The sequence below is a fragment of the Streptomyces tirandamycinicus genome, assembly GCF_003097515.1.
Lineage (GTDB): Bacteria > Actinomycetota > Actinomycetes > Streptomycetales > Streptomycetaceae > Streptomyces > Streptomyces tirandamycinicus.
Genome location: NZ_CP029188.1, coordinates 7240759 through 7289495, shown reverse-complemented (window position 1 = coordinate 7289495; position 48737 = coordinate 7240759). Strand labels below are relative to the sequence as shown.

Genomic DNA, 48737 nt, shown 5'->3' with positions numbered 1-48737 from the left:
GTGGCAGCCAGCCCCACGACGATGAGTTCGGCACTTCATGGACGAGTTGGAGGCCGATACTGTATCGCTGCGCGATACACAAGCGGGCGGCCCCGCTCCGCGGGGCCGCCCGCTTCCGCTCCGCGGAAGCGGACACGGCTCGCTCCGCTCCCCGAACCCGAGGATGGCTCGCTCCGCTCACCAACCACCCGCAGCACTCCACACCACGCAAGCGAAGCCCAGCACTCCACACCACCCAAACCACCACGCCCGCGCTCCGCGCGGGCGTACACAACGCTCCGCTGTGACAAACCGTCAAAGCCTTACTCCATACAGGCCATGACAGAACACCAGACCATCAGGCCGGCCACCCCCACTCCCATGCGCCGCTACCAGAACAGCAATGACAGGCCATCAAAAGCCTCATGTCGAAAGTCCGCACCCACACGCCGTAGAAGAAGGATGCATCAAAACAAAAAGCAGATAAGAACTGGACCACCACACACCATCATCTACCGCTCATCCAGGGTGCGGACGAGGCAGCCGCCCACCGGCGCACGGCTCCATCCATGCGAAGAAGGCACCCCTGGGATGATCTCCGCGTGGCCGACGTAATCACGGCAGCCAGCCGCAAGAGCACCCCCAAGAGGACCGGACCAAGGGCTCATGGCGCACTGGTCCACGAACCTCACAATGCACCAACCTCGCCCCACTACTCGGGGCGTCCAAGACCACAGCAAACTGCACCATCAACCATCTCCCCCTAAGCTCACCCTCCCTGACACCCCACCGACAACTTCACCGACAACCAAGAGTCACGCGGCATCCGACAGACCAAAGCGGTCAGCCGAAGCAGAGCCATCAGACCGTCAGCACGGGGGACCGCCGACACAAACTCGAACCTGCCCACAACCACCCAACGCCCATCTACCGTTCCGCTATCACCAGAGCGCTCAACGCGATACTCAGGATCTACCTCTCCCCCACCGCCCTCCGACACAGCCCACGTCACGCCCTGCCATCGGGCGACCAGCATCAGGCAGGCCAGCACACGCGGCACACGCACGGGTGCGTGTGCCGGAGAGTCCGCGCCGTCTATACCTCCCCGCCACCTCTTTCCTTGATCGAAGCAGCCGGAGCGGGCGACCCCGTCCCCGAGGACTACGGCGTGCCGGACGCGGCGGTCGCCCGCCACCAGGCCGAGTTGTTCGAGCACCCTGCCTACGGCGGTCCCTACGCCCGGGCGGCCGCGCTGGTGCACACCCTCAGCCGCTGCCGCTGGCTGGAGCGATCCAACCTCGCCGCGCAGCCGCCGCCGGCGGGATGTACCTGGAAGCCTCCGGCATCGCGGTCAAGCCCACCCGCCACGACGCCACCGCGCTCAAGGATCTGCTCCTGGATCCCACCTGCACGGCGAAGAAGATCGCCGCACTCCTGCAGGCCTGGCCCACCACCAGCTGACAGCGAGTGCACCAGTGGGGTGTCTGGTGGGACGAAACCCCTGGAGTGACTGTGAACTGCCGTGCCCGGCCCGTCAGGTCGGCCAGGTGACGTTCGCCAGCGGCTCGACCGGTTGAGGAGGTGTCCGGGGCGAGCGCCACAGGAGTCCGTATGCACTCCCTCTCCCCCGTCCATCGATCGCTTGCCCATCCGGGACCGGCTCACGACGACGTGCCAGACCGTTCTGCCTCTTGCCCGTGTCACCTCAGCCGTATGGCACCGACCGCTTGACGGGCCGTTCCATGGCCGAGCACCTGGTCTGCCCCAGGGTTCACAGCCTCAAGTTGGGGTCCGCTGCCTGGCGGCGGCAGGGGTGGGGAGCCGGCTGTCGTGCTCCGAGTGAGTGCTCATTACGTCGTAATACTCCGTTGCTCGAGGGTCGGCGATCCTGGGGGCGCTATTACGGCGTAATACGTGCCGGGTGCCCATTGTCGGCTCACCAGGCCCTGAAGTTGTGGCTTACTAACGTGTCGAAGCCGCAGAAGATCTTGAATGTTAGTAAGGTAGCGGCCATGACTTCGCCCTCATCCAGCGACCGGGAGAAGGTCGTCTCCAAGCTGCCCGCCGGGCTGCAGCAGGATCTGAAGATCCGCACAGCACAGCACGGCATCGACATCCAGCACGCGGTAGAGGCCGGCATCTCTGCCTGGCGCGGGCTGGGTGCGAATCGGTCCCCCATCGACACCGCCGGCGCCAAGTCGTTCTCCACCTGGCTTCCCCCGGGCCAGTGGGACGCGTTCAAGGGAGACTGCGAAGCCCGCGGTGTCTCCCTCGTCCAGGGCCTATCCCAGTCCGTGCAGGTCTGGCTGGACAAGAACCCGCCTCCGAACGTGCAGCGCCCCACGGTCGTCCGGCGCATCATCGTCTGCAACCAGAAGGGCGGAGTCGGCAAGACCGCCATCACTTCAGGGGCCGGCCAAGCCCTGGCCGAAGGGGCCGACCTGCTCCATCCGGTCCGTATCTCCAAGCACTTCGCCGCCCTCCTGAACGCGGATCAGCCCGGTTCGCCGCTCGACTACGAGGATCTGCCCGGGCCGGGGCTCCGGGTGCTGCTCGTCGACTTCGACCCCCAAGGCCATCTGACGAAGCAGACCGGACACGCGCCACTCCACCTCGACGGCGACAGTCTCACCAAGCACATGGCCGGCGAGCCCAAGGGAGATCTTCGCGACCTCATCGTCGAGGTCGAAGACCCCCGTTTCGGCGGCCGTCTCCATCTGCTGCCGGCCTGCACCGATGCGTTCCTGCTGGACGTGAAACTCTCCGGTGTCCGCGCCCGTGAGGCAGCCCTCGAGCGCGCCCTGTCCCCCATCGAGCACCATTACGACGTAATACTCGTCGACTGCCCACCCAGCCTAGGCCTCAGCATGGATGCCGCCGCCTTCTACGGCCGCCGCCGCCCCGGCGAGGAACCCGGCAACTCCGGCGTCCTCGTCGTGGTCCAGGCCGAGGACAGCAGCGCCGACGCCTACGCCCTGCTCACCTCCCAGATCGAGGACCTTCGCGGCGACATGGGCCTCGAACTCGAGTACCTCGGCATCGTCGTGAACCACTACGACGCCCGCCGCGGCTATATCGCCACCTCCTCCCTCGAGGCCTGGATGGCCATAAAGGACCCTCGAGTCGTCGGCGTCATCGGTGACCTGAAGGAGCAGAAGGAAGCCGTCCGGATGAAGCAGCCCCTGCTCGCCTACGCCCCTCGATGCGACCAGGCCGTGGCCCTCCGCGCGCTCGCACGGGAGATCTCATGACCAGCAAGGCCGCCAAGCTCGGAGCGGGCGCCTCCTTTCAGCAAGCACAACCCATCAGCTCCCGGCGCGCGGCCATCAACGCCGCTACGGCGGCCCCCACGGAAGGCGCGCCCCCACCGGTCACCCTTCCCGTCCGCGCCATCAGCCTCAACCCGGACAACCCGCGGACCGAGCTCGGCGATCTCACCGACCTTGCCGGCAGCCTCCGCGACCACGGGCAGAAGCAGGCCATCACCATCATGTCGCGCTTCACCTACCTCGAGGCCAACCCGACGCGTGAACGCGAACTGGAGCCAGGCACCAAGTACGTCGTGATCGACGGCAACTCCCGACTTGCCGCCGCACGAGAGGCTTCCTTGGACAGCATCAAGGTGATGCTCGACGACGACCTCGGCAAGAACCCCGACGAGCTCCTCGAGTCCGCCCTCGTCGCCAACATCCACCGACAGGACCTCAGCCCGCTCGACGAGGCCAAGGCCCTGCAACAGCTGCTCGGTGTCCACGGCACCCAGGAGGCCCTCGCCATCCGGCTCCATCGTTCCCAGGGCTGGATCTCACAGCGGCTCGCTCTGCTCACCCTCACTCCCGAGCTGAAGCACAAGCTCGAGGCGGGGGAGGAGCGCGCTGACCTTCTGCGCCTCGTCGGGCGGAAGAAGCCGGAGGAGCAGGCAGAGCACCTGCAGCGCCTCAAGGACAAGCGCTCACAGGAGAAGGCAGACAAGCAGGCCGGGGCGAGCGCCCGCCAGAGCACCGGAACGGGCGCATTGGCGGCGGAGCTCGGCTCTGCGGCGGTACCCGATGCGGCGCAGCGGACCGAAGAGCCGGCTCATTACGACGTAATAAGCTCCCCCGGCGAGGGCTCCGGCGCCCCGGAACACGCAGCGCCCGTGGTCACCGTGCCCGACCCACGTCCGGCACCGGCTCTCAGCCCACGGCAGGTCAAGATGCCGTGGGCTGACGGTGTCGCCAGTATGGACATCATCTTCGGCAAGGTCAGTGAACGAGAGCGTCACCGAATGATCGGGCGATACCTGGAGCTGCTCGGCAGCCCCGAAGCGTTCGTCGCCGACCTGACTGCCGCCGCCGGGCCGGAGTTTCGGCAGCAGGTGGTCGAACTTCTGCTGGAGAACCGGTAGGGCTCGGGGTGGCTCCGCGCTCACACCAGCGGTGGGGGAGTGGGGCGGACCTGTCCGAGACCGCTCGTCGGGGCCAGCCATTACGACGTAATAACCCTCCTGAAGGCCCGGTGCCTGGAGTCCCTGTGGTGCCTGCAGCGGTAGTGGCTGCAGGCGCCACAGGGACGGCGTCATACAGGGGCTGAGTCCGGCGCGCTCCGACTGCCGGAGGAGATGCGGGCGGCATCCCGCCGAAGTCCGCACGGCTGAAGTAGAGGACTCGGGACGCCCTTTCCTAGCGTCAGGGCTGGCACGGCGAAAGGCGTCGTCCGGTACGAACGTGGAGAAGGAGCGCACATGGAGCACCCGTCCGGTATGCACGGTATGGGAAGTGCTGTGTCGTTCGCGGACACCGCGGGCGCCGTCCTCTTCATCGCCTGGGCCGTGGCGATGTGGCTTGCCGTCGCCGTACTCGCGTATGCGAACCGGGGCCCGGTACGACCCTGGCTGTACAAGACGGCCGTGGGCCTGATCGGACTCGGAGTCGTCGGGCAGATCGGTCACTTCCAGGAGCATGTGGCCCAGGCCGCCTACTGGATCGCCAACCCCTACGCTCCGGCGTGGATGACCCCGTGGGCCCACAGTCTCGCCCGCGGCATGGGGCAGGTGGACATGACCAAGCCCTCGCTCGGCATGGAGATCCTGCACCTCACCGGAAACTTCATCTTCCTCGCCGGACTGGTCGGCATCGTGCAGATCACCCGGCGGGTCACCGGACACCTCAAGTCCCGCAAGTGGGCCAGGATGGGGGTCTGGATGCAGGGCATCCACGGTGTCGAGCACGTCGTGCTGACGCTTTCGGTCGCGCTGGGGGCCAGCCGCGCGATCGGCCTGTCCACCTGGTTCGGCCTGATCGAACCGGGACCGGCGCTGGTGACGTACCGGGTGTGGTGGCACTTCGTCGCCAACCTGATCGGTTCGGCCATCCTGGCCGTCTCCCTCTACCACCTGTGGAAGGAGAAGCGCATGGTCAAGGCCGGTTACGACGAGGCCGGGGCGGAGGAGCCGACGCCCGCCGGGCACGCACAAGCGGAGCGCGAGCCGGTGCTGGCAGGGCGCCCGTAGCGGCACAGGCCACGAGCGGCGGGGGGAAGCGCCGCTCGCGACGGCGATCGCGTCTGATCGTGGACGCGTCGCCGCCGGTTCGGCTGAGGTCGGCAAGGCCATGGCTTCTCCTGGTGACGGGGGACTCATGTGCCGGGCGGGTAGCGCTCCTCCCCGGGTGGCGAGGCCCCGGACTCCATACGGCATCGCCAGCACAGGCCGTGTGGGGCGGGGCGGCCGCAGGTGCCGTTCCGCCCCCGGCATCCGCTGCCGATCGAAGCGGTGGGTGCGGGTGGGGGTGCCGATGGCGTTGCCGAGCGGGTACGGCACTCCGCGCAGAGTCCGGCGCCGCCGGGCAGGTGGGGGCGCTCGCAGTCGGGGCAGTACTCCACGATCCGGGGGACGGCTGGGGGACGCCGCCCCGGGTCGTGGCCCAGGTCGTGGCCAGGTTCGTGGTGCGCGGCCGATCCGGCCCGGGTTCTGTGCCCGGCCTTCTCCCGGCGGGCCGAAGCCCGTTCGGCGACCGCTTCCCGGCAGGCGGAGCAGCGCGTACCGGTCGACCAGAGGACTCCCGATTCGCAGTCCGGGTCGGCGCAGCCCCAGCGGGGGAGTGCGACTCCCAGCAGCCAGCGTCCGGGGTCCCGGATGTCCGAGACGAGGGTCTGCGCGAGGCGCTGGGTGAGCCGTTCCCGAAGGCGGAGAACGCCGTAGCCGTCGTCGAGCTGCCTGGCGACCTCCCGTCCGATGCGGCGCTGCACGTAGGTGTTGACCTGGCAGAGCAGGGAGCGGACCGGCTCCAGCACGGAGTTGAGCCGGGGGCTGAAGGTCAGCTGCGGGCCCCTCCAGGAGGTCTGCCCGGTGTCCCGAGCGGTGGAAGTCGGCGGTGGGGCCGTGCCGTCCGCGCGCAGCGCGCGATCACCTGGGGCGTCCACCGGCGTCGCCTCGTGGGTGCGGTCGTTCGCGGCCTCTTCCACCGGTACCTCGCCTACGGCGGGTGAGACAGGCACGGCGTCGTTCTCGGGTCGGTCAGTCTTCAGGTCTTCCTTATACGCGAGCGATCGGTCACCAGCATCGGAACCCGATCGGTCATCAGGAGCGGGAGTTGGTACGGGGCGGCCATCGTGTACGAGGAAGAGATGACGCCCCTGGAAGCCTGCCCGGCGCCGTACGCTGATCCAGCCGGCTGCGACCAGTTCGTCGATGATGCGGCCCGCGGCCTCCGTGGTCAGCGCCGCTCCCGCGCGCCGGCCCGAGTGATGGCGCAGAAAGCCCGCGAGGGTGCGCTCGGTGAGGGGGATGTTCTGTGCGACGGCGTAGGAGATGACGACGTAGGCGCGCAGCAGGCGGGGCCGCAGCTGTTCGCTGGCGGCGACGGGCACCCAGATGAACCGCTCGGTCGGCCGCAGCGGGCGGACCATGCGGCGTGCCGTCGTTCCGCGGCCGCCGGGAAGGGAGCGGCGCCGGCTGTCGGGAAGTTCGACCACACCGTCGGGTGCTGTGGCGCGAAGCTGCGCAAGGCTGCGTTGCACGGTGGAGGCGGAGAAGCCGAGATACCCGGCGATGGTGGCGACGCCGGCCGTGCATCCTTCGGCGCGCAGTCCGAGGGCCTTGACCTTCATATAGACACTCAGCGCCGCGTCGGCGTAGTGAGAGCACTCCACGAGCCGCATCGGCACCTTCACCCGTCCGCGGGGGAGCGGAGCTGCAGTGGAAGGGCTCGTTCCGACCTGAGGATGGCGCGAATTGATCGGTAAGAAATCGGCACTATCCCGGCAATCCGCCCCATCGGCATGTCCGGAGGGCTGGAGAATCGCAGGGGATTGGTTCATCATGATGAGGTCTCCGTTTCGGATCTCGGGGCTGAGGTCTCCTCCTGATGCAAGAGCTGAGGAGTTGCTGAGGTCTCCATTTGGATCTCGAGGCTGAGGTGTCCTCCTGATGTAGGGGCTGAGTGCTCCTTCTGATGTAGGGGCTGCGGTCTCCTCTTGATCTAGAGGGTCCGTACGAGAATCACGTGAGCGTGAACTACGTGAGCGTGAAGCAGGAGATGAGGCCTCCGTGCGGGAGGCGTTGAAGAGGCCGCTTCTGCGGCTTCGTGGTTCTGGCAGAACCTGGTAGTACACGGTTCTGGGGTGGCACCCAGAACGGGCCTTCGCCCGTCGAGTTGGCAGCTCGGCGGGCGGTGTGACACTTGGCCTCGGTCCAGTGGTGGCTCACTGGTGGTCGGTCGGCGACGGTCCTCTCCGAGGGGATCAGTCGCCCAGGCCCTTTACATGACATCCTCCTTTTCCTCTCGATGATTCGGGCTGTGCCGGGATCGGGTTCGTTCCGCCCCGTCGTGAACGGGGGAGCGGCCGCTCAGAACGAGTCGATGTCCGCCAGCTCCGCAGTCGCGTTGAACGCGAAGGAATCCTTCTGAAGGGCGTTGACGCGGATCGTCCGGCGCGTGCCCGAGGACGAGGGGGCGTCCGTCGGCTCGGCCTCTATCCAGCACGGCTCGTCGAACTCGACGTAGTGGTTGAACGAGACGTCCATCGACACGGGCAGCACGGCGCCGGCCCGCGAAGGCCGGACGGCCTGCCCCGCCTGCCGCACCGATTCCAGGAGCAGCATGCCCGGAACGTGGTCGAGGGCGTGGTCGAAGAGGACCGGGTGGCTGGTGTCGACGCGGAGCTGCCAGCGCAGAGGCTCCGTGGCCGGCGAGAGCACGATGTCCTGCTTCCGCAGCCGGCCGACGGTGCTGCGCGATACGGGCTCCGGCGGCTTCGGGGCGCTGGCGAAGATCTCGTCGATGTCGCCTCGCCCGGGGCGCAGACGCTGGTACACGGCGGGTGAGTGGCTGCCGAAGCGAACGCTGGCCATAGCGAGCAGCGAGCCGTTGCGGACCGCCTCCAGGTGCATCGACATCGTGACCGGCAGCGAGCGGTGGTAGCGGATGTCCGAACAGGTCACGTGGAGTTCGACGTCCGCAGGGGTGTCCTCGATGCGCATGGCCTGGGGGTTGACGGCGAACTGCAGGCGCGACCAGGAGAGTTGGTGACCGAACGGAACCTGGTACGCGACGTGCGTCAGCAAAGTGCTGGACTGCCGGATCATCTCGCACAGCAGCAGAGGGTCGTACATCCCGTACTCGGGGACGTAGAAGGTGTGGCAGCGGGGCAGCTGCGCGGTGACGGTGAAGGCGTCGCGCCCGGCTTCGTTCCAGCCGGTCAGGAAGACCTCCGACAGAGCCGCCCGGTGCACGTACTCCCTGGCGACGGTGGTGGTGAGTGCAGGTCTTGCCGCGAGCTCTGTGATTGTCGGCATGCCTCTCCCCTGGGCGTGCGTATGTGTACCCCTATGTCCCCTACCGGGAACCGGGGTCGGGGGTTTAAAATATCGGTTGTTCGTTTTTTTTGTCGAGAGGGAGCACAACACCGATGGCCAAACCGCAGCAGGATCGAGCAGTGAAGACGCGGGAGGCCATCATCCTGGGGGCCGCCGAGGTCTTCGACGAATACGGGTTCAGAGGCGCCAGCATCAGCAAGATCATGAAGCGGGCCGGCGTCTCGCAGGGCGCGATGTACTTCCACTTCAAGTCGAAGGAGGACCTGGCGCGTGCCGTGATGACCGCGCAGCCCGACACCGTCGTCCCCCAGCTGGACGCGCAGGGACTGCAGCGCATCGTGGACATGACGTTCCTGTGGGCCTGGCAGATACAGCGTGACGTCCTGCTCCGCGCGGGGGTCCGGCTCACCAACGAGCAGGACGGCGTCACCGTGCGGGACGCGACGCCGTTCCTGGAATGGGCCCGGATCCTGGAGATCACCCTGAGGGGGTCTCAGCACGAGGGCGAGCTCAGGGAGTCGGTCGACGTCGGTCAGCTGGCCGAGTTCGTCGTCGGTGCGTGCACGGGGATGCAGATGTACGCGAACGCCGTGTCCGGGCGCCAGGACCTGCCCGACCGGACCGTGGCGATGTGGCGGATCCTCCTGCCGGGCATCGCCGACGAGCGGGTCGTGGAGTCCATCGACCTGAACGTGCACCGCTTCGCCTGATCGTGGCATCCTCGCCGGCGCCCCCTGAGCACACCTTCTCGTTCACTCCACCGTCCGTGACCGACTCAGGAGACCTGTTGCCTCTAGGACTTCGGCAGTTGCGGCTCGCCGCGCTCAACATCGACGGCGTGCTGCTGAACGACACCTTCAGTCCGGTCATCCATCGCTTCATCGTCAGCCGCGGTGGAGCCTACACCGCCGAGGTCGAGCGGCGGGTCTTCTCGCAGCCCCAGCACGTGGCGAGCGAGTACATGGCGCGCGTGGTAGGCGTGCCGATGACCGGGCCGGAAGCCCTCAAGGCGTACTTCGCCGAAAGGGACGCCCATGTGAGTGAACATCCGGTCCGGCTCCTTGACGGCGCGATCGAACTGGTGCAACGCCTGCGGAATCTGGGGCTGAGGACGATCTGCTACGGGGGTCTGGGCCGGGAGCACTTCGACCGCTTCCTCGGCGAGTGGGCCCACCTCTTCGACGGTCCGGCATACGTCTGCACCAACGACTTCCGTCCCGGCATCGAGGAGATCACGTCCGACGTGTTCGGTCTCGCCCGTACCCAGGCGGTGTTCATCGACGACGTGGCCCGGGTGGCGGAGAAGGCCAAGGAGCTCGGCGTGCCGTTCATCGGGCACCCGAGCGGCTTCGAGCACGGCTTCCAGCGCGAACTGATGCAGGAGGTGGGGGTGCGGCATCTCGTGGACTCGCTGCACCACATCGACGAGCCGATGCTGCGTGCCGTCGATGCCGAGGCCGCCGACGGCACGGTATGGGGCCCCTCGGCCGTCACGCCGGCGTGAACGGGCCGCACCGCACGCGCGGTTCCCGCTCGTCGTCCGTTTCTACTCATCAGGGGGCAAGACGTTGAACGAAGGTGCGGAAAGAGATGCCGGCGGTCTGCTGAGCGGCAAAGTCGCCATGATCACCGGGGCTTCCAGCGGGATCGGCGCGGCGGCGGCCCGGTTGTTCGCCGAGGAGGGGGCGGCGGTCGTCCTCATGGCGAGGCGTGAGGACCGCCTGAAGGAGATCGCCGACCAGATCGTCGCGAACGGGGGGCGAGCACTGGCGGCACCCGGCGACGTCGTGTTCGCCGAGGACGTGAGACGGGTGGTGGAAGCGGCTCTGGAGAGGTTCGGCCGGCTGGACGTGGCGTTCAACAACGCCGGGTGGGGCACGGTGGGCACCGATCTGCACGAAACCGACGACGCCGTGTTCGAGCAGGTGATGGACGTGAACGTGCGGGGGACGTGGAACTGCCTGCGCCATCAGCTCCCGGCGATGTTCCCCTCCGGGGAGGGCGCGGTCGTGAACACCGCCAGCACGGCGGGAGTGGTGGCGACCGTGGCGGGAGCGCCGTACGTCGCCGCCAAGCACGCGGTGATCGGGATGACGAAGGCCGCCGCGGCGCAGTACGGCGATCGCGGCATCCGGGTCAACTCCCTGGTCGTGGGCAGCACTCGGACCGAACTCCTCGACGGGGCGCTGGAGACCCACCCCCACCTGCAGGAGGTCTTCGTCTCGCGCCAGATACAGAAGCGGATGGCGGCCCCCGAGGAGGTTGCCCACGCCGCGCTCTGGCTCAGCAGCCCGCGCGCCTCCTTCGTCACGGGGGCCGCGATGGCCGTGGACGGCGGCCGGACCGCCGTGTAGCGAAGCGGCAGGCGGGCCGTCGGGCGGACGCGGTCGTCCGCCCGACGGCCCGTCAGCGCGCCCGTGTGCCCTCGGGCGGCGCACACGCCATGCGCGGCGCGTCCGGCCCCTCGGCGGACACGCCGACGAGCGCGAGGTGCCAGACCCGCTTGAGCTGGGCGACGGCGCTCTCGAAGGCGGGGTCCGAGCCCGTCCGGCTGCGCAGGTACGCCTCGGCCCCGTTCGTCAGATGCTCCACGAGCGTCGTGACGTCCGCGGGCAGGGCGTCCGTACGCAGCTGGCCGCATTCGTAGGCCCGGTCGAGCAGCCTCCGGACCGTCGGCAGCCACGCGGTCGACCAGGCGTCGGTGCCGGGACGCTCCCGGCTCAGGCGGATGGCGGAGCGCACCGAGGGCTCCTGCTCCATCAGCCTGGCCAGTTCGAGGGTCAGATCGACCACCATGCGCAGCGGCGGCGCCGGCTCGGCGGTCAGGAGGTCCAGCGCGCCGAGCGTCACCGAACGTCCCTCCTGCTGCACCGCGTCCGCGAGGTCCACCTTCGACGGAAAGTGGAACGTCACGGCGCCGATGGACATGCCGGCCACCGCGCTGATGCGCGACAGCGACGTCCCGTCGTACCCGTAGCGGTCGAACTCCTCCGCTGCCGCGTCGACCAGCGCCTGACGCGTGCGCACGGCCCTCTCCTGTCTCACCACACCGTCTCCCGAAGAGGGCTCTCGGCCACCGGACATGCGAGGACCTCGACTCCGGCCCGTCGGCGCACCGCCGGCGCGTCCCGAGGGGGACTGGCGTTCACTCTTCGCTCCAAGACTGTCGCTCCCTTTCTCCGGCGGCAAGGCGGAGTTGCCCAAGACGCTCCGGATAACGGCAGGTCACAGGGGTGGTGGGCGTGGCCGACGGGACGCCCCGGGGAGGTCTGCGGCGTACCGCCTGGGCGGGACGGCAGCGGGTGGCGGGAATGGACTTGGCGAAGTGCATCCGGCAACTCTCCTGAGTCGCAAAAAAAAGAGGTCGTTCGCTATTATTTTAGCCTGGTCGGCAGCCGCAGGCCGACAGCAGGGGAGGAAACTAGCCATGGGTGCGTACGCTCTGACGGCCACTCGCACATCGTTGCCGGTGTTCGCCGAGAGAATCTTCGAGTGCCTGCCACGGGTCGACCAGCGGCGCTGGGCTCAGGCCTACGTGCACAGCCTGCTGACCACCTCGGGCAAGAAGTCCGTGCGCCGCCTCGCGGCAGCGATCTCTTCTTCACCCGCCGCCTCGCAGTCGCTCCACCAGTTCGTCAACGCCAGCCCCTGGGACTGGATGCCTGTCCGGGCGGAGCTCACCAGATGGGCCGAGCAGCAGATGACCCCGCGCGCCTGGGTGCTCGGCCAGGCGGTCCTGCGCAAGCGCGGGGAGCACTCCTGCGGTGTGCACCGCCGGTTCCTGCCGTCCACGGGCCGCTCGGTCACGTGCCAGCTGGGCGTCGGGGTCTTCCTCTCCTCCTACGACCAGGCCGTGCCCGTCGACTGGCGCCTGCTGCTTCCCGGTTCGTGGACGAAGGACCCCGAGCGCCGTCTGCGAACCCGCATCCCCGACGAGATCGGCCCCCGCTCCGTCGAGCAGCACGCCCTCGACCTCGTCGACGCTCTCGGCGCCGCGAGCCGGACCGCGCCCCTGCCCGTCGTCGCCGACCTGGAGGCGGTCGGCGGAACCAGCGCGGAGGCCCTGGTGCGGGGACTCGCCCTGCGGGGACGCGACTTCGTGGTCGCCGTCCCGGACACCCTCCAGGTCACCGTCGGCCGCCATCTGCGGCTGCAGCGTCCCCACGGGGGCGACGGGCAGGGCCTGGTGCTCTCCGCCCGCAGCCTGTTCGAGTTCGACGCGGGCACCCTGACCCGGATGGAGAGCGTGGCCCCCTGGGACGGACGGGGCCGCCGCACCACCGTCATGTCGAGCTTCGTACGGCTGCCCCAGCGCGGCGCGAACGGCGACCGGATCCACCGCACCTACCGGCTGCTGGCCACCCGGTCCGACAGCGGCCGGCGCACCCTCCAGTTGTGGCTGACCAGCCTCACACACACCCGGACGGAGTCGCTGCTCGCGCTGACGCGGACACTCGGGCAGGCGGGGCGCTCGGTGCGGGAGATGTCCGACGAGTTCGGTCTGCTCGACTTCGAGGGCCGCTCGTACCCGGGCTGGCACCACCACATGTCACTGGTCTCCGCGGCGTACGCCTACAGCCGCATCGAGCGGCGTCCCACCGGGGGCGGGGAGAGGATGCTGGCCGCCGCCTGAGCGGCCGGGCGGGCGCCCCGACGACTTCGCCACTTCGAGTTCCTTCACGCAACTCGTCGAGCCCTAGAGTGAGCGCATGCTGAGACACACGTACGCGGGACAGGACTGCAGCCTCGCCCGGTCCCTGGAGGTCATCGGCGAGCGCTGGACCCTGCTGATCATCCGTTCGGCGCTGCTCGGCACCACCCGCTTCGACGGGTTCCTCTCCCACCTGGACATCGCCCGCAACGTGCTCGCCACCCGGCTGGCCCGGCTGGTCGAGCACGGCGTGATGGAGCGGGTGCCGTACCAGGACAAGCCCGTGCGGCACGAGTACCGGCTCACCCCCGCCGGCCGCGATCTGACCCGGGCCGTGATCGCCCTGATGCAGTGGGGGGACCGCAATCTGCCGCAGGAGCTCGGGCCGCCGCGCCGCGCCGACCACGTGGGCTGCGACGGCCCCGTCCACGTCGAGCTGCGCTGCGCCCAGTGCGGGCGCGCCGTGCACGACGAGGAAGTGGACGTGCGCCGCAACCGCTGAACACCTCACCGGAGCGCACACGCGAAGATGCCGCGCGCCGCCCGGTTCGCCCACGATGGCTCCTCCCGCCGCCGGCCGTAGCGGCGCACAAGAGGAGGCGCCCGTGCCCGCACTGGGAGCGCTGCGCAGGCTGATCATGGCCCCGTCCCTGGACGACGTGAGTTTCGCCGGGCGCGGCTTCCCCGTCGAGCCGGACGAGCGCACACGGCAACTGGAGGCCGTGCCGCAGGCGGTCGTCACCGGCTTCGAGTGGGGCATCGAGGACAAGGACCTGGCCACCACCGAGCGCCGGCTCGCACTCGTCGACCCGCTGAACAGAGGTTTCGCCTACGAGGGCGCCACCATGGCCTGCGCGGTCCGCGACGCCATGGGCCCGAACCGGCACCGCACCCGCGACCTGCTGCGGGGCGGCGGCAGACCGCACATCTTCCTCAACTACATCGGTATCGGCTTCGCCATGGCCAAGCTGCCCAGGCCGCTGTGGAAGAAGGTGGTGCCCGACCTGACCGAGCCCGGCCTCTACCCGGCGATGAGCTGGCTGTGCGTCGACGGCTACGGCTTCGACCGGGCCTACTTCGACACCGGCACCTGGGTCGGCGGGCAGCGCATGGACGCGCCGTACGACTGGGACCAGGACCCCTCGTACTGGCAGCGCGCCTTCGACCAGGGCGTCGGCCGCGCGCTGTGGTTCATCCACGGCGGACACGCCGGCAACGTGTCCGCTGCCGTGCGAGCGTTCGCCGGCGACCGGCAGGCGGACCTGTGGAGCGGTGTCGGGCTGGCCGCCACCTTCGCCGGCGGCAGCACGGCGGCGGACCTGGCCGGGCTGCGCGAGGAGGCGGGGGCGCTCGCCGGGCACCTCGCCCAGGGCGCGGTCTTCGCGGCCAAGGCACGCCACCACGCCGGGTTCGTCCCCGAGCACAGCGGCGCCGCCGTGCACGCGTTCACGGGGCTCTCGGTCGACGCCGTCGCACGACTCGCCGACGACTGCTCGGCCACCGCTCCCGAGAACGGTGTGGGACCCGCCTACGAGGTCTGGCGGCGGCGGGTGCGCACGCGCCTGAGCACCGCCGTTGTGTGAGCACCGCCGTTTGAGCACATCTGAAGTAGACGCCCCTCCCGGCCTCCTGGCTAGATTCGATTCGCCGGGGTATTTCAGGGATTCGAGAGGGGCGGTTTTCTGCCGTGTCCAGTGTTTTTGGCGCACTCCGCCGCCGATTGCTCACGCCTCCTATTTCCGAGACGACCATGGAAGTACGTGGATTCCATGTGAAGAACGCGGAAGCAAAGGCACGGCTCGAGTACATCGGTGAGGTGTTTCTCAGAGGATACGCGTACGCCGTGGAAGCGGCTTCCCCCGCGGAGGCGGAGGAACTGCTGGAGAACGTCCCGAGAGACATGCGCGGCTTCGCCTACGAGGGTGCCGGCATGGGCGCGGCGGTGTACGACTCGCTGCCCGGGCACGGCGGCCGCCTGGAGGGGCTGCTGGCCGGCGAGGGCCGCCACCACGACTACATGATCTACGTCGGCATCGGCTGGGCGATGGCCCGCCTGCCGAAGCCCCTGTGGCCCGACATCCGCACCACCGACCCGCTGCTGCGCTGGCTGGCACTGGACGGATACGGCTTCCACCAGGCGTACTTCAAGACCGGCGCCTATGTGCGCACCCCCGAGACCCAGCACCCGTTCCGCTGGAACGGCGGGCACAACCACTACACGCTCAACGCCATCGACCAGGGCATAGGCCGCGCTCTGTGGTTCGTCGGCGGCACCGATCCCGAGGTCGTCACCGACCTGATCCGCGCCTATCCCGAGCGGCGCCACGGCGACCTCTACGCGGGCGCCGGACTCGCCTGCGCCTACGCGGGCGGCGTGAGCGAGGACGAGCTCGCGCGCTTCGCCGAGAGCGCGGGCCGGCACCGCTGGGCGCTCGCCCAGGGGTCCGCGTTCGCCACCGAGGCGCGCGTCAAGGCGGGCACGGTCATCGACCACACGCATCTCGCGGCCCGTGTCGTGTGCGGCACGACGGCCGAGCGGGCGTCCCGGGTGTGCCGGGACACCCGGCCCCAGGCGCCCGGCGGGGGAGCGGCCCCGGCCTACGAGACCTGGCGGCGCGACATCGCCGCGGAACTCGCTTCAGACTCGCTCATCTCGAAAGGTGCCGACCAGTGACGGTCACAAAGAACTGGCTCCGCAGGAATTCACCGGGAATCGTCGCGCTCGCCCTGATGGTGGGCACGTTCTACGCCGTCCGGCTGCCCGAGTCCTCGGCCTCCGAGGTCAACAAGCTGGCGAAGAATTTCGCATTCGAGCCGATGTCCATAGCCATGCCCGCCGGATTCCCCAAGCAGGAGGTGCGGAAAGTCAACAAGGCGTACGAGCACATCGACGCGTGGATCTCCTCGGTCGGCGCGGGCATCGCGGTCAACGACCTCGACGGCGACGGGCTGGCCAACGACCTGTGCGTGAACGACGTGCGGATCGACCAGGCCGTGGTCACCCCGGCGCCGACCCGGAAGGACGCGTACGCGCCGTTCGCCCTGGACCCGGCGCCGCTGGGCACCAGCACGACCATGGCGCCGATGGGCTGCATGCCCGGCGACTACGACGAGGACGGCCGCATGGACCTCCTCGTCTACTACTGGGGCCGTACGCCGATCATCTTCGTGAACAAGGGAGAGAAGGGGAAGCCGCTGACCGCGGCCTCCTTCACGGCCACCGAGCTGCTGCCGGGCAAGTCCGGAAGGACGTACACCGGCCCGCTGTGGAACTCCAACACGGCCGCGGTCGCCGACTTCGACGGCGACGGCCACAACGACGTCTACATCGGCAACTACTTCCCCGACAGCCCCGTCCTCGACCCGTCCAAGGACGGCGACGTCACCATGAACGCGTCGCTGTCGCACGCCCAGAACGGCGGCGGCGGCCACTTCTTCCGGTGGACCGAGGACGGCTACGAGAAGACCGACGGCGCCCTCCCGCAGAACCTGAACAAGGGCTGGTCGCTCGGCGCCTCCGCCGCCGACCTCGACGGCGACCGGCTGCCGGAGATGTTCCTCGCCCACGACTTCGGCACCTCGGCGCTGCTGCACAACACCTCCACCCCGGGGAAGATCAGGTTCTCCGAGGTCAAGGCCGTGCACAGCGGCACCGTCCCGAAGTCCAAGGAACTGGGCCGCAGCTCCTTCAAGGGCATGGGCGTCGACTTCGGCGACCTCGACCACGACGGCATCTACGACATGTTCGTCAGCAACATCACCACGTCCTTCGGCATCCAGGAGTCGAACTTCGCCTTCCTGAGCGACGCCGGCTCCCGTCCCGAGCTGCAGGGCCGCTTCAAGAAGGGCGAGGCCCCGTACACGGACAAGTCCACCGACCTGAAGCTGGCCTGGTCCGGCTGGGGCTGGGACGTGAAGATGGGCGACTTCGACAACAACGGCGACCTGGAGATCACCCAGGCCCTCGGCTTCGTCAAGGGCAAGAACAACCGCTGGCCGCAGCTGCAGGAGCTCGCCACCGCCAACGACGCCCTCGTCCCCAACCCCGTGTGGTGGCCGAACGTCAGGCACGGTGACGACATCGCCGGCAGCCAGCGCATGCGGTTCTTCGCCAAGGACCCCGGCACCGGCGAATACCACAACCTCTCCGGCGCCCTCGGCATCGGCGAGCCCGTCCCGACCCGGGGCCTGGCCACCGGCGACGTCGACGGCGACGGACGCCTCGACCTGGCGGTCGCCCGCCAGTGGGGCGAGCCGGTCTTCCTGCACAACGTCGCCGAGGCCACCGGCTCCCACCTGGGCCTGAAGCTCACCCACCCGGACGGAGCGCCCGTGGTCGGCGCGGAGGTCCGCGTCCAACTGCCCGACGGCACCGAGCGCGTCACCCGTCTCGACGGCGGCGGCGGCCACTCCGGCAAGCGCAGCACCGACGTCCACATCGGCCTGGGCAAGGACGTCCGGGGCTCCGTCCCGGCCGTGATCACCTGGCGCGACCGAACCGGTGAGGTCCACGAGCAGAAGCTGAAGCTCACGCCGGGCTGGCACAGCCTCGAGCTGGGCACCGAGGTCAAGGAGAAGTGACGATGTCCGCAACGAAGACCGCCGCCGCCCCACGGCACAACCCGAAGGTCACGACCGCGCTGCGCCGGTTCGCGATCTCCATCTCCGTGCTCAACATCTTCGGCTACACCGTCCTCGGCTTCGAGCAGCCCTGGTCCTGGCCGTTCATCGCGCTGGCGACCGCCTACACCGTCGAGATCGTCCTGGAGCTCTTCGGGGCCCGCGCCGAGGGACGCGCGCCGCGCTTCGCCGGCGGCGGGTTCAAGGGCCTGGTCGAGTTCCTCTTCCCCGCCCACATCACCGCCCTCGCGGTGAACATGCTCACCTACGTCAACGACCTCGTATGGGTGATGGTGTTCGGCGTGATCGTCGCCGTCGGCACCAAGTGGGTGCTGCGCGCCCCGGTCAAGGGCCGCCTGCGGCACTTCATGAACCCGTCGAACTTCGGCATCGCCGTCATCCTGCTGCTCTTCCCGTGGGCCTCGATCGCCCCGCCGTACCACTTCACCGAGTACCTCGACGGCGGCTTCGACTGGCTGGTGCCGGCGATCATCATCGTCCTGGGCACGATGCTCAACGCCAAGCTCACCGAGCGCATGTGGCTCATCTTCGCCTGGGTCGGCGGCTTCGCCCTCCAGGCGATCGTCCGCGGCCTGCTGTTCGACACCTCCATACTCGCGGGCCTGGCGATGATGAGCGGCGTGGCGTTCGTGCTCTTCACCAACTACATGATCACGGACCCCGGTACGACCCCGTCCACGAAGTGGGGGCAGATCGCCTTCGGCGGAGGCGTCGCCGCGCTGTACGGCGTGCTGACCGCGATGAGCGTCGCCTACGGCCTGTTCTTCGCCACCGCACTCGTCTGCGCCGTCCGCGGGGCGTTCCTGTGGACCGCCGACATCGTCTCCAGGAAGCGGGCCGAGGAGGCCCTCGCCCTCGCCGCCGTCACCCGGTCCGTCACCGAGGCCGACGCCGCCGCCGAGACCGCCGGCACCGCCGGCACCGCCGCGTGCGCGTGCCCCCCGGGCGCCTGCGCCTGCCCCGCCCCGGCCGCATCCGGGTCCGGGTCCGCAACTCCGGCGTGCGCGTGCCCCGAGGGGGCCTGCGCCTGCCCCGCCCCGGCGTCCGCCGAGGCCGAGACCAAGAAGATCCCGGTGCCCGCATGACCAGAATCGCCATCGTCGGCATGGCCTGCCGCTACCCCGACGCCACGAACCCGAACGAGCTGTGGGACAACGCCGTCGCCGGACGGCGCGCGTTCCGCCGCCTGCCCGACGTCCGGATGAACCTGGACGACTACTGGGACGCCGACCCGGCCACCCCCGACACCTTCTACGCCCGCAACGCCGCGGTCATCGAGGGCTACGCGTTCGACCGCGTCGCCCACAAGATCGCGGGCAGCACCTTCCGGTCGACCGACCTCACCCACTGGCTCGCCCTCGACACCGCCGCGCGGGCACTCGCCGACGCCGGGTTCCCCGGCGGCGAGGGCCTGCCGCGCGAACGCACCGGCGTCGTCGTCGGCAACACCCTCACCGGCGAGTTCTCCCGCGCCAACGTGATGCGGCTGCGCTGGCCGTACGTCAGGCGGGTGATGGCAGCGGCCCTCAAGGGCCAGGACGACTGGGACGAGTCCCGGATCGCGGAGTTCCTCGACGACGTCGAGACCGCGTACAAGGAGCCGTTCCCGGCCATCGACGAGGACACCCTCGCCGGCGGGCTCGCCAACACCATCGCCGGCCGGATCTGCAACCACTTCGACCTGAACGGCGGCGGCTACACCGTCGACGGCGCCTGCTCCTCCTCGCTGCTGTCGGTGACCACCGCCGGAACCTCGCTGCTGAACGGCGACATCGACGTCGCCGTCGCGGGCGGCGTGGACCTGTCGATCGACCCGTTCGAGATCATCGGCTTCGCCAAGACCGGCGCGCTCGCCAAGGGCGAGATGAAGCTGTACGACCGCGGCTCCAACGGCTTCTGGCCGGGCGAGGGCTGCGGCATGATCGTGATGATGCGGGAGGAGGACGCACTCGCCGCCGGCCACCGCGTCTACGCGACCATCGCGGGCTGGGGCGTGTCCTCCGACGGCCAGGGCGGCATCACCCGCCCCGAGGTCAGCGGCTACCAGCTGGCGCTCAGCCGCGCCTACGAACGGGCCGGATTCGGCATCGAGACCGTCGGGCTGTTCGAGGGGCACGGCACCGGCACGGCCGTCGGCGACGCCACCGAGCTCACCGCCCTCATGGGCGCGCGCCGCGCCGCCGACCCCGACGCCGCTCCCGCCGCCATCACGTCCATCAAGGGGATGATCGGCCACACCAAGGCCGCCGCGGGCGTGGCCGGGCTGATCAAGGCGGCCATGGCCGTCAACCACCAGACCCTCCCGCCGGCCATCGGCACGGTGGACCCGCACGAACTGCTCACCGACGAGAAGGCCGGCCTCAAGGCCCTGCGCAAGGCGGAGACCTGGCCCGACGGCGCGCCCCGACGGGCCGGTGTCACCGCCATGGGCTTCGGCGGCATCAACACCCATGTCGTCCTCGACGAGCCCGCCGGCAGGCGGCGCACCGCGCCCAGCCGGCGCTCCGCCGGCCTGGCCCACGCACCGCAGGACGCCGAACTGCTCGTCGTCGACGGCGACTCGCCGAAGGCGCTGCGCGCCCGGCTCGCCGAGGTCGCCGCCTTCGCCGCCCGGGTCTCCTACGGCCAGGTCGCCGACCTCGCCGCCACCCTCCAGCGCGAACTGCGCGGTCTGCCGCACCGCGCGGCGGTCGTCGCCACCTCCCCGGAGGACGCTGAGCGCCGCCTGACGCACCTGGCCGACCTGCTGGACTCGGGCGAGACCGCGTACACCGCCGCGGACGGCCGCAGCCTGCTGGGCCGGGCCTCCGGCCGCGCCCGCGTCGGCTTCCTCTTCCCCGGCCAGGGCTCCGGCCACGGCACCGGGGGAGGCGCACTGCGCCGCCGCTTCCCCGAGGCCGCGGAGGTCTTCGACCGGGCCGGGCTGCCCACGAGCGGCGACATGGTCGCCACCGACGTGGCGCAGCCGCGCATCGCCACCGGCTCCGCGGCGGGCCTGCGCGTCCTGGACTCGCTCCGCCTGGAGGCGACCGTCGCCGTCGGGCACAGCCTCGGCGAGCTCTCCGCCCTGCACTGGGCCGGGGCCCTCGACGAGGAGACGCTGCTGGAGGCGGCGCGGGTGCGCGGGCGGGCCATGGCCGAGCACAGCGCCTCGGGCACCATGGCCTCGCTCGGCGCGGACCCCGAGCGGGCCGGTGAGCTCATCGCCGGCCTCGGTGCCGTCGTCGCCGGGTACAACGGCCCCGAGCAGACGGTGGTCGCCGGCCCCGTCGAGGACATCGAGGAGGTGCGGCGCCGCGCCGAGCGGGCGGAGGTCGCCTGCACGCGCCTGAACGTCTCGCACGCCTTCCACTCGCCGCTGGTCGCCGACTCCGCCTCGTCGTTCGGTGCCTGGCTCGCCACCGCGCGCCTCGGCCGGGTGCGCGGCCGGGTCCTGTCCACCGTCACCGGCGGGGAACTGGACGCCGGCACGGACCTGGCGGCGCTGCTCACACGGCAGATCACCGGGCCGGTCCGCTTCACCCAGGCGATGGGCGAGGCCGCCGGGCACGTCGACCTGTTCGTCGAGGTGGGCCCCGGCCGGGTGCTCAGCTCCCTCGCCCGGGCCACCACCGGCGTGCCCGTCGTCGCACTGAACACCGACGACGAGTCGCTGAGGAGCGTCCTGCAGGTCGCCGGCGCCGCGTACGTCGCCGGCGTGCCCGTCGCGCTGGAGCGGCTGTTCCAGGACCGGCTCATCCGGCCCCTGGAGGTCGGCCAGGAGTTCTCGTTCCTCGCCAGCCCCTGCGAGCAGGCACCGCGCGACGTGCCGCCGGCCGGGCGCCGGCCGCGTCCCGCCGGCGAGGCCCCGGCCGCGGCCGCGGAGTCCGCTCCGCGGGCGGAGCGGGCGGCGGAGCCGGAGCAGAACGCGGGCGCCGAGCGGGCGCCCGCCGCCGGGCCGGCCGCCGAGGACGGTCCCGACCCGCTCGACGTACTGCGCACTCTCGTCGCCGAGCGCGCCGAGCTGCCCGCCGAACTCGTCGACCCGGACAGCCGGCTCCTCGACGACCTGCACATGAGCTCCATCACCGTCGGCCAGATCGTCAACCAGGCGGCGTCCCGCCTCGGGATCGCCGCGGCCCGGGTGCCGACGAACTTCGCCACCGCCACCCTGGCCGAACTGGCCGAGGCGCTGCAGACCCTGGCCGGCACCGGCGGTACGGAGGAGGAGCCCGCCGCCCCGGTCGTCGCGGGCGCGGCACCCTGGGCCCGGCCGTTCGCCGTGGACCTCGACGAGGTCGCCCGGCCGCACGCCGCGGCCGACGGCGCCGACGGCCCCTGGGAGCTCTTCGGCTCCGCGGACCACCCGTACGCCGAGCGGCTGCGCGAGCGGCTCGCCGGCGCGGGCGTCGGCGCGGGCGTCCTGGCCGTGCTGGCCAAGGACTGCGCGCGGCAGGAGGTGGAGCGGGTGCTGGCCGCGGCCAGGAGCGCGCTCGCCGGGGACCGCGAGCGGCGCTTCGTACTGGTCCAGGACGGCCGCGGCGCGGCGGGCCTGGCCAAGACCCTCCACCTGGAGGCCCCGCACCTGCGCACCACCGTGGTGCACACGCCGGTGACCGGCGACGCGGTGGAGCGGATCGTCGCCGAGGTGGCGGCGACCGGACGGTTCTCGGAGGTCCACTACGACGAGGCCGGTACGCGCCGCGTACCGACGCTGCGGGCCCTGCCCGTCGCACCGCACCGCACCGACGAGCCGCTGGACGCCTCCGACGTCCTGCTGGTGACGGGCGGCGGCAAGGGCATCTCCGCGGAGTGCGCCCTGGCCGTGGCCCGCAGGACCGGCGCGAAGCTGGCCGTCCTCGGCCGCTCCGACCCGGCGCGGGACCGCGAACTCGCCGACAACCTCGACCGGATGCGCGACGGCGGCGTGCGGGTGCACTACGCGCGTGCCGACGTCACCGTCGCCCGGGAGGTCTCGGCGGCCGTCGCCGAGCTCCGGGCGGAACTCGGGCCGATCACCGGTCTGCTGCACGGCGCCGGACGCAACGAGCCGGGCCCGCTGACCGGTCTGACCGCCGAGGACTTCGAGCGGACCTTCGGCCCCAAGGTCGACGGCCTGCGTACGGTCCTCGACGCGGTCGGCGCGGGCGGGCTGAAGCTGCTGGTCACCTTCGGCAGCATCATCGGCCGGGCGGGCCTGCGCGGCGAGGCCCACTACGCCACCGCCAACGAATGGCTGGCGGACCTCACCGAGGACATCGCACGCGCCCACCCGGGCATCCGGGCCCGCTGCATGGAGTGGTCGGTCTGGTCCGGCGTCGGCATGGGCGAGAAGCTCTCCGTCGTCGAGTCGCTCTCCCGCGAGGGCATCGCCCCGGTCTCGCCCGACCAGGGCGTGGAGATCCTGCTGCGCCTGATCGAGGACCCGGACGCGCCCGTGGTCACCGTCATCAGCGGCCGGACCGAGGGAATCGACACGGTCCGCCGCGACCTGCCCGCGCTGCCGCTGCTGCGCTTCACGGGCAACCCGCTGGTGCGCTACCACGGCGTCGAACTGGTCACCGAGATCGAACTCAACGCCGGTACCGACCCGTACCTTGCCGACCACCTGCTCGACGGCAATCTGCTGCTGCCCGCGGTCATCGGCATGGAGGCGATGACCCAGGTCGCCGCCGCGGCCGCCGGACGCACCGGGACCGCCCCGGTCATCGAGGGCGCGAAGTTCCTGCGGCCCATCGTGGTGCCGCCGAACGGCAGCACCCGCATCCGGATCGCGGCGACCGTCACCGCCACCGACACCGTCGACGTCGCCATCCACGCCGAGGACACCGGGTTCGTCGCCGAGCACTTCCGGGCACGGCTGGTCTTCTCGGACGCCGAGGCGCCGGACGGCCCGCCGCTGCAGGCTCCGGACGACACCCCCGTCGTCCCGCTGGACCCGGCCACCGACCTGTACGGCAGCGTCCTGTTCCAGGGCGCACGCTTCCAGCGGCTGCGCCGCTTCCACCGGGCCGCCGCCCGGCACGTGGACGCCGAGGTCGCCGTCCAGCAGCGGCCCGAGGGCTGGTTCGCGGGCTTCCTGCCCGGCGAACTGCTGCTCGCCGACCCGGGCATGCGCGACGCCCTCATGCACGGCAACCAGGTGTGCGTCCCCAACGCCACACTGCTCCCCTCGGGCGTGGAGCGCATCCACACCCTCGGCGCCGGGGACCACGTCCCCGCCACGCTGCGGTACACCGCGGTCGAGCGCAGCCGCGACGGCGACACCTACGTGTACGACATCGCGGTGCGCGACGAGCACGGCACCGTCGTCGAACGCTGGGACGGCCTGACCCTGCACGCCGTGCGGAAGACCGACGGGTCCGGCCCGTGGGTCGCCCCGCTGCTCGGCCCGTACCTGGAGCGCTCGCTGGAGGACGTCGTCGGCAGCCGTGTGGCCGTCGCTGTCGAGCCGCACGGCGACGCCCCGGCCGGCTCGGTCTCCCAGCGCCGCGGCTTCACGGCGGACGCGGCGGCGCGGGCCCTGGGCGGCCCGGCCGCGGTCCGGCACCGCCCGGACGGGCGGCCGGAGCTGGACTCCGGCCGGCACCTGTCGATGTCGGCGGCACACGGTCTGGGGGTCACCCTCAGCGTGGTCTCCGACACCGAGGTGGCCTGCGACATCGAAGCCGTCAGCATGCGCCCGGCCGACGAGTGGCGCGGGCTGCTCGGGGACCACGCGCCCGTCGCCGAACTGGTCGCCGAGGAGACCGGGGAGGCGCCGGACACCGCCGCGACGCGCGTGTGGGGGGCCGTGGAGTGCCTGCGGAAGGCCGGCATCATGGCCGGCGCGCCGCTGACGGTGCTGCCGCGCCGGGAGGACGCCTGGGTGGTCTTCGCCGCCGGCGACCTCCGGATCGCGACGTTCGTCACCGCGCTGCGCGATGCCCTGGAGCCCGCCGTCTTCGCCTTCCTCACCCGTGAAACCCCTCTCGCCGAAGGGCGGTCCTGACCATGGCGGACGACTACTTCGAGTACCGGCACACGGTCGGCTTCGAGGAGACCAACCTCGTCGGCAACGTGTACTACGTGAACTACCTGCGCTGGCAGGGCCGGTGCCGGGAGCTGTTCCTGCACCAGAAGGCGCCGGACGTGCTGGCCGAGGTGCAGGACGACCTCAAGCTGTTCACGCTGAAGGTGGACTGCGAGTTCTTCGCCGAGATCACCGCGTTCGACGAGCTGTCCATCCGGATGAGGCTGTCCGAACTGGGGTCGACCCAGCTGGAGTTCACCTTCGACTACGTCAAGGTGACGGGCGGGGCCGAGGTGCTGATCGCGCGGGGACGGCAGCGGATCGCGTGCATGCGCGGCCCGAACACCAACACCGTGCCCTCACGCATCCCCGACGGGCTGGCCCGCGCCCTGGAGCCGTACGCCCAGCGGCATGCGCTGACGGGGCAGGCGGCATGAGCACCCTGGCCGCCGCGCCGCCCCGGGACGCCGTCGCCGGCGACCCGGGGCGGCTGCGGCGGGCCCTCGGGGCCTTCGCCACCGGTGTGACCGTGGTGACGGTGGGCGGGCCCGTTCCCCGGGGCATGACCGCCAACTCCTTCACCTCCGTGTCGCTGGACCCGGCCCTCGTGCTGCTGTGCGTCGGCAACGACGCCGTCATGAACCGGACCCTCGCCGAGGCCGACACCTTCGCGGTGTCGGTCCTCGGCGCCGGGCAGGAGGACGTGGCCCGGCACTTCGCCGACCGCTCCCGTCCGCTGGGAGCCGCCCAGTTCGAGGCCGTCGACTGGCTGCCGGGCGAGGCCACCGCCGCCCCCCTGATCGCGGGGGCGGCGGCCCACTTCGAGTGCGCCGGATGGCGGGCGTACGAGGGCGGCGACCACACCATCCACGTCGGCCGGGTCCTCGCCCTGGACGAGCTGCCGGGCCAGGAGCCGCTGGTGTTCCACGGCGGCCGCTTCCGGCGGGTCGCCCCGCAGCCGCGGGGAGGGCGCCCATGAGCGCCCATCCGCCCGGTCCGCCCGTGTGGGCGCTGCCCGGTCTGCTGCGCAAGCTGGCGGTCGACCGGCTCGGCATGATGCGGGACGCGGCCGGACTGTCCGATGCCGTACGGGTCTCCATGGGCCCGAAGAAGCTGTACATCCTCAACCGGCCCGACTACGCCAAGCACGTGCTGGCCGACCATGCCGCCAACTACCACAAGGGCATGGGCCTGGTGGAGTCGCGCAGGGTGCTCGGCGACGGCCTGCTCACCAGCGAGGGCGAGCTGTGGCGGGCCCAGCGCCGGAACGTGCAGCCCGCGTTCAGGCCGGGGCGGATCGCCGCCCAGGCCGGGGCGGTGGCGGAGGAGTCCGGCCGGCTGGTGGAGCTGCTGCGGGGCCGCGCCGGGGACACGCCCGTCGACGTCCTGCACGAGGTCACCGGGCTCACGCTCGGCGTGCTGGGCAGGACCCTCATGGACACCGGCCTCCAGGGGCACGGCGGTATCGCGCACGCCTTCGAGGCCGTCCAGGACCAGGCCATGTTCGACATGGTCACGCAGGGCCTGGTGCCGACCTGGGTGCCGTTCGCGACCCAGCGGCGGTTCCGCAGGGCGCGCAGGGATCTGACCCGGATCGTGGACGCACTGGTCGCCGACCGCGGCGCCCGCATGAGCGAGGGCGACGGCGCCGACGACGCGTTCGCCCGGATGATCCTCGCCGCCCGTGAGCGCGAGGATCCGGCCCTCGGCCGCAGACTCCTCCAGGAGGAGCTGGTGACTCTGCTGCTGGCGGGTCACGAGACGACGGCGAGCACGCTCGGCTGGACGCTGCTGCTGCTCGCCCGCCATCCCCATGTCCGCGACCTGCTGCGGGAGGAGGCCCGCGGCGTGCTGGCGGGCGGCCGTCTGCCGGAGGCCGAGGACCTGCACAAGCTGACGTACACCACCCAGGTCGTGCAGGAGGCCATGCGGCTGTACCCGCCGGTGTGGATCCTGCCGAGGATCGCCCAGGGGCCCGACGAGGTGGGCGGGTTCACCGTGCCGGCCGGGGCCGACGTGCTCGTGTGCCCGTACACCCTGCACCGCCACCCGGAGTTCTGGGACGACCCGGAGCGGTTCGACCCGGGCCGCTTCGACCCGTCCCGGGTGGCGAACCGGCCCCGGTACGCGTACATCCCGTTCGGCGCGGGACCTCGGTTCTGCGTCGGCAGCAACCTCGGGATGATGGAGGCGGTCTTCGTCACCGCGCTCGTCACCCGGGACCTCGATCTGACGGTGGTGCCCGGGCACCGGGGGATCGCCGAACCGATGATGTCCCTGCGGATGCGCGGGGGGCTGCCGATGACGATCCGCCCGGCGGGCTGAGCGTCACACCGGATCGCGATGGGGGCCGGCCACGGCGGACACCGTGGCCGGCCCCCATCGCGATCCCGCGGTCAGCCGGCGATGAGGTCCAGGACGTCGGTCCGCAGATCGAGCAGGGCCAGCAGGATCGGGGGATCCAGGTCGTCCAGCGGGCGCAGCGGTATCTCGGCCGGCATCAGGAGCGTGTCCTCGTGCGCGGTCACCGGTCCGTACGACCCGACGGAGACGACGTCGTCCGTGCCGGTGCCGGACGGCAGGTGCTCGTACCCGTACGGGACGGAGTGCACGAGCACGTACCAGGTGCCGGGCGGGACGTCGGCCAGCTCGAACGGGCCGGGTCCGTCCAGGACGGCGCAGCGTGCCGGCTGCCCCTGCGGGACGGGAGTGGGGAAGAGGCCGACGAAGCAGTGGCCGGGCTCGCGGTCCTCGGGCAGGTGCACCCGGCCGCGCAGCACCCCGTGGGAGCCTTCGGCGGGAGCGTCCCCAAGGGCACCCGGACCGATTTCCGGGGTGAATCCGTCCAGTTCCCGGAACATGCTCGGTGACACGCCGACGCAGGCCTTGAAACGCGAACTGAAGGTGCCCACGCTGCTGTATCCGACCTGGCTGCTGATATCGGCGACGCTGAAATCCGTTTCGAGCAGGAGACGCTTGGCCTCCTGCAGGCGCAGGGCCGAGAGGAAACGTCCGGGGGACGTGCCCGTCACGTCCCGGAACACCCGGGTGAAGTGGAACTTGCTGAACATGGCGGTGCGGGCCATGTCGTCGATGGTCAGTTCCTGGCCGAGATTCGCATGCATTTCGTCGATCACTCGGAGGACAGCGGTTTCGATGGCGGTGGTGGGCACCGTTTCTCCCTGTCGTTGAGTCATGCTCCCTGCCGGGATCCGGAGGCCGCGGGCCGCGACTGGGCGGTGGTCGTGTCGGCCAGCCGGCGCCGGCCGAGGTCCTCGGCGAACCGCTTCCAGGCGTTGGAGCAGTGGAGGGCCAGTTCCGCGACGGTGTCCGTGCAGTGCGGCGGCACCGCGTCGGCCTGCTGCCGCCAGGCCTCGTCGACCATGAAGTGGGTGTGGAGCCAGCGCAGGAAGTGGCGCCCTGACTCGGAGTGCCGCAGCGACGGGTCGCCTGCGAGCCGTCGCAGGGTCTCCAGAGAACCGCGCGTGCGGCTGGACCCGGTGGGGGCGGCGGAGGGCGCGGTGGCGCGCGGGGACGGCGGCGCGGGGCGGTCCGCCCCGGCCGGGGCGGGCGGTGGGCGCCGGCCGACGGCGGACCGGCGGCCCTGGGGCACCGGCGCCTCTCCGCGCAGCAGCCGCTGGCGCACGTCGTGAGCCGTGCCCAGGGACAGGCCCGTCTCCTTGACGATGGCCCGCAGTGGCAGGTCGGGCCGGCTGGTCATCAGTTCCGCGGCCCGGAGCCGCTCGGCGGTGCGGTCGAGGGGATGGGCGCGGCCGTCGGCTCCCGTTCTGATGTTCGCCTGCGGAGAATCCGCGGTCGAACGCGGACGGATCGCGGCGACCGTCTTCGCGTCGAGGCCGGCGTAGCCGGCGACGGCGCGGTCCGAGAGCTCCGGGCGGGAGCGCAGAATCCGCTCGGCGGCGGCCTTGCGGTCGGCGACGGACAGCGGAAGGCCATGGGTGATGTTGGCCGCGACCGCCCGAAGAAACGCTTCTTCATCGGGGCCGTCGAAGTACCGCACGTCCACGGAGGTGAGCCCGTTCGAGGCGGCCGCGGCGAGGCGGTGCATCCCGTCGATCACCCGCATGGTCGCCCGGTGGACGAGGACCGGGGGCAGCGAGGGGTAGACCTCTGCGAGGCGTCGCACATGGTCCGCGTCGACGCCGTTCAGGCGCGGAGAGTCGGCCGGCAGCAGCGCATCGATCCCCACCCGGTGGGTGAAGTGGGCCGGCAATGCGAGAGATCTGTCGTCGCTGTCCACCTCTCCCCTTCCGCCCGGCGAGATCGAGGCGTGCCCGGCTGCCCCCAGAGACTCCGCGGAAGGACCGGCCGCCACGGAGAACAATGCGTCCGGATAGACCATAGTGAACGACCTCTTTTTTTCGAGGGCATTCGGGGGGAGACGGGCCGACTTCGGCTAGTCGCATCACGGAACGGGCGTTCGGCCGAACGCCTCCCGGGTCGGTTGTTTGAAAAGACTCAACAGATCTAGCTTTCTTGCACGCCACCAGGCACCACCAACCGACCCGAGTGGAGGGCGAGTTGCAGACTGCGCGGAGAATTCCCGAACGAAGGGTCGACATCGGCGACGAGGCGACCATCACCCTCGAGGCCTACGCGGACACGATCGTCCCGGGCGCGAAGCGCTGGCCCGGGGACCGGGCGATCGCCGGAGTCAGCTCCGACGGCGGCGCGGTCGCCGCGGGTGCCCTCGACCTGCTGCGCTGGGACGCCACCGGCATCCACGACGGCCTGGAGGACCTGGCCGGCCGCGCCAACGGACACGCCCTCGCATACGCCGAGCGGGCCGGCCTCGAGCTCGACGCGGCCGTGCCGCCCTTCGTCGCCCTCGACTACGACGACCGCGTCCGGCTCATCCAGGAGCTGACCACTCCGGGCCACCCGGAGAAGGACTTCTGGGTCCTGCTCTCGCTGTTCTGCAACATGGCCTTCGACTCCGCCGCACACCTGCACACCGCGCAGGCCCTCGAGGACGGCCACCCGGGCCTGACGGCCATGGGCATCACCCAGCCGGACACCGACGGCCTCTGGCGATTCCAGGACTTCGGTTACGGCCGGCAACTCGCCGCCCCTCACCCCCACACGACCCACTCCGGGAGCCCAGCATGAGCGCCACGATCGAGAAGACCGACGTCCTGGTCATCGGAAGCGGCTTCGGCGGGGCGATCGCCGCCTATCACCTGGCGGCCGGCGGTGCGAAGGTCACCGTCCTGGAGCGCGGGCCCTGGCTGAAGAACGACGAGTTCGAGCACGACTACAAGCTCGGCTCCTCCTACACCCGGATCTTCGACTTCGTCGTCGGCGACGGCATGAGCGTGCTGGGGGGCAACTGCGTCGGCGGCGGCAGCGTCGTCTACTTCGCGGCCATGCCGAGAGCCCCCGAGTTCGTCTTCGACCGGCACGGCAGCATCGGCCGCCGGATGTGGCCGACGTCCGTCAGCCGCGAGACCCTCGATCCCTGGTACGACCGGATCGAGGAGTCCCTCTCGGTCAGCAGGCAGGAATGGAGCGACGCCTCCTACGCGGGCGGGCTGTGGGCGGCCGCCTGCGACCACGCCGGGCGCACCGCCAATCCGCTCGCCGCCGCGATCGACAACTCACGGTGCGTCAACTGCAACTTCATGATGGCCGGATGCCGCTTCGAGGCGAAGCAGTCGCTCACCGTCAACTACCTGCCCGCCGCGATCGCCCACGGCGCGGAGATCCGCCCGCTGCACGAGGTGCAGCATCTGACCCGAACCCCGGACGGCGACTACCGGGTCCACTACAACATCGTCCACGACGAGGACTACCGCCTCCAGAACGGCTCGGGCGTCATCGAGGCCAAGATCGTCGTGATGGCGGCCGGCGCCGGAGCCACCCCGGTGATCCTGCAGCGCAGCGAGGCCCACCTCGGCACGATGCCGCGGGCCGTCGGCCGCTACTTCTCCGGCAACGGCGAGCGGCTCAACACGGCCGTCCTCAACGAGGACAAGGTCGCCGAGATCCTCGGCCTGACCCGCGGGGGCGGGGACCTTCCCTACGGCGCCAACGCGATCGGCAAGGGCCCGACCGTGGCCAGCTGGGACAAGCTCGACGGCTCGCTGCCGGAGTACTCCCGCTACTCCCTGGAGCAGCTCTACTTCCCGCCGGGCCTCGGCACCATCCTCGCCCAGGTGCCCGACGCCACCGGACCGACCTGGTTCGGCAAGGAGAAGAAGGAGATCCTGAGGAACTGGAAGTCCTGGCTGACCATCTTCTGCATGACCGAGGACGACAACGAGGGCGTCTTCGGCCCGCCGCCGGCCACCGGCAACTCCCACCGCATCTCCCAGCAGATGCTCGGCCGCGGAAACCTCTCGTACCGGCCGACGGAGAACACCTGGCACGGCTGGAACCAGGCCGACGCCGACGTGAAGGAGATCCTGGAGAAGGACGGCCTCGCCAAGGTGATGCCCTGGACCAACGACCTGGTCGGCGCCTACACCGTCCACCCGCTGGCCTCCTGCCGCATGGGCGACGACCCGGACACCTCGGCGCTCGACGACACCAACGAACTGCGCGGCCACTCCGGCATCTTCGTCACGGACGGATCCGCCGTCCCCGGCGCCCTCACCGTCAACCCGGCCATGACCATCGCCGCGCTCGCCGAACGGGCCGTGCCGCACATCGTGGCCGCCGCCCAGGACAAGGGCATCGCGGTCGCCTACGGCGCCCCGGCCCCCGCCGGCTACAAGAGCGGACGCAAGGGCGTGCTGCCCCTGCTGAAGCGGAAGCAGCTCGCCGGAGTGTGACGCCTCGCAACGGTTCGTCGGCATCAGTGAGTTGCTTCATCGAACCTTCCATATGACCAGTGGGTTGCTTCACGCAACCAGGAGGAGAACCAGGAGGCCGCGGTGCGACCGCTCGTAAGAATCCTGCTGAGGGGATCCCTCCGGCAGATCCGGCACATCGCGGCCGTCCCGCACGCCGAGGCCCGGGGCCTGGTCGCCGAGGTCTACGCCATGGCACGACGGGAGTTCGGCGTCGTCGCCCCGCCCCTGGCACTGCACTCCCCGGCGCCCGAGGCGCTCGCAGCCTCCTGGCTCCTGCTGCGTGAGACCCTCCTCGCCGAAGGGTGCGTGAGCCGGGCCGCCAAGGAGGCGGTCGCCACCGCGGTGTCCCGGGCCAACGACTGCCCGTACTGCGTCGAGGTGCACGAGGCCAAGCTCGCGACCCTCCCGGGCGCCGACGGCCACGAACCGCTCGCCGACTGGGCGCGCCGCAGCGGCGACGGCCCGGCGGCGGGCGCGCAGCCGCTGCCCTTCGACGCGGCGCAGGCCCCCGAGATCCTCGGCACCGCCGTCGTCTTCCACTACCTCAACCGGATGGTGCGGCTCTTCCTGCCCGACTCGCCCGTCCCCGACGCGGCCCCGGCCGCCGGGCGCGGACCGGTCATGCGGACGGTCGCCCGCGCCATGCGCCCCGACCCGGGCACGGCCGTGCCGCCCGGCGCCTCGCTCGGCCTGCTCCCCGCCGCGCCGCTGCCGGCCGGGCTGGACTGGGCGAAGGCCACCCCGTCCGTCGCGGACGCCCTCGCCCGTGCCGTCGCCTCCGTCGACGCCGCCGCCGAGCGCTGGATCCCCGAGCCCGTACGCGAACTGCTGCACGCCCGGCTCGCCGGGTACGACGGCACCGCGCCCGGCCCCGGCCGCGGCTGGCTGGGGGAGTCGACCGCCGGCCTCACCGACCGGCAGACGCCCGCCGCCCGGCTGGCGCTCCTCGTCGCCCTCAACCCCCACCAGATCACCGCCGCGGACGTCGAGCGGTTCCGCGCGCTCCACCCGGGCGACCGGGAGCTGGTGGAGCTCGCCTCCTGGGCGGCGCTCACCGCCGCGGTCCGGATCGGCACCCGCTTCACCGAGCCGGTACATCTCGACGAGCCGGTACGCCCCAGCGAGCCGGTACGCCTCAGCGGGCCCGTACGCCCCAGCGAGCCCGGACGCCTTGGCGGGCCCACGGGCCGCACCGAGCCCGTACACATCACCGAGCCCACCCACGACACCGAACCCACAGGCTTCACCGAGCCCGTACGCCCCACGGCAACCGCCGGCCCCTGACCGGCGGCACCCCGCATCCGATCCCCGTCGAAGGAGACCACGATCATGAGCACGCTGAACGACGTCGTGAAGGACCTCGCCACCGACATCGAGGAGACCGCCCGCCTCGTCGAGGGCCTGGACGAGCAGGCCTGGCACACCGCGACGCCCGCCCCGGGCTGGACCATCGCCGACCAGATCGCCCATCTGACCTTCATCTTCCACCTGGCCGGCACGGCCGCCTCCGACCCGGAGGGCTTCGCCAAGCTCGCCGCCGGCGCCGCGGGCGACTTCGACGGGGCCGTCAACGCGGCACTGCAGCAGTTCAACGCGTTCCCGCCCGCCCAACTCCTGGCCCGCTTCCGCGCCCTGGGCCGGCAGTCCGTCGACGCGCTCGCCGCCGTCCCCGAGGGCCAGGTCGTGCCGTGGCTGGTCAACCCGCTGCCGCCGGCCGTCCTCGCCTCGGCCGGGATCATGGAGGTCTTCGGCCACGGCCAGGACATCGCCGACGCCCTCGGTGTGCGCCGCGAGCCCACCGAGCGCCTGCGCCACCTGGTGTTCTTCGCCTTCCTCACGCGGGACTTCGGCTATCTGTCCCGCGGACTGACCCCGCCGGCCGACCCCTTCCGCATCGAGGTGACCGCCCCCAGCGGCGAGGTCTGGGCCTTCGGCCCCGAGGAGGCCGCGAACAAGGTCACCGGACCTGCCGAGGACTTCTGCCTGCTGGTCACCCGCCGCCGCCACCGCGACGACCTCTCCCTCGTCGCCACGGGCGAGGAGGCCGACCGCTGGCTGGACATCGCCCAGGCCTACCGGGGCCCCGCCGGCGAAGGCCGCGCGCCCGGCCAGTTCGCCCACCGCCGCTGCGACCACTGAGCGGGCATGGCCACCGCGCCGGCGGTCCCGTGCCGCGCCCGGACCGCCCCACCCGGACCGCGCCGGCGGTCCCGAAGCCCACCAGCCCCGACAGCCGCCCGCCGCCAGGAGGTTCCATGACCGCGACCACGCTGCGCACCGCCCTCGTCATCGGCTGCGGCACCGCCGGCACCTCCGTGGCCCTCGCCCTCACCGGCGCGGGCGTCGACGTGGCCCTGCTCGACGAGGACCCGCAGGCACTGGCCGAAGCCGTGGCCCTCGGCGCCGGGACCGGCTGGACCCCGCGACGCCCGCCCGCCGGCATCGTCGTGATCGCCACACCGCCGTCCGCCGTGGTCGACGTCCTGCACCAGGCGCAGAGCAGGGGACTGGGACACGTCTACACCGACACGGCCGGCACGAAGGAGATCATCTGCGCCGAGGCGGAGCTGCGCGGCTGCGACCTCAAGGGCTATGTGCCCGGGCACCCGCTGGCCGGACCCGACGCACCCGGCCGGGCCGCCGCCGACGCGGGCCGGTTCACCGGCCGGCCGTGGGTCCTCTGCCCGTACGAGACGACGCCCGGCTGGGCGCTGGAGACGGCCGCGGCCCTGATCGGGCTGTGCGGGGCGCGACGCCTGGACCTCGAGCCACATGTGCACGACCGGGTCGCCGCCGAGTTGTCCCACGGGCCGCATCTCGTCGCGGCCGCGCTCGCCACCCGGTTCGCCCGCAGTTCCACCGCGCTCCTGGGGCTGGCCGACGACGCGCTGCGTGACGCCGTCCGCCCCGCGGGCGGCGACCCGTGGCCGTGGGGCGACGTCCTGGCCCACAACGCGGGCCCCGTCGCCGACGTCCTCGACCGCCTCGCCGGCCAGCTCACCCGGGCCGCCGCCGTCCTGCGCGAGGGCGCCGGGTCCGCACCGCTGGAGCTGGCCGTGCTCCTGGAGCAGGGACGGCAGGGGCAGGCGGCGCTGGAGGAGGCCCGCGAGCTCCGCACTCCACGAGATGCCCGCACCGGCGACCGGGTGTGACGGTCGCGTCGTGACAAACGACTCCACCGCACCGCGCCGTGCTCCGGGGCGGTGGCCCGCCTCCGTGCTGCTGCCGGCCAAGCGCCTGATCGGCTCGGCCTACCGGGCCCTCGCCGGCTTCGGCTGGATCTGGATCGGCCGGATGCCGCCGGCCGAGGAGGCCGGCGAGCTCCAGGGCCCGCCTCCCGGGCACCCGGAGCGTCTGCGGAGCACACCCCTGACCTCGGTCGAGCGTGCTCTGGAACGGCGGCTGACGACCTGACCGGCCGGGGGGCCGCGGCATCCCGGCGCGGCCCCCGACGGGCAGAGCAACATCGGAGATGCCCTGGCCACCGAGGGCTTGAAGCATGAAGAACCCAGGGTGACCGACCCCGTGAACCGTCCCGAGGACGAGGTGCTGACCAGTGACTGCTGACATCGCACAGGGCAACGCGCGCGGCATTGCCTCCATCTACAACTCCGCCGTGGCGGCCTGGGCGATCGCCGCCGCGTGGGAGATCGGCGCGCTCGACGAGCTGTACCAGGCGAGGACGCTGGACACCGCGGACTTCGCCGCCCGGGCCGGCCTCGACCCGCAGTCGACCACCGGCCTGTTCCGCGCCCTCGCGGCGGTCGGACTGGTCCGGCGCGCGGGCGCCGTGGTCCACACCCTGGACGGCTTCGACGACATGTACCGCAACAAGTCGTTCTTCCACTGGCTCAGCCGCGGCAGCGCCGAGCTCTTCCGCGAGATTCCGTCCGTCCTGCGCACCGAGAACCGCACGGGCGACTACTACCGCCGGGACGCGGCCGCCATCGCCTACGCCTGCCGCGAGATCGACCAGATCACCTACGCGCCCACCTTCTGGGCCGCCATGGACCGGGTGGACTTCCCCTTCACCCGCGTCGCCGACCTCGGCTGCGGCAGCGGCGCCCGGCTGATGCAGGTCCTCGACCGCTACCCGGGCACCACCGGGGTCGGCATCGACATCGCCGAACCCTCCGTCGACGTGGCGCGGAAGGAGGCGGCCGAGGCGGGGTTCGCGGACCGAGCGGCATTCGTCCAGGGCGACGTGCTGCGGCTGGAGCCCCGGCCCGAGTACGCCGAGGTCGAACTCCTCACCTGCTTCATGATGGGGCACGACTTCTGGCCCCGGGAGAACTGCGTGGCCACGCTGCGCCGACTGCGCGAGGTCTTCCCCGAGGCCCGGCGCCTGCTGATCGGCGACGCCACGCGCACCTCGCTGCCCGACACCGAACTGCCGGTCTTCACCCTCGGGTTCGAACTCGGCCACGACCTGATGGGCACCTTCCTGCCCACCGTGGAGGACTGGGAGTCCGTCTTCGAGGCGGGCGGATGGGAGCTGGTGCGCACCAACCGCATCGAGATGACCGTCGGCGAGGTCATCTTCGAACTCGCCTGATCCGTACGGCACAGGGCCCGGGTGGACGGATGTCCGCCCGGGGACGCGCCGCGTCGCGCGGCGCACGTCCACGACCAGTAGGTTGTTTCATGCTACGCAGGGAGCCTCGATGACCACACTCGCGGAAGCCGTCGGGCAGACCCTCGCCGGCAGCGGCGTCCGGCACGCGTTCGGGGTCGTGGGCGGAGGCAACATCCTGGCCACGGCCGCACTGACCGCGTCGGGTGTGCACTACACGGCGGCCCGCCACGAGGGCGGGGCCATGGCGATGGCCGACGCCTACTTCCGGTCGACCGGCGACGTCGCCGTCTGCACCACCACCCACGGCCCCGGCATCACCAACGCGGTCACGGCCCTCGCGGACGCGGCCAAGAACCGCAGCGGGGTGGTACTGCTCTGCGGCGACGCGCCGACGAGCGGCCCCCGGCCGCACGACATCGACCAGAGCGCGCTCCTGGCCGCGGTCGGGGTGCGCGTCGTCCGGCTCACCGACACGGCGACGGCACGCGAGGAGACCGCCGAGGCGGTACGGACCGCCCGTGGCGGCCGCTGCCCCGTCGCCCTGCTGCTGCCGGGCGATCTGACCGGCCGTCCGGTACCCGGCCCGGTGCGGGCGGCGGCGCCCCCGGCGAACGAGCCGCCCGCCGTCGACGACCGGGACCTGGAGGCGGCGCTCGCCGCTCTGGCCGGTGCCCGCCGGCCCCTGATCCTCGCCGGGCTCGGAGCCTGGCACGCCGGAGCCGGGAAGATCCTGCGGCAGCTCGGCGACCGGCTCGGCGCGCTGTTCGCGACCACCGTCATGGCGGGCGGGATCTTCCGGGAGAGCCCCTGGTCGCTGGGCATCTGCGGGGGATTCGCGACACCGTCCGCGGCGGCCCTGATGGGGGAGGCCGACGTGGTCGTCGCCTTCGGTGCGAGCCTGGACGCCTTCACCCTGCACGGCGGGCGGATCGTCGACCCCGGGGCCACCGTCGTCCAGGTCGACCTCGTCGAGGGCAAACGGGCGCCCCGCGCCGACCTCCTGGTGCACGGCGACGCGCACGCCGTGGCGGTCCGGCTGCTCGACGCGATCGAGGTGCGCGGCCTACCGGTGTCCGGCTGGCGGAGTACGGGTGCGGCGGCCGTCGCCGAGGCGCGGGCCGGCTGGGGGAGCATCGCCCACGACGACGCGTCGACCGCCGACCGGATCGACCCGCGCACCCTGACGAAGGCCCTGGCCGCGCTGCTGCCCGAGGAACGCACGGTCGTGCTGGACGGCGGCCACTTCATCGCCTGGCCCGCGATGTACTGGTGGGTGCCCGACCCGGCGGGGTTCGTGTTCACGGGCGCCGCCTTCCAGAGCATCGGCCTGGGACTTGCGGGAGCGGTCGGCGCCGCCGTGGGGCGCCCCGACCGGCTGACCGTCGCGGCCGCCGGCGACGGAGGTGCGCTGATGGGCCTGCCAGAGCTGGACACGCTGGCGCGGTCGGGGAAGCCGGCGCTCGTGGTCGTCTACGACGACGCGGCGTACGGCTTCGAGGAGCACATGTACCTGCCCCAGGGCGCCGACCCGGCGACGACCACCTTCGCGGACACCGACTTCGCCACGGTGGCCCGGGGGCTCGGCGCCCGGGCTCTCACCGTGCGCCGGCTCGACGACCTCGGCGCCGTACGGGAGTGGCGGGAGGCGGGCTGCCCCGGAACCCTGGTCCTGGACTGCAAGGTGGTGTCCGGGGTCGTCGCCCCGTTCCTGGCCGATCTGCTGCGCGCCTGACGGCCGTAGGAGCATCCAGGTGAGACGCCGGGTTCCCGGCCGTTCCGCCGACCACCGCACCGGGCGAGACGACTCCCGGCCGTTCCGCCGCGCGCTCGCGGCCGGGCCCGGCCGCGGGCGGTTCAGCCGCCGAGCAGATCGGTCCTCGCGTCGCGCAGCCCCTTGAAGGAGTCGAGGTCGGGGACGGTCCAGCCGTCCAGGTCGTACTCGGACAGGCACTGGTCGACGAACGCCTTGTAGTCGTCGATCTGGCCCGTCGCCGTCTGCGCGAACAGCAGCTCGGTGCGGACGTTCTCGTGGTTGCCCGAGTAGTTGCGCTCGTACAGCTCGTGGCGTCCGCCGAACTCCGTGCCCACCGCGTCCCACAGCAGTTTGAGGACCTTGACCCGCTCCACGGCGTCGATGCCGTCGGAACCGCGCACGTACTTGTCCAGGTACGGGCGGATCTCCGGGTTCTTGAAGTCCTCGGCGCTGGAGTTCAGGTAGATGAGGCCGCTGGCGACGTCCTGCTGGATGATCTCCTTGACCCGCGGGTAGCCGATCTGCATGAACCAGCGGTAGGCCATGCCGTACTGCGGGTTGGGCAGCACCGCCCCGTTGCGCCACTGCACCGGGTTGCGCGCGGCCGCGTCCGACAGCCCCCAGAAGAGGTTGCGCCAGGCGAGGACCTCGCCCAGACGGGTCTGCACCCCCCGGAAGTCCTGCGTTCCGGTGATCTCCAGCGCCTTCGCCAGCGCGCCGGCGATGAACTCCAGCTTCACGGCGAGGCGCACGCACCCGTGGAAGGTGAAGCGCTCCAGGAAGCCGGACTGCCCGGAGAACATCTGGATCTTGGCCATGTCCCCGTAGACGAACACGTCCTCCCACGGGATCAGCACCTTGTCCATGACGAGGATGGTGTCGTTCTCGTCCAGCCGGGACGACAGCGGGTAGTCGAAGGGGCTGCCCATGACGGCGGAGGTCGCCGTGTAGGACGGGCGGCAGATCAGCTTCACCCCGGGCGCTCCGGTCGGCACCGTGGCGACCAGGGCGAACTCCTTCTTCCTGACCGGAAGACCGTAGTGCGCGATGAAGTTGTGGTGGGTGAGCGCCGAACCGGTGGCGACGACCTTGGCGCCGCTGACGACCAGGCCCGCGTCGGTCTCCTTCTCCACGTGCACGAAGACGTCCGAGACCTCGTCCGGCGGAAGGCTCCGGTCGACCGGCGGGTGCACGATCGCGTGGTTCCAGTAGAGGACCTTCTCCTGCGACTCGCGGTACCAGCGGCGGGCGTTGTCCGCGAACGGGGCGTAGAAGTCGGCGTTGGCGCCGAGGGTGCCGAGGAAGGCGGCCTTGTAGTCGGGGCTGCGCCCCATCCAGCCGTAGCTCATCCGGGACCAGGCGGCGATCGCCCGCTGGTCGGCCACCAGGTCCTCGGCGCTGTGGGGCGTGGTGAAGAAGCGGTGGGTGTAGCCGCCGCTGCCGGTGTCCGTCGCGGTGGTGAGGACGTCGCGGTGCGCCGGGTCGTGCAGCGCGTCGTACAGGCGTGCCGTCATCCGTACGGGGTTGCGGAACGCGGGATGCGTCGTGACGTCCTTGACGCGGTCCCCGTAGAGGTAGACCTCGCGGTCGTCCCTGAGGCTCTCCACGTACTCGTCGCCCGTCAGAGGACGCGTACGCGACGCCTCCCGGTGGCCTGCCCCGGCGCGCTGCTGATCGGTCATGCGCCTCATCGTGGCAGCCGGCGGCCCGGGAGGCTTCTTGCTGCGTGCGGCAGCGGGCCGGGCCCCGCGGGGACCTGCCGAAGTAGCGGCGACAGGGCAACTGCGCAATACGGGAGGTGTCCCGGAGGCGGTCGCGATGTGAGCGTCGGAGCGGAAACGGTCCCGCTTCGACGACCGGCACGACGACCCGACACCGCTGTCACCTCCCGGGAGGACCCCACGATGCTCACCGCCGACATCCCCACGCGCGCGGACCTGGTGCGACGCGCCGGCGAGCTCGCGCCGCTGCTGAAGAGGAACGCCGCGCAGGCGGAGGAGGACCGGCGACTGCAGGACGAGACGATCGAGGCGCTGGCCGGAGCCGGTCTGTTCAGGCTGCGTGTGCCCAAGCGCTACGGCGGCCACGAGACCGACACCCGCACTTTGGTCGAGGTCGCCGCCGAACTCGGCCGCGCCGACGGCGCGGCCGCCTGGACGACGTCGGTGTACTGGATCCCCACCTTCATGGCGTGCCTGTTCCCCGACAGCGTCCAGGACGAGGTGTTCTCCACCCCCGACGTGCGCATCTGCGGCACGCTCAGCCCGTCGGCGCTCGCCGCCCCGGCCGAGGGCGGCATCGTCGTCAACGGCAAGTGGGGCTTCGTCAGCGGCGCCCGGCACGCCCACTGGCAGGAGATCATCGCCGTCCAGCCGACGCCCGACGGCCGGCACCTGCCGGTCATGGCACTCGTCCCCATGTCGGACCTGCAGATCGTCGACGACTGGGACACCTCGGGGCTGTGCGGCACCGGCAGCGTCAGCACCGTCGCCCAGGACGTCTTCGTCCCGCAGGAGCGGGTCATCCCGCTCCCGGCGATCCTCCAGGGCCAGTACGCCTCCGAGCTGAACGCCGCGTCCCCGGTCTACCGCGTCCCGCTGCTGCCCGTCGCCGCCGCGTCCTCGGTCGGCACCGCCCTCGGCCTCGCCCGTGCCGCCCGCGACGCGTTCTTCGAGCGCCTGCCCGGGCGCACCCTCACCTACACCGCGTACGAGACCCAGGCGGAGGCGCCGCTGACCCACCACCAGGTCGCCGAGGCCAGCCTCAAGATCGACCAGGCCGAGTTCCACGCCTTCCGCCTCGCCGACCTCGTCGACGCCAAGGGCGTCGCCGGCGAGGAGTTCACCCTGGAGGAGCGCGCCCGTGCCCGCGCCGACATGGGCGCCGTGGTCCGGCTCGCCAAGGAGGCCGTCGACATCCTCGCCTCCGCCTCCGGCGGCTCCTCGATCTACCGGGACGTCCCGATGCAGCGGATCAGCCGGGACATCCAGGCCGTCAGCCTGCACGCGCTGATGAACCCGAACACCAACAACGAGCTGTACGGCCGGGTCCTGTGCGGCCTCGAGCCCAACACCCTCTACATCTGACCCCGCCCGAACTCCCAGGAGCAGCACTCATGACCACGCAGACCACCGAGACCACCGTCACCGTGACCGACGAGGACAAGGCCGCCATCGCCGCCCTGCCCCAGCGCATCGTCCAGGCCTGGGCCGCGCACGACGCCGACGCCTTCGCCGAGGTCTTCACCCCGGACGGCTCGATGATCATTCCTGGCGTCCTCCAGAAGGGCCGCGAGTCCATCCGCGCCTTCATGGCGCAGGCGTTCCAGGGCCCCTTCAAGGGCACCCGGGTCACCGGCACCCCCGTGGACCTGCGCTTCGCCAACAGCGAGTCCGGCATCCTCATCACCCAGGGCGGCATCCTCGCCCCGGGCGAGAGCGAGCCGAGCGCCGACCGCGCCGTCAACGCCTCCTGGGTCGTCGTCAAGCGCGACGGGCAGTGGTTCCTCGCCGCGTACCAGAACAGCCCGCGCAACGCCGCCTGACGGCCCCGAATCCGCGAGAGAGGTGCATTCATGACCGACAGGCTGGGCGAGCGCGCGGTGGTGCTCGGCGGCAGCATGGCGGGGCTTCTGGCCGCGCGCGTGCTCGCCGACTCCTACGACGAGGTCCTCGTCGTGGAGCGCGACACGGTCACCGGAACGACCACGGCCCGCAAGGGCGTGGGGCAGGGGCGCCATGTCCACGGGCTGCTCGCCCGCGGGCAGCAGATCCTCGACGAGCTGTTCCCCGGCTTCACCCGGGACGCCGTCGCCGCCGGCATACCCACCGGCGACCTGGGGGAACTGCGCTGGTTCTTCAACGGCCGCCGCCTGGAGCCGGGCACGACCGGCCTGATCTGCGTCTCCGCCACCCGCCCGGTACTCGAGAGCCGGGTGCGCGAGCGGGTCGCGGCCCTGCCGGGGGTGACCCTGCTGGAGCGCCACGACATCGTGGGCCTCGTCGCCGACGGCGACCGGACGGCGGTCACCGGGGTCCGCGTCCAGCCGCAGGAGACGGGCGCCCGGGAGCGGACGATCGAGGCCGACCTCGTCGTCGACGCGACCGGCCGCGGGTCGCGCACCCCCGTGTGGCTGGAGGAGTTCGGCTACGAGCGCCCCGACGAGGAGCGCATCCGCATCGATCTGAGCTACACCACGCGCAGGTTCCGGCTGCGCGACGAGGCGGTGCTGAACGGCGACCTCTCGATCAACCCGGTGTCCTCGCCGAGCCACCGCCGCGGCGCGTTCCTCTCCCGGATCGAGGACGGCCTCGTGGTCGTCTCCCTCACCGGCGTGCTGGGCGACAGCGCCCCCGCCGACCTGGAGGGCTTCCTGGAGTGGGCGCGCACGCTCCCGGTCTCCGACATCCACGACGTCATCCACGACGCCGAGCCCGTCGACGACGGCGCGGTGTTCCGCTACCCCGCCAGCCGGCGCCGCCGCTACGAGCGGCTGTCCCGCTTCCCCGGCGGCTTCATCGTCCTCGGCGACGCCGCGTGCAGCTTCAACCCGGTGTACGGGCAGGGCATGACCGTCGCCGCGCTGGAGGCGCTGGTGCTGCGCGACCACCTGAGCCGGGGCGGGGTGGACCCGAAGGCGTTCCTGGCGGACATCGCCGGCGTCATCGAGGTGCCCTGGCAGTTCTCCGCCGGTGCCGACCTCGGCTACCCCGAGGTCGAGGGCGATCGCACGCCCGAGTGGGCGGCGGCCGGCGCCTACATGTCCGCGCTGCACGCCGCGGCCGCCGTCGACGGGGAGGTCACCGCGACGTTCATGCGCGTCGCGGGCCTGGTCGCCACACCGGACGCGCTGATGAGCCCGGACATGATGCGCCGCGTCGACGAGGGGTCGAGGAGGGCCGGGGCGGCAGTCGCCGCGTAACGGGTGCCTCGCGAACCGTCGCAGCCCGCCCCGCCACGGGGCGGGCTGCGACGGTTCGCGCCGGGGACTGGCCGCACGGCTCCGCCGGACGCACCGACCCGCTGGACGCTCCGTCACGAAGGCGGCGCCGGGCCGGTGGAGGCCGGTGGAGGCCGGTCGAGGCAGCGCGCCAGGGCGGCACGCAGGCACGCAGGCACGCAGGCACGCAGGCACGCAGGCACGCAGGCACGCAGGCACACAGGCATGTGAGGGGGTCCCACCGCGGCCGCGGTGGGACCCCCTCACATGCGCCGACGGGTCAGTGCGCGCCGGCGCCCGCCGGGACCCGCGCGTTCAGCCGGACCGGCAGGCTGCGGTGGCCGTTCATGATGAAGGTCGGCAGCGGCTGCAGTTCCTCCTTTCCGACGGTCAGCTCCAGGTCCGGGAAGCGCTCGAACAGGCGGGACAGGCCGGTGGTCGCCACCAGGCGGGCGATACCGGCGCCCAGGCAGTAGTGCGGGCCGTACCCGAACGACAGGTGCGACTTGTCCGCCCGCGCGAGGTCGAACGTGTCGGGGGCTTCGGCGTGGAGCTCGGGGTCGCGGCCCACACCGGCGTAGTTCACCAGGATCGGATCGCCCTTGGGTATGGTCACCCCGTCCAGCTCGATGTCCTCCGCCGCGTACCGCAGCGGCAGGTGGGCCAGCGGCGACTCCACGCGCAGCGTCTCGTCGATCACGTCGTCCCAGGTGGCTCGCCCGGAGCGGACGAGCTCCAGCTGCGAACGGTCGCTCAGCAGCGCGGTGATGGCGTTGTCGAAGAAGTTGATGGTGGTCTCCGAGCCGGCTCCGAGGATCGCGAAGATCGTGTCGGTGAGCTCCTCCTCGGACAGCTTCGAGCCGTCCTCGTCGCGGGCGGCGACCAGGTCGCTGGTGATGTCCTCGCCCGGCTCCCGGCGCTTCTCGGCGATCAGGCCGGCCATCGCACCGCGCCAGCCCGCCAGTACGGCCTGCGCCTGCTGCGGGGTGATGGTGGTGTCCACCATCGCGTCGATGACCTTCGCCGTCTTGGCGCGCGCCTCCTCCTCCATGCCGATCAGGTCGGCGACCAGGCGGGCCGGCAGCGGGTAGGCGAACCGCTCGCGCAGATCGACCGTCTCGCCCGGCCCCACCTGCTCCAGCGCGTCCAGGAGCTGGTCGGTGAGTTCCTCCACCCGCGGACGGAACGCCTCCGCCCGGCGCGGGGTGAACGCCTTGCCCACGAGCTTGCGCAGCCGCACGTGGTTCTTGCCGTACGCCGTCACCATGTTGTCCATCGCGACCCAGCTGATCAGCTCCCAGTCCGGCGGCACCTCGCCGTTGACGAAGGCCGGCCAGTGGTTGCGGGCGCTCTTGGTGACCCGCGGGTCGGCGAGTACCCGCTTGATCACGTCGTGGCCGTTCAGCGACCAGGCGAGCACCCCGCCCGGCAGCTGCACCTGGGTCGCCGGGCCCCTGGCCCGCAGGGCCGAGGCCTCGCCGTGGAGGTCCCGGCCGGTGGTGTCGAGGGCGAAGGGGCAGCCTTGTTCCATGGGTACGTCCCGATCTGTCGGAGAGGAGGTCTGGTGGGTGTCCGGCGTCCAGGGCCTCAGGGCGGCGGCGCTCATGGGCAGGCGGTGCCGAAGTGGGCCTGGGCGAGTTCGCGGTTGGCGAGCGAGGAGAGGAAGACGCCGTTGCCGGCATGGCTGTGCAGGGTGGACAGGTCGCGCCAGACCCGCTCCACGCGCTCGCCCGCGCGCACCGAGCTGGATCCGGCGGTGGGGAACAGCTGGCCCTCGACCGCCCGCCAGGCGAGGCGCACGGCCTCACGGCTGATGGTGGCCAACCGCAGTTCCTCCTCGCGGGTGAAGGCCGCGGCCTCCTTCAGGCACAGCGCCTGCCACTGCTGGGTGGCGTGGAGCACCGCGGCCTCGGCGGCGGCGATCATGCCGGTGGCCTCGCCGTAGCGGAACTGGTAGTCGGGGTCCTCGGTGCGCGGGACGATCGGGAAGAACGCCGTCGTCCGGGCCCGCATCAGCTCCTCGTACGCGTCCAGCGCGCCCTTGGCCATGCCGACGGCGAGGACGCCGAGCTCCAGCAGCATGAAGCTGAGCGGGCCGCCGCCGTACTCGGGACCGTGCAGGGTCCGGCCCGGCGTCCGCTCGGTGATCGCCATCTGGCTGAGGTGCCCGCCGAGGGTGAAGCGGCCCGGGATACGGCCGTCCCGGATGCGGATGCTGTGCGATCCGCTGCCCTTGAGGCCGAGCTGGGCGCCCCAGTCGTCGAGGCGCTCGAACTCCGCGCGCGGGGCGATGAACAGCATCGGCGCGGGCGGTTCGCCCTCGCCCGGGGAGACCAGGGTGTGGCCGATGAAGTGGGTCGCGTACGGCGCGCCCGAGCAGTAGCCCCAGGTGCCGTCGACGATCCAGCCGTCCTCGCCGTCGGGCCGGGCGGAACCGGACGGTGCGACCGTGGCGGGGCAGACGAAGTCGCCGTTCGCGAACAGCTCGGCCTGCGTGGCCTCGTCGAAGAGGGTGCCCACCACCAGCGCGTGCGCGGCGCCGAAGAGGTACATCCAGCCGGTCGACGGGCAGCCGCGGGCCAGCGCCATGGAGACCTTCATGAAGGTCTCGGGGCCGAACTCGTACCCGCCGTACCGGCGCGGCACGAGGATGCGGTAGAAGCCGGCGCGGGCGAACGCCTCGTGGGTGTCCTCGGCGTAGAAGCCGCGCCGCTCGGTCTCGGCCTGCCGCTCGACCAGGGTCGCGGCCAGGGCCTCGGCCCGGGCGACGATCTCGTCGGGGGTCAGGTCGGGCTCCGGGGGAGCCACGGGGGCGAAGGGGGCCAGGGTGGTCATCGTCGATGGGTCCTCTGGGGTAGGGAGCTCTCGGCCCGCGGTCAGGACAGCGGCGTGTGGGGCGCGTCGGCCAGCGTGCGCAGCAGTTCGCGGAACCGGGCCACCAGTTCGACGGCGGTGGACTCGTCGAAGCGGTTGTGGTCGAACTTCAGGCTGCCCGCGAGCTCCCCGCTCGGCAGCACGTCCATCGCCCACAGGCCGCCGTCCGGGATGGCCGAGCTGACCTGCTGCGACAGGTGGCGGGCGCGGATCTCGGTGAACTCAAGGCCGCCGGAGCGGCTCCCCTCCATGGGGAAGGCGGTCTGCAGCACCTCGAAGGCGACGACGGCGAGGAAGCCGTCGGCGAACGGGGCGAGCAGCGCGGGGCTGTCCTCCGCGATCCGGGCGAACGGGATCTCGTGCTGGTAGGCGCCGACGCAGGCGGTGCGTGCGCGCTCCAGCACCTCGCCCAGGGAGGCGCAGCCGGTGGTGTCGATCCGGATGGGCACGAAGTTGAAGAACGGGCCGACCGACTCGGTGAAGCGCTCGTCGTAGCGGCCGGAGGAGAAGGTCGGGAAGACGACGTCGGCGGTGCCGGTGCGCTCGCGCAGCAGCGCGCTGTAGGCGGCGGCCATCACCATGAACGGCGTGGAGCGCGTGGTCTTGGCGAACTCGAGCACGGCCGAGGACAGCTCGGCGTCGAAGACGAAGCGGTGCACGCCGTAGGCGCTCGCCAGGTTCTCGTCGCGCGGCCGGTCGGAGGTGATGCCGGTGATCTCGGCGCCCGCGAGCCGCTCGCGCCAGTAGGCGCGGGCGGACTCCACGCGTCCGCTCCCGGCGGTGTCCTGCTGCCAGCGGGCGAACTCCCGGTACTGCGCGGCCTCGGCGGCCCCGGCCGGCCGGTCCTCGACACGGGCGGCGTAGGCGGCGGCGAGATCGCGCATGACGACCTGGAGGGACCACGCGTCGGTGGAGGTGTGGTGGGTGGCCAGCACCAGGACCGCGTCGGCCTGGTCGAAGCGGCCCACGGCGGCGCGCAGGTGCGGCAGTTCACGTACGTCGAAGGGGCGGGCGTCGAGCTCGTTCAGGAACTCCTCGGCACGCACCTCGCGCGGCGCCTCGCCCTCGGCACCCAGGTCGCGCACCTCCAGGGCGACCGGGGACGGCGGACGGACGGCCTGGTGGCCGCCCTCGTCGTCGCTCAGTACCGCGGTGCGCAGCACCTCGTGGCGGGCCACGACGTCGTCCAGGGCCCCCTGGAGGGCGTCGAGGTCGATCTCGCCGGTGACCCGCCAGCCGCACACCAGGGTGTGGCGGTGCCCGAACGCGCCGTCGGTCTCGCCCTTGTCGAAGGCGAGCAGGAACTCCTGGTTGTACGAGAGCGGAATCCGCTGGGCGTCCTGCGCCTCCGGCGGCGCGGCGGTGATGCTCACGGTGACGGGTCCTTTCAGGGTCGTGGGCGAAGCGCCCGCGGGGGCAGCGGTGAGGTCCGGGCGGCGGTCGCCCGGCGCACGGTGTGGCCGGGGCTCGCGGTACGGCTGATGAAGTCGAGGCACTCCGCGCGCACGGCCGGGCCGTGGGCGACGGGCCAGCCGACGGGGGCGTCCAGGGCCGCGGGCCACAGGGAGTGCCCGCCGAGGGTGTTGGTGAGCACGAGGAACCGGTGCGCCGCGGCGCCGCGGCCGGCTGGCCGGCGCGTCATCGTCCGGCCTCCGCCGGCTCGGCCGCCGCCGCGAGCTCCTGCAGGCGGCGGTCGAGTTCGGCGACCGTCGGGTGGTTGAGCACGTCGCCGACCGACACGTCGAGGCCCAGCTCCGACTCGATGCGGGAGGCGAGGCGCATGGCCTGCAGCGACTGCCCGCCGAGGGCGAAGAAGCTGTCGTCGACTCCCACACCGGGTATGCCGAGGACCCGGGCGAACAGTGCGCACAGCGCGTCCTGCCGCTCGTTGCGGGCCGCCGGGCCGGCGGCCGGGTGCGGGGTGGCGGGCGCGGGCAGCGCCGCGCGGTCCAGCTTCCCGTTGGCCGTCAGGGGCAGTGCGGCGAGCTCGACGAACGCGGAGGGCACCATGTAGTCGGGGAGCGCACCGGCCGCGACCGCCCGCAGTCCCGCCGTGTCCAGCCCGGCGGTCCTGGGCACGACGTAGGCCACGAGGTGCCGCTCGCCGTCCCCCTGCTCGCGTGCGACGACGGCGGCGTGCGCCACGCCCGGCTGGCGCGCCAGTAGGTGCTCCACCTCGGCGGGCTCCACGCGGAAGCCGCGGATCTTGACCTGGTCGCCGACCCGCCCGGTGAACTCCAGCATGCCCCGGGGGCCTCGGCGCATGAGGTCGCCGGTGCGGTACATCAGCGCGCCGGCCGGGTCCCGGACGAAGCGTTCGGCGGTGAGGTCCGGTCGCCGGTGGTAGCCGCGGGCCAGCCGCTCACCCGCGATGTACAGCTCACCGACCTCGCCGTCCGGGACCGGCCGCAGGTCCTCGTCGAGCAGCCGTGCGTCGACGGTGTCCATCGGGCGGCCGACGGGGATCGCCGCCGTCGGCTCGTAGGGCGCGGTGAGGGTGGCGTACGCGGCGAACGAGGACACCTCGGTGGCACCGTACATGGCGCGTACGACGAGGTCGGGGCAGGCGTCGAGGACGCGCTGCACGGCCGTCGGGGAGATCACGTCACCGCCGGTGAGCACCTCGCGCACGGTGGCGAAGCTGTCGGGCGCCTCGTCCGCGAAGAGGCGGAACAGGCCCGCGGTCACGTGCAGCGCGGTGATGTCCTCGGCCGCGATGAG

38 protein-coding genes and 1 pseudogene (1 of these 39 running past the window's edge) are annotated in these 48737 nt (G+C 71.8%); 28 read left to right on the top strand and 11 right to left on the bottom strand.

Going from position 1 to position 48737, the window contains the following annotated elements; translation table 11 throughout:
- Positions 1-1051: 1051 nt before the first annotated feature.
- From DDW44_RS31550 to DDW44_RS31535, 4 genes and pseudogenes are all read left to right on the top strand, one after another.
- Positions 1052-1440: pseudogene (locus DDW44_RS31550) on the top strand (fic family toxin-antitoxin system, toxin component).
- Between the two features lie 551 nt (positions 1441-1991).
- Positions 1992-3230, top strand: a complete 1239-nt coding sequence (locus tag DDW44_RS31545) for a ParA family protein (protein ID WP_108908684.1) — start codon at positions 1992-1994, stop codon at positions 3228-3230.
- Complete coding sequence (locus DDW44_RS31540; protein WP_108908683.1) at positions 3227-4366, top strand: ParB/RepB/Spo0J family partition protein; 1140 nt, start codon at positions 3227-3229, stop codon at positions 4364-4366. The genes DDW44_RS31545 and DDW44_RS31540 overlap by 4 nt, the downstream gene beginning before the upstream one ends.
- Before the next feature lie 336 nt (positions 4367-4702).
- Positions 4703-5470, top strand: coding sequence for a DUF6008 family protein (locus DDW44_RS31535; RefSeq protein ID WP_108908682.1), 768 nt, complete (start codon positions 4703-4705; stop codon positions 5468-5470).
- A 125-nt stretch (positions 5471-5595) separates the two neighbouring features.
- Here DDW44_RS31535 and DDW44_RS31530 read toward each other — a convergent pair whose 3' ends face one another.
- Positions 5596-7119: a hypothetical protein gene (locus DDW44_RS31530; RefSeq protein ID WP_240800746.1), complete on the bottom strand. Its 1524-nt coding sequence runs from the start codon at positions 7117-7119 to the stop codon at positions 5596-5598.
- A gap of 688 nt (positions 7120-7807) precedes the next feature.
- The gene (locus tag DDW44_RS31525) at positions 7808-8755 is read right to left on the bottom strand and encodes a ScbA/BarX family gamma-butyrolactone biosynthesis protein (protein ID WP_212766500.1); all 948 of its coding nucleotides are present in this window, start codon (positions 8753-8755) and stop codon (positions 7808-7810) included.
- A gap of 113 nt (positions 8756-8868) precedes the next feature.
- On the opposite strand from DDW44_RS31525, the gene DDW44_RS31520 reads away from it, so the two are divergent.
- The 3 genes from DDW44_RS31520 (at position 8869) to DDW44_RS31510 (ending at position 11130) form a co-directional block, all read left to right on the top strand.
- Entirely contained in the window at positions 8869-9486 is a 618-nt protein-coding gene (locus DDW44_RS31520; RefSeq protein WP_208648032.1) for a ScbR family autoregulator-binding transcription factor, read from the top strand.
- Between the two features lie 77 nt (positions 9487-9563).
- Positions 9564-10280 (top strand): HAD family hydrolase, encoded by a 717-nt coding sequence (locus DDW44_RS31515; protein ID WP_167455559.1) that lies wholly within the window; start codon positions 9564-9566, stop codon positions 10278-10280.
- A 97-nt stretch (positions 10281-10377) separates the two neighbouring features.
- A complete protein-coding gene (locus DDW44_RS31510; protein WP_108908995.1) occupies positions 10378-11130 on the top strand; it encodes an SDR family NAD(P)-dependent oxidoreductase in 753 nt (250 codons plus the stop codon).
- Between the two features lie 52 nt (positions 11131-11182).
- Here DDW44_RS31510 and DDW44_RS31505 read toward each other — a convergent pair whose 3' ends face one another.
- A complete protein-coding gene (locus DDW44_RS31505; RefSeq protein ID WP_208648031.1) occupies positions 11183-11803 on the bottom strand; it encodes a TetR/AcrR family transcriptional regulator in 621 nt (206 codons plus the stop codon).
- Between the two features lie 400 nt (positions 11804-12203).
- Between DDW44_RS31505 and DDW44_RS31500 the strand changes: the two genes are divergently transcribed.
- From DDW44_RS31500 to DDW44_RS31455, 10 genes are all read left to right on the top strand, one after another.
- Positions 12204-13409 carry an IS701 family transposase gene (locus DDW44_RS31500; RefSeq protein ID WP_027734918.1) on the top strand — a complete coding sequence of 402 codons (1206 nt, stop codon included), beginning with the start codon at positions 12204-12206 and terminating at the stop codon, positions 13407-13409.
- Between the two features lie 76 nt (positions 13410-13485).
- Positions 13486-13929 carry a winged helix-turn-helix transcriptional regulator gene (locus DDW44_RS31495; RefSeq protein ID WP_017949443.1) on the top strand — a complete coding sequence of 148 codons (444 nt, stop codon included), beginning with the start codon at positions 13486-13488 and terminating at the stop codon, positions 13927-13929.
- 103 nt (positions 13930-14032) lie between these two features.
- Complete coding sequence (locus DDW44_RS31490) at positions 14033-15010, top strand: DUF1702 family protein (protein ID WP_108908678.1); 978 nt, start codon at positions 14033-14035, stop codon at positions 15008-15010.
- 104 nt (positions 15011-15114) lie between these two features.
- Positions 15115-16101: a DUF1702 family protein gene (locus DDW44_RS31485; RefSeq protein WP_026282123.1), complete on the top strand. Its 987-nt coding sequence runs from the start codon at positions 15115-15117 to the stop codon at positions 16099-16101.
- A 56-nt stretch (positions 16102-16157) separates the two neighbouring features.
- Positions 16158-18008 carry a CRTAC1 family protein gene (locus DDW44_RS31480; protein ID WP_108908677.1) on the top strand — a complete coding sequence of 617 codons (1851 nt, stop codon included), beginning with the start codon at positions 16158-16160 and terminating at the stop codon, positions 18006-18008.
- A gap of 2 nt (positions 18009-18010) precedes the next feature.
- Complete coding sequence (locus tag DDW44_RS31475; RefSeq protein WP_108908676.1) at positions 18011-19153, top strand: enediyne biosynthesis protein; 1143 nt, start codon at positions 18011-18013, stop codon at positions 19151-19153.
- On the top strand, positions 19150-25038 hold the full coding sequence (locus DDW44_RS31470; protein WP_108908993.1) for a type I polyketide synthase: 5889 nt from the start codon (positions 19150-19152) through the stop codon (positions 25036-25038). Before DDW44_RS31475 ends, DDW44_RS31470 begins: the two co-directional genes overlap by 4 nt.
- A gap of 2 nt (positions 25039-25040) precedes the next feature.
- Positions 25041-25496 (top strand): acyl-CoA thioesterase, encoded by a 456-nt coding sequence (locus DDW44_RS31465; RefSeq protein ID WP_017949449.1) that lies wholly within the window; start codon positions 25041-25043, stop codon positions 25494-25496.
- Positions 25493-26038 (top strand): flavin reductase family protein, encoded by a 546-nt coding sequence (locus DDW44_RS31460; RefSeq protein ID WP_108908675.1) that lies wholly within the window; start codon positions 25493-25495, stop codon positions 26036-26038. The genes DDW44_RS31465 and DDW44_RS31460 overlap by 4 nt, the downstream gene beginning before the upstream one ends.
- Positions 26035-27384, top strand: coding sequence for a cytochrome P450 (locus tag DDW44_RS31455; RefSeq protein ID WP_027734925.1), 1350 nt, complete (start codon positions 26035-26037; stop codon positions 27382-27384). The genes DDW44_RS31460 and DDW44_RS31455 overlap by 4 nt, the downstream gene beginning before the upstream one ends.
- Before the next feature lie 71 nt (positions 27385-27455).
- Here the strand turns inward: DDW44_RS31455 and DDW44_RS31450 are convergent, their stop codons facing one another.
- Both DDW44_RS31450 and DDW44_RS31445 read right to left on the bottom strand, forming a co-directional pair.
- The gene (locus DDW44_RS31450; RefSeq protein ID WP_108908674.1) at positions 27456-28232 is read right to left on the bottom strand and encodes a helix-turn-helix domain-containing protein; all 777 of its coding nucleotides are present in this window, start codon (positions 28230-28232) and stop codon (positions 27456-27458) included.
- A 20-nt stretch (positions 28233-28252) separates the two neighbouring features.
- Complete coding sequence (locus tag DDW44_RS31445) at positions 28253-29293, bottom strand: ParB/RepB/Spo0J family partition protein (RefSeq protein WP_108908673.1); 1041 nt, start codon at positions 29291-29293, stop codon at positions 28253-28255.
- Positions 29294-29601: 308 nt separating this feature from the next.
- Here DDW44_RS31445 and DDW44_RS31440 point away from each other — a divergent pair, with 308 nt between their 5' ends.
- The 8 genes from DDW44_RS31440 (at position 29602) to DDW44_RS31405 (ending at position 38182) form a co-directional block, all read left to right on the top strand.
- Positions 29602-30189, top strand: a complete 588-nt coding sequence (locus tag DDW44_RS31440) for a DUF5987 family protein (RefSeq protein ID WP_051077671.1) — start codon at positions 29602-29604, stop codon at positions 30187-30189.
- Positions 30186-31853, top strand: a complete 1668-nt coding sequence (locus DDW44_RS31435) for an FAD-dependent oxidoreductase (protein ID WP_017949455.1) — start codon at positions 30186-30188, stop codon at positions 31851-31853. Before DDW44_RS31440 ends, DDW44_RS31435 begins: the two co-directional genes overlap by 4 nt.
- A gap of 102 nt (positions 31854-31955) precedes the next feature.
- Positions 31956-33158: a carboxymuconolactone decarboxylase family protein gene (locus DDW44_RS31430; RefSeq protein WP_108908672.1), complete on the top strand. Its 1203-nt coding sequence runs from the start codon at positions 31956-31958 to the stop codon at positions 33156-33158.
- Between the two features lie 45 nt (positions 33159-33203).
- The gene (locus DDW44_RS31425) at positions 33204-34013 is read left to right on the top strand and encodes a TIGR03084 family metal-binding protein (protein ID WP_108908671.1); all 810 of its coding nucleotides are present in this window, start codon (positions 33204-33206) and stop codon (positions 34011-34013) included.
- A 116-nt stretch (positions 34014-34129) separates the two neighbouring features.
- Positions 34130-35026: a prephenate dehydrogenase/arogenate dehydrogenase family protein gene (locus DDW44_RS31420; protein ID WP_108908670.1), complete on the top strand. Its 897-nt coding sequence runs from the start codon at positions 34130-34132 to the stop codon at positions 35024-35026.
- A gap of 10 nt (positions 35027-35036) precedes the next feature.
- The gene (locus DDW44_RS31415; RefSeq protein WP_244224173.1) at positions 35037-35288 is read left to right on the top strand and encodes a DUF6059 family protein; all 252 of its coding nucleotides are present in this window, start codon (positions 35037-35039) and stop codon (positions 35286-35288) included.
- 142 nt (positions 35289-35430) lie between these two features.
- Positions 35431-36429, top strand: a complete 999-nt coding sequence (locus tag DDW44_RS31410; protein ID WP_017949460.1) for a class I SAM-dependent methyltransferase — start codon at positions 35431-35433, stop codon at positions 36427-36429.
- A gap of 109 nt (positions 36430-36538) precedes the next feature.
- Positions 36539-38182 carry a thiamine pyrophosphate-binding protein gene (locus DDW44_RS31405; protein WP_108908668.1) on the top strand — a complete coding sequence of 548 codons (1644 nt, stop codon included), beginning with the start codon at positions 36539-36541 and terminating at the stop codon, positions 38180-38182.
- Positions 38183-38304: 122 nt separating this feature from the next.
- Here the strand turns inward: DDW44_RS31405 and DDW44_RS31400 are convergent, their stop codons facing one another.
- Positions 38305-39885, bottom strand: coding sequence for a 4-hydroxyphenylacetate 3-hydroxylase family protein (locus DDW44_RS31400; protein WP_108908667.1), 1581 nt, complete (start codon positions 39883-39885; stop codon positions 38305-38307).
- Between the two features lie 222 nt (positions 39886-40107).
- Between DDW44_RS31400 and DDW44_RS31395 the strand changes: the two genes are divergently transcribed.
- Genes DDW44_RS31395 through DDW44_RS31385 form a run of 3 tightly spaced genes read left to right on the top strand, consistent with a single transcriptional unit; the run spans position 40108 to position 43124 of the window.
- The gene (locus DDW44_RS31395; protein WP_017949463.1) at positions 40108-41289 is read left to right on the top strand and encodes an acyl-CoA dehydrogenase family protein; all 1182 of its coding nucleotides are present in this window, start codon (positions 40108-40110) and stop codon (positions 41287-41289) included.
- A 29-nt stretch (positions 41290-41318) separates the two neighbouring features.
- Complete coding sequence (locus DDW44_RS31390; RefSeq protein WP_017949464.1) at positions 41319-41747, top strand: SgcJ/EcaC family oxidoreductase; 429 nt, start codon at positions 41319-41321, stop codon at positions 41745-41747.
- A 30-nt stretch (positions 41748-41777) separates the two neighbouring features.
- Positions 41778-43124, top strand: coding sequence for an FAD-dependent oxidoreductase (locus tag DDW44_RS31385; RefSeq protein ID WP_108908666.1), 1347 nt, complete (start codon positions 41778-41780; stop codon positions 43122-43124).
- A gap of 298 nt (positions 43125-43422) precedes the next feature.
- On the opposite strand, the gene DDW44_RS31375 is transcribed toward DDW44_RS31385, so the two are convergent.
- The 5 genes from DDW44_RS31375 to DDW44_RS31355 form a co-directional block, all read right to left on the bottom strand.
- Positions 43423-44673 carry a cytochrome P450 family protein gene (locus DDW44_RS31375; RefSeq protein ID WP_108908664.1) on the bottom strand — a complete coding sequence of 417 codons (1251 nt, stop codon included), beginning with the start codon at positions 44671-44673 and terminating at the stop codon, positions 43423-43425.
- A gap of 71 nt (positions 44674-44744) precedes the next feature.
- Entirely contained in the window at positions 44745-45977 is a 1233-nt protein-coding gene (locus tag DDW44_RS31370) for an acyl-CoA dehydrogenase family protein (protein ID WP_108908663.1), read from the bottom strand.
- Positions 45978-46018: 41 nt separating this feature from the next.
- Entirely contained in the window at positions 46019-47389 is a 1371-nt protein-coding gene (locus DDW44_RS31365) for a condensation domain-containing protein (protein ID WP_108908662.1), read from the bottom strand.
- A 14-nt stretch (positions 47390-47403) separates the two neighbouring features.
- On the bottom strand, positions 47404-47658 hold the full coding sequence (locus DDW44_RS31360) for an MbtH family NRPS accessory protein (protein ID WP_108908661.1): 255 nt from the start codon (positions 47656-47658) through the stop codon (positions 47404-47406).
- A protein-coding gene (locus tag DDW44_RS31355) for a non-ribosomal peptide synthetase (RefSeq protein ID WP_108908660.1) crosses the window boundary here: on the bottom strand, positions 47655-48737 show its 3' portion. The gene runs 690 nt beyond the window's last position; only the last 1083 of its 1773 coding nucleotides appear in the window; its start codon lies off the right edge, out of view; it ends in the stop codon at positions 47655-47657. The genes DDW44_RS31360 and DDW44_RS31355 overlap by 4 nt, the downstream gene beginning before the upstream one ends.

What these genes read in the sequence shown, in the direction of transcription:
- DDW44_RS31545 (WP_108908684.1), top strand. Translation starts at nt 1,992, where the DNA reads ATGACTTCGCCCTCATCCAGCGACCGGGAGAAGGTCGTCTCCAAGCTG.
- DDW44_RS31540 (WP_108908683.1), top strand. Translation starts at nt 3,227, where the DNA reads ATGACCAGCAAGGCCGCCAAGCTCGGAGCGGGCGCCTCCTTTCAGCAA.
- DDW44_RS31535 (WP_108908682.1), top strand. Translation starts at nt 4,703, where the DNA reads ATGGAGCACCCGTCCGGTATGCACGGTATGGGAAGTGCTGTGTCGTTC.
- DDW44_RS31530 (WP_240800746.1), bottom strand. Translation starts at nt 7,119, where the DNA reads ATGCGGCTCGTGGAGTGCTCTCACTACGCCGACGCGGCGCTGAGTGTC.
- DDW44_RS31525 (WP_212766500.1), bottom strand. Translation starts at nt 8,755, where the DNA reads ATGCCGACAATCACAGAGCTCGCGGCAAGACCTGCACTCACCACCACC.
- DDW44_RS31520 (WP_208648032.1), top strand. Translation starts at nt 8,869, where the DNA reads ATGGCCAAACCGCAGCAGGATCGAGCAGTGAAGACGCGGGAGGCCATC.
- DDW44_RS31500 (WP_027734918.1), top strand. Translation starts at nt 12,204, where the DNA reads ATGGGTGCGTACGCTCTGACGGCCACTCGCACATCGTTGCCGGTGTTC.
- DDW44_RS31495 (WP_017949443.1), top strand. Translation starts at nt 13,486, where the DNA reads ATGCTGAGACACACGTACGCGGGACAGGACTGCAGCCTCGCCCGGTCC.
- DDW44_RS31480 (WP_108908677.1), top strand. Translation starts at nt 16,158, where the DNA reads ATGGTGGGCACGTTCTACGCCGTCCGGCTGCCCGAGTCCTCGGCCTCC.
- DDW44_RS31475 (WP_108908676.1), top strand. Translation starts at nt 18,011, where the DNA reads ATGTCCGCAACGAAGACCGCCGCCGCCCCACGGCACAACCCGAAGGTC.
- DDW44_RS31470 (WP_108908993.1), top strand. Translation starts at nt 19,150, where the DNA reads ATGACCAGAATCGCCATCGTCGGCATGGCCTGCCGCTACCCCGACGCC.
- DDW44_RS31465 (WP_017949449.1), top strand. Translation starts at nt 25,041, where the DNA reads ATGGCGGACGACTACTTCGAGTACCGGCACACGGTCGGCTTCGAGGAG.
- DDW44_RS31460 (WP_108908675.1), top strand. Translation starts at nt 25,493, where the DNA reads ATGAGCACCCTGGCCGCCGCGCCGCCCCGGGACGCCGTCGCCGGCGAC.
- DDW44_RS31455 (WP_027734925.1), top strand. Translation starts at nt 26,035, where the DNA reads ATGAGCGCCCATCCGCCCGGTCCGCCCGTGTGGGCGCTGCCCGGTCTG.
- DDW44_RS31435 (WP_017949455.1), top strand. Translation starts at nt 30,186, where the DNA reads ATGAGCGCCACGATCGAGAAGACCGACGTCCTGGTCATCGGAAGCGGC.
- DDW44_RS31425 (WP_108908671.1), top strand. Translation starts at nt 33,204, where the DNA reads ATGAGCACGCTGAACGACGTCGTGAAGGACCTCGCCACCGACATCGAG.
- DDW44_RS31420 (WP_108908670.1), top strand. Translation starts at nt 34,130, where the DNA reads ATGACCGCGACCACGCTGCGCACCGCCCTCGTCATCGGCTGCGGCACC.
- DDW44_RS31405 (WP_108908668.1), top strand. Translation starts at nt 36,539, where the DNA reads ATGACCACACTCGCGGAAGCCGTCGGGCAGACCCTCGCCGGCAGCGGC.
- DDW44_RS31400 (WP_108908667.1), bottom strand. Translation starts at nt 39,885, where the DNA reads ATGACCGATCAGCAGCGCGCCGGGGCAGGCCACCGGGAGGCGTCGCGT.
- DDW44_RS31395 (WP_017949463.1), top strand. Translation starts at nt 40,108, where the DNA reads ATGCTCACCGCCGACATCCCCACGCGCGCGGACCTGGTGCGACGCGCC.
- DDW44_RS31390 (WP_017949464.1), top strand. Translation starts at nt 41,319, where the DNA reads ATGACCACGCAGACCACCGAGACCACCGTCACCGTGACCGACGAGGAC.
- DDW44_RS31385 (WP_108908666.1), top strand. Translation starts at nt 41,778, where the DNA reads ATGACCGACAGGCTGGGCGAGCGCGCGGTGGTGCTCGGCGGCAGCATG.
- DDW44_RS31375 (WP_108908664.1), bottom strand. Translation starts at nt 44,673, where the DNA reads ATGGAACAAGGCTGCCCCTTCGCCCTCGACACCACCGGCCGGGACCTC.
- DDW44_RS31370 (WP_108908663.1), bottom strand. Translation starts at nt 45,977, where the DNA reads ATGACCACCCTGGCCCCCTTCGCCCCCGTGGCTCCCCCGGAGCCCGAC.
- DDW44_RS31360 (WP_108908661.1), bottom strand. Translation starts at nt 47,658, where the DNA reads ATGACGCGCCGGCCAGCCGGCCGCGGCGCCGCGGCGCACCGGTTCCTC.